This is a genomic window from Polaromonas sp. Polasp52, from assembly GCF_059491565.1.
Map to the genome: position 1 here is coordinate 3,844,197 of NZ_CP168513.1, position 56,198 is coordinate 3,900,394.

The following is a 56,198-nucleotide window of genomic DNA, read 5'->3' on the forward strand; positions in this document are numbered from 1 at the left end:
ATCAAGTCCGTCAAGGACATCAAGGGCCTGAAGATGCGCATAGGCGGCTTTGCCGGCAAGGTGCTCGAGCGCATAGGCGGCGTGCCGCAGAACATCCCCGGCGGCGAAATCTACCAGGCGCTGGAAAAAGGCACCATCGATGCCGCCGAATGGGTGGGCCCGTATGACGACCAGAAGCTGGGCTTCAACAAGGTCGCGCCCTTTTATTACTACCCCGGCTGGTGGGAGGGCGGCCCCGAGCTGGACTTCTTCATCAACAACAAGGCCTTCGAGGCGCTCACGCCCGAGTACAAGGCCATCGTGGAGGCCGCCGCGGCCCAGGCCCACGGCGAGATGCAGGCCAAGTACGATGCCAAGAACCCGGCGGCCCTCAAGCAGCTGGTGGGCGCGGGCACCAAATTGCGGCCTTTCCCCACCGACGTGATGAACGCCGCCTTCAAGGAAGCCATGGCCCTGTATGAGGAGCTCAGCGCCAAGAACGAGAGCTGGAAAAAAATCTACGCCGACTATTCCAAGTTCCGCGCCGAGCAGAACCTGTGGTTCCGCTTCACCGAGGCCACCTTCGACCGCTTCATGCAAGCCCAGAAGCTCTGATTCCCGCGGGGCCTGCGCGCCCCGTCAGGAATTTGCAAGCCGCCTCCCAGAGGCGGCTTTTTTATTCTTGAAACAGGTGGGTAAGAACGGTGTGTTCTCGAAGTAAAAGCTGACAAAATCCCAGCTGGCCTTCGCTTGGGGACGCTGCCTTTACCGGCCGTACCGGCTCGAGAGGTCCGGCGGGCGCCATTCAGGCCCCGCACGTTTGACAAACTTTCAGGAGATAGTATTTTGGATCGTCGCTCCCTTATCAAAAACGCCGGCATTGCCGGCGTTCTCGCTGCCGGCATCGCCCCCGCGGTTCACGCGCAGGCCACCATACGCTGGCGCCTGGCTTCCAGCTTCCCCAAGCCGCTGGACACGATTTACGGCGCCGCCGAAGTGTTCGCCAAGAAGGTCGGCGAGATGACCGGCGGCAAGTTCCAGATCAGCGTGCACGCGGCCGGTGAACTGATGCCCGCTTTCGGCGTGGTCGACGGCGTGGGCCAGGGTTCCGTGGAAATGTGCCACACCGTGCCTTACTACTACTTCGGCAAGAACGAGGCCTTCGCCATCGGCGCGGCCATTCCCTTCGGCATGAACTCTCGCCAGATGTCGGCCTGGATGTACGAAGGCAACGGCCGCAAGCTCATGAACGAGTTCTACGCCAAGTACAACCTCGTGAGCTTCCCCGGCGGCAACACCGGCACCCAGATGGGCGGCTGGTTCCGCAAGGAAATCAAGACTGTGGCCGACCTGAAGGGCCTGAAGTTCCGCATCGGCGGCTTTGCTGGCAAGGTGGTGGAACGCCTCGGCGTGGTGCCGCAAAACCTGCCCGGCGGCGAAATCTACCAGGCGCTCGAAAAGGGCACGCTGGACGCCGCCGAGTGGGTAGGCCCTTACGATGACCAGAAGCTGGGCTTCAACAAGGTCGCGCCGTTTTATTACTACCCCGGCTGGTGGGAAGGCGGTCCTGAGGTGGACTTCTTCATCAACAACAAGGCCCTCGAAGCCCTGCCCGCGGAGTACAAGGCAATTGTCGAAAGCGCCGCCTCGCACGCGCACATCGACATGCAGGCCAAGTACGACGCCCGCAACCCGACCGCGCTCAAGCAGCTGGTGGGCGCCAAGACCAAGATCCTGCCCTTCCCCAAGCCCGTGCTCGACGCTTCCTTCAAGGCCGCGATGGACCTCTACGGCGAACTGGCCGAGAAGAACCCCGACTGGAAGAAGATCTACAGCGACTACCGCGCTTTCCAGAAGGACCAGATCCTCTGGTTCCGTTTTGCCGAGTCGCGCTTTGACACGTACATGCAAGGCGTGACCCTGTAAGCGCTGCCCATGCATAAAAAAACCGCGACATGTCGCGGTTTTTTTTCGCCTGCCTTCTTCCAGGCAGGGGGCCAGCTACCTTTGGCTGCGAAAGGTCTTCAGTTCGCTGACAAGGCGCTCAAACTCGGCCACCATCTCAGGCGAGGCTGCATAAAACACCGCGAACTTGCCCATCAGCGTGCGCACATAGAGGCGCGGCGCGATCAGCCATTCGAGCCCGCGCACGCGGATCAGCTTGCCGTAGGCCAGCTCGCGCAGCTCCATGTGCTTGTCCCAGACCCAGCTCTGGTGCAGGCCCTGCTCATCAAGGCGCGTGACGCTGCGCAGGATGTGCCACCAGGTGTAGCCCACCAGCAGCAGGCCCGCGATAAACCAGCCGCCGGCAGCCGATGCGCCCGAGGCCCTGCCGGCCAGCCAGGCCTGCGCAAAGGCCGCGGCCAGGGCCAGCACGATAACGGTCGCCAGGATCTTGAAGGTCACGGAAAACGCCTTCCCGGAGATGCTTCCGCCTGTAGGCGTGAACTTGAAGGGCGGTGGGCCGAAGTAGGTATTGGATGCGGGCGTGGGGTCCATGGCGGGCTCGTGGGGTGATGCGAAGGATAGGGCCGTCATGGCGAAGGCGCAATAAAAACGCCCCTCACGAAAGGGGCGTTGCACAGGCCTGGAAGACGGCGGGCGTTTACTTGGTCTTGAACAGCTCGTCGACCTTTTTCTGTTCGTCTTCGGAGCTGGGCTCGGCCGGCGGCGCCAGCGGATCGCTGCCTGCCGCGCCGCTGGCCGCGCCCGCGGGCGGGGTGGCGCTGTCGTCGACCGGCACTTCGATCTTGACCTTGTCCAGGTCTATCACCTCGGGCTTGTCGAGGAAGACAGTCACCGTCTGCGGCACGAAGATCACGATCGCCACCAGCAGCAGCTGCATCGCCACCCAGGGAATCGCGCCCAGGTAGATGTCGTTGGACTTGATGGGTTTGGGGATGCGCCCTTCCTTGAACAGCGTGTCGGCGATGCCGCGCAGGTAGAACAGCGCGAAGCCGAAAGGCGGGTGCATGAAGCTGGTCTGCATGTTCACGCACAGCAGCACACCGAACCAGATCAGGTCAATGCCCAGCTTGTCGGCGACCGGGCCCAGCATGGGCAGGATGATGAAGGCGATCTCGAAGAAGTCGAGGAAGAAGGCCAGGAAGAAGATGAACAGGTTGACGGCGATCAGGAAGCCGATCTGGCCGCCGGGCAGGCCGCTGAGCATGTGCTCGACCCACTTGGCGCCGTCCACGCCCTGGAACACCATCGAGAAGACGCGCGCGCCTATCAGGATGAACACCACCATGGCCGTCAGGCGCATGGTGCCTATCATGGCTTCCCAGATCAGCGCCGGGGTCAGGCGTTTGTGCATGGCGGCCAGCACCAGCGCGCCCACCACACCCATGGCGCCGGCTTCGGTCGGCGTGGCGATGGCCTTGTCGATACCGGGCAGGCCGCCCATGGAGCCCAGCACCGCGAAGATCAGGATGGCCGAGGGGATGATGCCGCGCAGGCATTTGGCCCACAGCGCCCAGCCGTTGAGCGTGCGCGCGGTTTTGGGAACGCCGGGCACATGGTCGGGCTTGAACACGCCGAGCGCGAAGGTGTAGCCCGCGAAGATCAGCACCTGCAGGATGGAGGGGCCCCAGGCGCCCTTGTACATGTCGCCCACCGAGCGGCCCAGCTGGTCGGCCATGACGATCAGCACCAGCGAAGGCGGCACCAGCTGCGTGATGGTGCCCGAGGCCGCCAGCACGCCGGTGGCGTAGCGCATGTTGTAGCCGTAGCGGATCATCACGGGCAGCGAGATCAGCGCCATGGCGATCACCTGGCCGGCCACCGTGCCGGTGATGGCGCCCAGGATGAAGCCGACGATGATGACCGAGTAGCCCAGGCCGCCCTTGGCGGGGCCGAACAGCTGGCCCATGGAGTCCAGCATGTCCTCGGCCAGGCCGCATTTCTCAAGGATGGCGCCCATGAAGGTGAAGAAGGGAATCGCCAGCAGCAGCTCGTTCGACAGGATGCCGAACATATTGAGCGGCAGGTTGGACATGAAGCTGGCCGGGAACCAGCCCATCTCGATGGCCAGAAAGCCCGAACCGAGCCCGAGGGCGGCCAGCGAGAAGGCGACGGGGAAGCCGATCAGCATGATCAGCACGAGGCCCGCGAACATGATCGGGGCGAAGTTTTCCATTTGCATGGCGTAGTCCTGAAAGTATTTTTATGGGAGCGGGTGATGCAAACGGATCACTGGACCGGCTTCTCGTAGTGCGTGTCCATCTCGAACTTGCCCTGGAGGTAGCAGATGCGCTTGATGATTTCCGACAGGCCCTGCACGAACATCAGGCCAAAGCCCAGCGGCAGCAGCAGCATCGCGGGCCAGCGGATCAGGCCGCCCGCGTTGCCCGAGACTTCCCCGGAGCGGTACATGCTCATGAACAGCGGCCAGCTCAGGTAGGCCATCAGGCCCATCACCGGCAGCAGGAAGAAGACCAGGCCGAAGATGTCCACATAGACCGGCCCGTTGCCTTTCAGCTTGCCGTAGATGATGTCGACCCGCACGTGCTCGTTGAGCTTGAGCACCACGGGCGCGCCCAGCATCACGGTGCCGGCGAACAGATACCACTGGATTTCCAGCCAGCCGTTGGAGCTGATGTCCAGGCCGTAGCGTACAAAGGCATTGCCGGCCGAAATCAGCGCGGCCAGCAGCACCGTCCAGGCGGCGATCTTGCCCAGCCGCGTGGTCAGCCAGTCATAGGCCAGTGCGAGTTTGAGGAGTGCGGACACGGGGGATGTCTCCGATCAGTTTTTTTGAATGAGAAAGTACCCACCGGGTACGCCGAGGCATGAATGGTACGACGGATGCCCGCCGCCGCACTGAATAAAGACTGACAAAAAATTTCCGGGTTTACCCTAGGGGTATTGCGCCTGTGGCAGGCCCCCTGCCTCTTTTTTCAGCGAACGGCCATGCCTTTACCCGCAAGGACTTCCCCGACCACGGCAGCGTCGCTAAACCCCTGCTCCCGGAAAATCCCCAGCACCTCGTCCGCGCTGTCCGCGCTGCAGGACACCAGCAGGCCGCCCGAAGTCTGCGGGTCGCTCAGCAAGGCCTTGTCGACTTCGGTGAAGCCGGCCCGCAAACTCACTTCGGCCCCATAGCTGGCCCAGTTGCGGCCTGAGGCGCCCGTCACGCAGCCTTGCGCCGCGAGTTCGCGCGCGCCGGGGATCAGGGGCACTCGCTGCCAGTCGATGCGAAGCTGCAGGCCGGCGCCGCGTGCCAGCTCCAGGCCGTGGCCGGCCAGGCCGAAGCCGGTGATGTCGGTCAGCGCGTGCACGCCGTCCATGCGCGCCAGAGCCATGCCGGGTTTGTTGAGCTGTGTGGTGAGCGCCACCATGCGGGCATAACCCTGGGCATCGAGTTTTTCTTTTTTCAGCGCCGCCGAGAGTATGCCCACGCCCAGCGGCTTGCCCAGCACCAGCACGTCGCCGGCGCGCGCGCCGGAATTTTTCTTGACGCGCGAGGGATGCACCAGGCCCATCACCACCAGGCCGTAGATAGGCTCCACCGAATCGATGGTGTGGCCGCCCGCGATCGGGATGCCGGCCTCGCGGCAGGCGTCCTGGCCGCCACGCAGGATGGCACCTATGGTTTCCAGCGGCAGCACGTTGACGGGCATGCCCACCAGCCCCAGCGCCATGATGGGCGTGCCGCCCATCGCGTAGACGTCGCTGATCGCATTGGTTGCGGCGATACGCCCGAAGTCGTAGGGGTCGTCCACGATGGGCATGAAGAAGTCGGTGGTGGCGATCAGCGCCTGTTCGTCGTTGAGCTGGTACACGGCCGCGTCGTCGGCGGTCTCTATGCCCACCAGCAGTTGCGGCGGAATGTTCAGGCCCGGCAGGTTGCCTGAATTTTTCAGGATCTCGCTGAGCACGCCGGGCGCGATCTTGCAGCCGCAGCCGCCGCCGTGCGAGAGGCTGGTGAGCCGGGGCGCGGCGGATGGCTTGGGCGTGTCAGGCTGGGTCATGGTGCGGCTTTCAAATCGAGGGTGGCGTGGCGCGTGCATCGCGTGCGCATGCACGGCGCCAGTGCATCAAGTTTATGGCAAGCCCCGGCGCCGTCGTTTCATCCACGGCCCATCACGGGCCTGCGCGCAAGGGAAATTTTCACACGCGCTTTTGTAATTGCCTGTAATCGCTTTGGCCATGGGCCTTCCCTAGAGTAGCAGCACTGAAACGCAAAGGCCCGCGGGCCCCGAGCAGGCAAGCCACCAAGGGAAGCACCATGGATATCAAACTGCGATTCGTCAACAAGTCCAACGACGGCAACAAGTCCGAGGTGGTGATCTACCAGAAGAACGTGCTGAGCACCATGGCCTCGCTGTCCGTGGCCTGGAAGGTGATCCGATATTGCGGGCGCGACTGCACCCACCCTTTCATCTACCCCGACGGCTACGAGGTGTCGATCACCGACGAGAACGCCAACTTCACGCCGCGCCTGAAAGCCAAAAACGGCCAGATGCTGAGCCTGGTCCAGACCCCCGCCGGCAACCGGCGCCTGTTGTACACCGGGCCGGCCGGCGCGTCGACCGAGCTGGACGTGCTCAACGACATGAGCCAGGGCGCGGTCGATGTCTGCATCTTCAAGGACGGCCGCCTGATGGGCGTGAAGACCTCGGTCTCTCCCGGGCAGAAGGCGGTTTTCCAGTACCAGCCGGCGCTGTGGATAGGCGTGACCTCCGAGGTCATCCAGGGCCAGCCCATCAACTCCGCCGTGATGTCGGACATCAACACCGAGCTTTCGCTGATCGGCATCGCCAGCGCCGACATCGTGATGACGGGCGGCGGCCCGGGCGAGGGCGCGACAGCCTACGAATTCAATCTCGAAAACATCGTTCAGGCCTGAGGGAAAAAGCCGGGACTGGACACGCTGGGTTCGCCGCCGGGGCAGCAGGGCAACGATGGCAAACGGGCAACGCAGGGTGCGCTGCCATCTTTTTAATCAACAGGAGTAAACCATGGATATTGCGCTGAATTTCATCAACAACTCGAATGACGCGAACAACTCGGAGATCGTGATTTTCCAGAAGAACGTCGCGACCAACTTCGACGAGCTCGCGGTGGCCTGGCAGGTCATCCGCTACTGCGGCCAGGGTGACAACCATCCCTTCACCTTCCCCATGACCATGCAGGTCGGCGCCAGCGACAGCTACGGCAACTACACGCCGCAGCTCGATGCGCAGAACGGCCAGCTGTTCCAGATGGCGCTGACGACCTCGGGCGACCGCCTGGTGCCCGCGGGCAGCGGCACCAGCTCCAAGGAAGTGCAGGTGCTCAACAGCCTGCCCATGGGCGCCATCAATGCCAGCATCTACAAGGCCGGCAAGCTGCTGGCGATCAAGACCTCGATCGCGCCGCAGCAAAAAGCGGTGTTCGAGTTCAAGCCCACCATCTGGATCGGCGTGGCCTCGCAAATCGTTCAAGGCCAGGTCATGGACTCGGCGATCATCTCCAACATCAACACCGAGCTGTCCCTGCTGGGCATCGCCAGCGCCGACATCGTCATGACCGGTGGCGGCCCGGGCGCCAGTTCGACGCCTTTCGCCTTCAACCTCGAAAACATCGTGATGTGCTAAACCCGCCTCGCCGGCGCCCGGCCCCAGCGCCGCGCGCCGGCGTTGCGGGCCGCATGCCCATCCCCCAGGAGCGCCCGAGTGAACGAAATGGTCAAAAGAAGCTGGTCGGCCATGGACGGCTGCCTGGTTTTCGATTTCACCATCAACCGTGAACCCGGCGACGATATCCCGTCCCTTGCCAATGTGTCCTGCAAGTCCGGCCCGGCCGACAGCCAGCTGGTCACCATCACGCGGCAGTGGCCGGCCAGGCCTTTTGAATTCAAGTTCCGTTCCGGCTGCTACGTCACGGGTTACCTGCAGCAGAGAACGCCGGTGCACATCGACGGTGTGACCAACACCGCCATCTTTGCCGACATCCACTACGGCATGAGGGGGCAAAACGACGACCATCATTTCGAGGGCATCATGGTGGCCTGTCCCGCACGCGGGCCGCTGCCGCCACCGGGACCGCCCTGGCCTCCGGGCCCGCCTTGGCCGCCGGCTCCGCCCATAGTGCCGGATCCCCCCATAGACCCGGTGGAGCCCCTGCCCATCGTCACCACCCATCCCGACGAGCTGTTCCCTTATGTTTATGTGCGGCGCTGGCCCAAGCTCAGCGCCGACGACCTGCTCTACGGTTTCGTCCGCTATGCCAGCGCCAGCCCGCCGTGGTGCGGTTTTTTCGGCGACCTGGTCAGCGCGCGCAACCAGCCCCAGGACGCGCGCGAGGCCGCGCAGAAGCTTGCCGTGGATTTCATCGACGGCAGTGCCTACCCGGGCGACTTCATCCGCGACATGGACAGCCTTGCGGGGCCCGTCAGCCGCTTCCCCGAACTTTTTAGGCGCCTGCCCCCACTGGAGGGCGCACCGGCGCTCTGGCTGGCCGGGGCCTGCGAGCAGGTCACGCGGCTGCTGTCGCGCTATGCGCTGGACTGGGCTTATTTTGATTCCGCCGCCTATGCCAAAACGCTGGACGGCGTCTGGCAGAGCTACTTTGCCCTGGTGATCACCCTGGGCTACGACACCGCGCTGCTGGACGAGTTCACCCGCGCGCTGCTGATGGCCCACCTGATCGAGGTGGCGCTGCAGCCCTTCGAAAGCCTGACCCAGGCCGGCGCTGCCGCCGGGGCTGCGGCCGCCCCAGCTGAGGGCAGTCCCGCGGCAGCGCCCATGGCCGCGGACCCGCCTTTTCTGGCCACGACGCAGATCCATGCGCTGCTGCATGCTACGCCGGTGCTGAGCGAGCAGGTGTTTCCGCTGCCCGCGGCGCAGGGCGCCGCCACGGCCTCGCCGCCGCCGGGGCTGCCGGGCTGGATAGAGCCCTATGCCATAGGCGAGTTGCAGATGGTGCGCCAGCGCCTGCTGCGCTACCAATGCGGCGAGATCGCGCGCATCGAAAACGTGATGCGCGGCGAGCGCCGCGAGGTCACCAACAAGCGGACGCATCGCCAGCTCGACGAGCTGCGCCAGAGCAGCGGCGAAAAGCAACTGCTGCAAAACGACGCCGCGGACGAACGCAGCAACCTGCAGGAAGAGGCGCGCAAAACCGTGGCCGGGGTGGTGGAAACCAATCAGTACAACAATTTCACCAGCAGCTACGGCCCGCCCACGCAGGCCACGCTCGACGGGTCGTGGAGCAAGACGGTGCAGCCGGGCGCCACGCCGGGGCTGGACGACACCACACGTTTTGCGCGCGACATCCTCAACAAGACCGTCAACCGCATCAGCCGCAGCGTGAGCCTGACGCGCGCCAGCAGCACCATGAGCCAGACCGAGGACTCGGTGGTCAGCCTGGTCGACAACACGGCCGGCACGCACAGCCTGCGCGGCGTCTACCGCTGGCTCAACAAGGTGTACGAGGCCTGCGTCGTCAACTACGGCCAGCGCCTCATGATGGAGTTCATGGTGTGCAAGCCCGCCGCCGCTTTCATCGCGGGCGAGCAGGCCCTGGCCGGGCAGGACTTCGTCAAGCCCTTGCCGCCGCTGCGGCTGCGCATCGCCACCTTCAAGGACATCCAGCCGGGCAACTACGCCGGCCTGGGCGCTTACTACGGCGTGCTGGACCTGGCGCCGCCGCCGCAGGCGCAGCGTTTTGCCTCGGCCACCCTGCGCGACGGCGAGGAAAAGCAGATCGCGGTTCCCGCCGGATACTGCGCCACCAGGGCCTTTGTCGCTTACCTCAGCGCGCCCACCGGCCTGCCGGCGCCCGTGGTGCTGGTGGGGCGGCAGGCCATCACTCCGCCCGGCCCCCCGGACGGAACGGCGCTGTCCGGCGAGGACGACAGCGTGCCGGTGTCGGTGCTCGATTACCCGCCCGGCATTTCCCCGCCCAGCGACGCGCAGGTGCAGGTCAACGTCGAGATCCAGTGCGCGCCCTCGGAGCGCTGCATGGACGAGTGGCGCATCCGTGTTTACGCCGCTGTCATGCGCGCCTACCAGGAGCGGGTGAGCGCCTACCAGGTCCGCGTCGAGGGCGGCCCGCAAGGCCGCGCGGCCACGCGCTCGCCGCTGGCGAACCGGCAGATCGAGCAGCGCGAACTGAGGAATGCCTGCCTGCGCCTGCTGCTCGAACGCATGTTCACGCTGACCGGCATGAACGAGCGGGGTTTCGGGCAGTCGCCGCCCTCGGAGTTCGCGGTCTACGAGCCGCGCTACCTGCAGTTCTTCGACGAGGTGCTGGAGTGGAATGAAATGGTCTACAGCTTTTATGCCAGCCCCGGCCCAGCCGGCGGCTCCGGTGGTGGCGTGGAACTGGGCAGCCTGGCCGCCGACGATGACGCGCTGTTCGCGAGCTTTGTACAGGCCGACCAGGCGCGTGTGCTGCTGCCGGTGCAGCCCGCGCATGTGATGGCGTTTTTGTATTTCTATTCGTCCGGCATGTTGTGGGCCTCGGCTGACCGGCTGGCGCCGGCCAACCCGGTCGATGTCCCGCTGGTCAACGACCTCAAGCAGCCCGGGCCGGCGCGCCATCCGGTGCGGCCCATAGGCCCGTGCTGGGAAGTGCTGGTGCCCACGGCCATGCAGGTGCTGGACGAGACCTGTGCCGGCCTGGTACCCGGTGCGGCCATGGAGAGTCCGGGCAATCCGGAGAGGTCGGAGAGTCCGGGGAGTGCAGGCCCATGATGGCGCCCGGCATGAGCCTTCCCTTTTTCGTGCGCCCGGGCTTCGGCGAGCTGCCGGTCGGCTCCGTCACGGCCTTCGCCGGTTCCCTGGGCGCGCCCGACAGCGCCGGTACGGCCAGTCCCGTGGCAGCGCAGGACTACGTCACCGATCCGCTGGAAGCCTGGGGCTGGATGTTCTGCGACGGCCGCTCCTTGCCCACCTATGACTATCCCGAGCTGTTCGCGGTGCTGGGTTATGTCTACGGCGGCAGCGGCAACCAGTTCCTGATTCCCGACTACCGCGGGTATTTCCTGCGCGGCGTCGGCACGGGCACCCAGAACGATCCCGATATCGGCACGCGCCAGGTGCCGCCCGGCGGCCAGGGGCAAAGCAGCGGCGTGGGTTCGACCCAGTCCTTCGCGCTGCAAACCCATGCGCATGACTACAACAGCGCGCCCGCGCCGGCCACTTCCTCGTCCAGCGGCACGGCGGCCGGCGCGTCCTCCAGCACCTCCACGCCGACCACCGGGCCGGTGACCGAGCAGGGCCAGGCCGCGGTGCAGGTGAGCCTGTACGAAACGCGCCCGATCAACGTGTACGTCAACCACATCATCAAGTTCACCTACGGTCTGGCGCCGCTCATCCGATGACCCCCGAGCATTTTTAACAGGAGAAACAGCATGGCTTACAACAATGTCCGATTCATAGGCTACGTGCTCGACACGGCGCCCGGCTTGAATCCCGATGGCTCGAACAGCTACCTCGGGCTGGACAATCCGGAGCTTGACCTCGAGGCGCGCTGCTCGCTGATGTTCCGCGCCATGGACACCGCATACGACGTGCTGCAGCAGTCCATGTCGCCTCCCTCGTCGCCGCCCGTGCCCAGCGACACCCTCAATGTCTTCATGGCGCCCGAGTTCTTTTTCCGGGGCCCGAACGGCGCCTACGGGATGGAGGACGTGCAGCAGATCATCACCAGGCTGCAGGGCTACGCCGCCCTCGCGGACTGGGCCGACTGGATGTTCGCTTTCGGCACCATCCTGGGCGTGTCCTCGCCCACGCTCAAGACGCCGCCCTACGACATCGACCCGCTGGCCAACAAGGAGGTCTACAACTTCGCGCTGGTGCAGCTGGGCGGCGTGGCGGCGCAGGGCGACGCGGGCGCGGTCGTGGTGATGAAGGAACTCATGTCGGGCGTGGACTTCCTCGCCACCGCGGCCGGCCCCAACAGCCTGCTGCTCGGTGAGGTCGACCACCTGGCGCCCTCGACCACGGGCGGCCCGGGACGCGAGCAGCAGGTGCTCAACTACGACGGCGCGGGCGTGTTCTCGCTGGCCGGCATCACCTGGGGGCTGGAGGTCTGCCTGGACCATCGCGATACCGTGCGCCGCCTGCAGAAGTCGCCGCAGCTGCCGGGCGAAAACCTGATCCAGTTGCAGCTCGTGCCTTCCTGCGGCATGGGCGTGCAGGTCCCCAGCGTGGTCACGCAGTTCGGCGGTTATGTGTTCAACTGCGACGGCTTCGGCGCCGTGCGCCATTCCACGCTGGCCGAGCAGGTGCCGCCGCTGACGGATGTGCCGATGTCGTCCAGCACGCCGGTCCCCGATACCGAGATTCCGCTGAACAACGGGACCACGGTGGACGTCAGCGACCTCTATCCCCACGGTCCCGGCGTGCTGAACTTCTACCCGGTGCGCGCCGTGCCGGCGCAGCAGACCGTTCCGGGAAAAACCGTGCGGCTGTTCTGGCAGGCCAGCGCCGACTACCAGTTCGTCTTCCTGCTGGTCTACGACGATAACGGCAACTATGTGACCATGGTTTGCGAGCCGCGCAGCAAGAAAACCAACTTCTACGGCAACAACTACTATTTGCCGCTGTCGCTGCAGACGCAGGATTCGCTCAAGCAGGGCGTGAGCATCCAGATGCGCCTGGCGGCCGGCAGCAGCCCCTATGCCGGCGCCGTCTGGTGCAAGATCAACGTGCCGGGCTTTGTCTTCGAGGGCAATGCCTTCGAGTTCAGCGCCAACATCTCGGGTCCGGCCCCCATGACGGTCTGGTAAGCGGCAAGGGAGACCGCCCATGCAACAAGCCAAGCTCCTGCAAGCCGGCCCGCCCGCGGACGACGCGCCGCGGGAACTCAGCGTATTCGTCCATCACCACGCTTTCCGGGTCCGTGCCAGTGCTGCGCGCGGGGACTTCTGGCGCCGCGTGGGCGAGGGCGGGTGGGAGCCCCAGACCTTCGAGGTGTTCCGGCGTTTCCTGCGGCCCGACAAGTCCTACATCGACATGGGCGCCTGGATAGGGCCCACGGTGCTTTACGGCGCCATGTTTTCGCGCCGCGCCCATGCCCTGGAGCCGGACCCGGTGGCTTTTGCCGAACTGGCGGCCAATGTCGAGGCGAATCCCGCGCTGCGGCCCAAAATCAGGCTCTACCCCTACGGTATCAGCCCCGAAAGCGGGCCGCTGCGGCTTTACGCGGGAGGGCTTTATTTCGGCGAACAAAGCCGCTTCGGCGACAGCATGTCGGGCATGCTGGCCGCGCCGGGTGCCGTCGGCCAGCCCTGCCGCGAAGTCCATGGCCTGGACCTGGAGAGCTTCCTGGCGCTCAATGGCATAGACGACTGCAACTTCATCAAAATGGACATCGAGGGCGGCGAATACACGCTGATCCCCGGCCTGTGGCGGCGCCTGCCGCAGCTGGGCCTGCCCACGCTGTATGTTTCTTTTCACGCCCCCGAACCGGCGCGCCGCGAGGCGCTGATCCGCGCCTGCGCGGAGGAGTTGCTGCTGTGCTATCCGCGCTTTTACCGCTCGGTGAATGCCCAGGCCGTGGCGCTGGAGCAATTGCTGGACGCGGTCAGCGACTGGGGCGACGAAACGCCGGGCAGCCCCTGGCGCACGCTGGAGGCGCTGCTGGGCGCGGGCCTGCTGGCAAGCCGCGAGGAGTGGTAGATGCCGGCCGCGCCAGAGCGCCAGATCCTGATCGGCGTGTATGTGGCCGCGCATGCCGATGCGCTGGCGGCCACGCTGGCCAGCCTGTTCGAAAACACACCCATGCCTTTCGGCCTGCGGCTGCTGCCGGACCCGGCCGACGAGGCCGAGGCCGTCGCGCTGCAGGCGCGCTTTGAGGCCCTGCCGGGCCTGGAGCAGCTGCGCGGGCCCGTGCATGAAGGCGCGGCCGAATGCTTTAACCGGCTGGTGGGCGTGCCGGCCGACATCTATGTCTTTCTGGAAAACGGCGCGCGGGTCACGCCGGGATGGCTGGAACTGCTGCTGGCCGCGCTGGACGCGGATCCCAGCCACGGCCTGGCCGGCCCCTCGACCAACCGCTGCTGGAACGAGCAGGCCGTGGCGCCGGCTTGCGGCGAGGCGCAGGACGCCCTGTGGAACCAGGCCGATGCGCTGGCGGCCAGGTTCGGCCATGCCTGCGTCACGCTGGAGCCGCTGCACAGCCTGTCCGACTTTTGTTATGTGGTGAGGAACGAGGTGGTGGCCGCCATAGGCGCGGCCGACAAGGCCTATGCCCAGGGCCCGTGCTGGGAGATGGACTACAACATACGCGCCGCGCGGTCCGGCTTTCGCGGGGTCTGGGCCCAGGGCGCTTTTGTGCACAGGGCGCCGCCTTGCCCGCGGCGATCCCGGCTGGAGGACAGCCTGCTGGACACCAGCAAGCGGCTGTACCAGGACCGCTTTTGCGCCTGGCGCGGCGAGGCCCAACACCCGCCCGCGCCTTACCATGCGCATTGCGCCGGCGAGCAGTGCCGCTACTTCGCCATGCCCGAGCGCATGCGCATCTTTGTGCCGCCGGCCGCGGCCCTGGCCCCGCCGCAACAGGTGCCGGAGCCGCTTGCCGAGGCGCCGCTGCTCAGCTGCATCATGCCTACACGCGCCCGGCCCGCCTTCGTCGAACAATCGATACGCTATTTCCAGCGCCAGGATTACCCGGCGCTGGAGCTCATCATCGTTTACGAGGAGGGCAGCGACCTGCCCGCCGGCATCAGCGACGCGCGCATACGCTGCGTGCGCATGGCCCCCGGGGCCAGCATAGGCGCCAAACGCAACGAGGCGGTGCGCCTGGCCCGGGGCGAGCTGGTCGCGCACTGGGACGACGATGACTGGTACGGCGAGCAGCGCCTGAGCCGCCAGGCCGCGCCCATCCTGCACAACATCGCCGACATCACGGGGCTGAACGACATGCTGTTCATGGCGCGGGCGCAGGCCGAGTTCTGGGCGCCCAGCCGTGCGCTGTTTCGCCGCATGTTCGTGGAAAACGTCAGCGGCGGCTCCCTGCTGTTCCGGCGCAGCCTGTGGGAAATCCACGGCCGCTATCCCGCCACCTCGCTGCGCGAGGATGCCGACTTCCTGCTCAAGGTCCTGGCCGGCGGTGCGCGCCTGTGCCGTGTGCCCGGGCGCGAGCTGCACATCTATGTGCGCCACGACAACAACACCTGGAAATTCAAGGAAGGCCATTACCTGCAGCAAAACGCCTGGGCGCGTGTACCGCAGCCGCCCTGCCTGGAGCGCGACCGCGATTTTTATTTTCCGCCGGCCGCCGCCGCGCCGGCACCCGCGGCGGCCGCATGGCCGCTGGTGTCCTGCATCATGCCCACCGCCGACCGGCGCGACTTCGTGCCGCAGGCCATCCGCAACTTCCTGGCGCAGGACTACGGCCCGCGCGAGCTCATCGTGCTGGACGACGGCCGCGACAGCGTGGCCGACCTGATCCCCTCGCACGAATCCATCCACTACATGCGGCTGGAGCGCAAGCTGAGCCTGGGCGCCAAACGCAACGTCGCCTGCGAGATGGCCCGCGGCGAGCTGATCGCGCACTGGGACGACGACGACTGGATGGCGCCCGGCTGGCTCAGCTCGCAGGTCAAGGCCTTGCTGGAGCAGGGGGCGGACATCTGCGGCCTGGACAGGGTGTTCTTTTATGCGCCCGAGGGCAGGCGCGCCTGGCAGTATGTCTACGACGGGCGCTCGCCCTGGGTCTACGGCGGGACCCTGTGCTACCGCCGGGAGTTCTGGCGCGATGCGCCCTTCGCAGACATCAATGTGGGCGAAGACAACGCCTTCGTCTGGGCCCCGCGGCACAAGCGCATCGCGGTCAATCCCGAGCAGCACCTCTATGTGGCCCGCGTGCACACCCGCAACACCAGCCCCAAGGAGACCCTGAACCGGCGCTGGCGCGGCTACCCGGTCGAGCAGGTGGAGCGGCTGATGCTCTGAGGCCGCGCGGCCGGGCGGCCAGACGGCTCCTATCCCTGAAGGTCGGCCATCAGCCGGAACACCCTTTCTTCCCCCGCATGCCGCGCGGCCGCCGTGCCCAGGTATTCCTCAAACTGCATATTGGCCGCCAGTTCGCGGCGGGCATGCTGGCTGGCCACAATGGCGCCCGGCTCGGCCACGCTGTTCAGGTGCAGCGCGACGTTGGCGCCGTGGTTGCGGCTGGAGGCGTCGTGGCGCGAGGCCGGCCGCACGCTGTGGATGCCGCCCGATATTTCCAGGCGCACGCCGTGCTGGACTTCCAGCAGGCGGCTTCTGCGCTGCACGCGGGTGCACAGGTCCATGGCGGCGACGGCCGCCTGCTGCAGGTTCTGCGCGCTGCTCGCGCCCTGTTCAAAATGGAACAGCATGCAGTCGCCCAGCACCCCGGCGCTCTGGCCCTGGCCGCCTTGCACGGCATTGGCGCACCAGCGCATTTGCTGCTCGCGCATCTCCTGCAGGTAGGGCAGGGCCAGCGAGGAATTGCGGGCCGGGTACAAGCGCAGGCCCACGCAGAGTATGCCCAGCGCATGCTCCGCGTCGGCGGGCTCGGCCGCGGGAATGTCCATGCTGTCCAGCGTCAGCTGCCGGGCGCCGCCGTCCGCGGGGGCGCCTGGCGCCGGCCAGGCCTGGCGCGCACCGCGCAGCTGCGCCAGGCATTGCACGAGGTCAAGGTAGAGGCCGGCCGCATCGGACGCGCGCTGCCGCAGGTCTTTGTGCAGCGCCTGCCGCAACAGCGGCGCCACCGGGTGGTCGGCCAGTTCCTCGGGCAGGGCCACGGGTTCCGCGCCGAGCTGGCGCTGCAGCACCTCGCCCATGTCTGCGCCCTGCACGCAGGGCCTGGCGCTCAGGCACTCGAGGAAGATCAGGGCCCATGCGTAGAGGTCCGTGGCGGGCGTGCAAGGCTCTCCCCGCAGCTGCTCCGGCGCGCAGTAGGCGGGCGTGCCCTCGGCGCCCGTCACGAAGCGCGGCTCACCCCGGTGGCTGGCCAGCCCGAAGTCCAGCAGCTTGAGGTGCAGGGCCGTCCCGGTGGAGACGACCATGAGGTTTTCGGGCTTGAGGTCGCGGTGCACCACCTGGTGCTGGTGCAAAAAGGTCAGGGCGTCCAGCAGCTGCGCCATCAAGGCCATGGTGTCCGGCAGGGGAAGGCCGCCGTTTCGCTGCAAAAAGTCCCTCAGCGTTTCTCCCGGGATGAATTCAAGCACCGCGAAGATCAGCCCGCCCTCCGCCAGGCCCTTGTCGATGAGCCGCACCACATGGGCATGCTGCAGCATGGCCAGCACGCGGGTCTCCTGGTGCAGGCGCTGCTGCACGCGTCGCCTCGCCGCGGGATTGTCCGCCGAAGCCGGATGGGGAATCTTGATGGCGACGAACTGCCCCGTGCTGCGCTGCCTGGCCTTGAACACCTGGCCTGACGCGCCTTGCCCCAGCAAACCCAGCGACTGGTACCCCGGCACGCCCACGGGGAAGCCGCGTGAGGGCACCCGTGTCATGGCGCAGAGAGATCAGGCCACGAGCGACTCTTCAGGGAAGCTCTGGTCGCCGGCCAGCGGATCGAAGTCGGCCTCCAGCGCCGCGCCGCGCGTGATGCGAAAGCGCAGGTTGCCGAAACGCAGCGAGCCGCGGCGGCGCTCTATCAGTTCGGGCACATGCGCGCCGGGCGGCAGCGCGAGCGCAAGCTGCTTCCTCATGCGAAAGATCTGGATGTTCAGGTGGCCGGGGTCCAGGCCCAGCATCTTGGCAAGGCGGTCAAGCTCGACCCAGCCCTGCGCGTGGGGCGCGAGCTGGCGCTGCGCATCGGCCAGCCGCAGGCGCGCCAGGATCAGCAGCGCGTAGTGGTGCGAGCGTTCACCGAGGTTGAGGTGAAGGCCGGCGTCATGCAGCTCCAGCCATGCATGTTCCTCGTCCTGGCTCACCTTGAAGAAAAGCGCCGGCTGCGAGCGCCTCATCTGCGCCTTGTGTCCGGCCATGCAGTCCATGGTGGAGACCACTTCGGCCGCCAGCAGAAAACACCAGACCTTGCCGGCGAAGCGGACCTCGTCGCCGTCTTCCAGGACCCAGCTGCCTTCAGGGGTGGTGCACACCCACTGGCCTTTTTCACTGTGATGGATGGAGAGCTCCGCGGCCACCCCCTGCGGCAGCAGGTTGGATCGGCCCAGGGGAATGTAGGGCTCGTCATGGCCCAGCGGCCACAGCAGGTTGCGCGGCGGCGACAGGTCTTCCACCTGCCACGCGGCTCCGTCTTCGTGCCCGAAGCTGATGGTGGCGCCCACGCACAATTCCAGGCCTTTGGTGCTGGAGAGCCGGGTGCCATCGAGCAGGGTGCCGTTGCGGCTGTGGTCGCGCAGTTCCCAGGCCTTGCCGGTCCAGCGCACCGAGGCGTGCAGCTGCGAGGCATCCAGGTTTTCAAGCAGGGTGTCGGCGGAACGGCCCCGCCCGAAGACATGGTGCGTGCGCAGGTAAATCTTGCGCTGCGTGACGCGGTTTCTCAAAATAGCCACTTGCCTTCTCCCTCCTTGCCATCAAGCCTCATGGGAAGAGCCATCGCTCTGTGGCGCTGTGCATCCTGCCCGTGTTGAAAAACCGTATCGGTCGGCCGCAGTATCTGCGAGACGTTCGATCGTCGTCAAGCGCCGCGGCGCGTATTTACACAAGCGCGCCGTTTGGGCATTAATTGCCTTGATTTAAATCTCACAAGGCCTGCGCATTCATCGGAAATTTTCCCTTGCCCGGGTGCGCAATCCCTGCAGGGGCGGGCGCATGCCATGCGCCTTGTACTCACGCAGAGCATGACGTAAATCCCGGCGCAGTTCAATCGGGACTTGCGCCTGTATCGCTGGCGCATTGCCACCTGCCGGCAGTTGCCGGCGGCAGCGCGTATGCGCCTTTAAGTCAAAACGTTGCGTCGAAAAAAATGCGCAAGCCTGTTTGAATCTCAAAGTGTTAGCGCGCGCCGTGCGCGAGGCCCATCGCCTGTAATGCCGTGTAATCGCCAACGCATGGATTCATGCCGACAATTTATCCAGCGAGGTGGCGACTGCCATTCGCAGCGATCCTCGTAGCACGGAGAAGCCCATGCCTTGTCTCAGCAATGCCCAACGCAACCTGCTGGCGCCCGCCGGTGAAGACCATCCGCGCGATGGTGAAACCGTGCCGACCTCGGAGCAGGCGCCCTTCATCTATACCGCCTGCTGGGGCTGGGCCTTGACCGGCGAATATGAAAGCGCCGACAACGCCTACACCGCGCCCACCATCCACAACTCCGACGGGGGCGCTTTTGTGTTCAACAACGGGCGCGTGCCGACCGGCCTGAACGACGACTTCTTCAACACCACCGACATCATCTTTCCGCGGACCGTGCCCTTTCACCAGGTGCTGGCCGACAACCCCCAGGCCGAGCAGGATGTCTGCCGCGTGGCCCTGATGACCGGCACCGCCCAGCTCAACGGCCACACGGTGCCGGCAGCGGATGGCTCGGCCGTTTACACCATGGTCATGAAATCCGGCAGCTGGTACGGCTGTGACCACTGGGGGCTTGGCGTGCAGGCCACGGACGGCGTGACCACCACCTTCCGGCAAAAGGTCAGCGGCAGCGTGGCCAGCCCGGAGCCGCTGCAATACAACTGCGGCGTGATGTGGGATGAAGACCTGCCGCTGGAGACGGTGCTCAGGATAGACGGCCAGCTGCAGGCGCAGGTCAACATGCTCAACAACGTCGTCTGAGGGGCCGGGCATGTGGGTGCGCGGCATAGACGTCAGCCACTACCAGGGTGCCGTGCGGTGGCCCCAGGTGGCCCGCAATGGCGTGGCTTTTTCTTTTGTCAAAGCCACCGAGGGGGCTTACGTCGTGGATCCCTTTTTCAAGGACAACTGGGCGGGATGCGCGGCCGCCGGCTTGACGCGCGGGGCTTACCACTTCGGACGCGCCGTCAGCCTCGCCGAAGACCAGGCCCAGAAATTTTTCGCAACCGTTGGCGCGCTGGGACGCAATGATTTGCCGCCGGTGCTGGATATCGAAACCCTGGACGGGTGCAAGCCCCCTGCTGTGCTGAAGTGGGTGCTGGACTTCACCGCCGCGGCCGATGCCTTGTTCGGGCGGCAGACCATGATTTACACCAGCAACGGCTTCTGGAAACACCTCGCGCCCCTGCCGGGTTGCGAGCCACTGGGCAAACGAAAGCTGTGGCTGGCTGACTATGCGGAGCATCCGTCCATTCCCGCGCCCTGGCAGGCATGGTCTTGCTGGCAATACAGCGATGGCGCCGTCAATGGCGGAACGCGCATAGACGGCGTGGCCGGCGACGTGGACCAGGACTGGTTCGAGCCGGCCGACTTTCAAGCGCTGACCACACCCCCAACCCCTTTCGGCCAAGGACTCCCATGACAAATTACGTCACCCTCAGCATCGTCAACAACAGCCAGCAACACGGCGGGGCTTCGGGCCTGGCCGATGAGGCAATCTATCTGTTCCTCACGCAGGAAACCCTGAACCAGGCTTGGAGCATGGACCCGGCCACCGGCGTCGCCACGCCCGTGGCCGAACCGGGAACGCTGGCGCCCCTGTTCACGCTGGCCGACCTGAAGAAGGCCGGCGGCGCCATCCGGCTGGATGCCGGCAAACAGTTTCCTTCGGCGCGGCTTTACTTCAGCAACTCGCCGGACGCGGTGACCGCACCGAACAACAAGATCAGTGGCCCGACCGCGGCCACGGCGGATTTTTTCTATGACTTCGTGGAAGTCACGCTCAGCTGCACCGCCGCCAACGCGCCCAGGCATGCCCCCCCGGACACCCTTAACCTGGACATCACCCAGGTGGACCAGCTGGGCATTCCGTTCACGGTCCAGGTCACGCCCCAAGACCCCAATTTCAGCGCCGGCTCGGGCATCGTGCCCACGCTGGACCGGCAGACCTTGGTGAGCAACTTCAAGGCCATGGCGGTGGGCCCGCTCGTGCCCTTTGCCGACTGCGTGTACCCCGAGGGCAGCGACGCGGCCACGCCTTACCGCTTGCTCAATCCCAACGACCTGATCAGCGGCCAGTTGCTGGCTGCCAGCTTGCAGGGAACCCTGGCCGTCTCGGGCACTCCCGGCGCATGGCAGGCCAGCTTCAGCATCACCGGCCCGGGCAGCCCGGCCCCCACCAATGGCGGCCTGAGCGTGGGCATGCCGGTCAGCGGCCCCTTCATGCCGGCCGGCGCCACCGTGGGCAGCCTGCCCGGTGCGCCCTCGGGCAGCACCGTGGTGATCAGCAGCGCGAGCACCGCCGCCAGCAACCCCTTCACCGCCAGCACCAGCCCGGTGGAGCTGTTCTTCCTCACGCCGCCTGCCACCGCGCTGGCAACTTACTTCGACGCGGCCATCGACAATTTTTTTGCCTGGTACAAAAAGAACCCCGGCCTGTTGCAGGTCGAGCAGAACAACAACGGCAACCACATCTACACCGGCAACGTGGTGCAGGTGGGCGGCATCATAGACATCGACGGCAACAGCAACACCTATACCGTGCTGCAGTTCACCGGCGGCAACAGTGAGACCTACAACCTCTACTACCCCTTCTTCAGCACCAATTCCCCCGCCGGCAAGACCACGCCTTTCGGCGCGGCCGTGCCGCCGCCGCCCGCCTGGTGGACGCCGACCAAGGGCCTGATGTATTACGCGCCGCCTTCGATGATGGTGTTCGGGGCCAGCGGCGTGTTTGCCGACAACACCCAGCAGCCGCTCACCGCACCCAACAGCAGCGCGGTGCTGGGCGCCATCGAGAACGTCATCGTCACCGCGCTGGGGCGCGGCTACGCGACCACCTGGAAATTCCTGCGGGGCGGCATCAGCCCCGGCAACCCGGCCACCACCGCGACCGTCAGCCTGGGCGGCGGCGCTACCACGGCGGGCCTGGTGGACCAGATGGACATGGCCTCCTTCCAGATCGCCAATATCCCGATGACGGTGTCCCTTCCGGCCGGCGCACCGGTGAGCCGTTTCAGCGTGAGCTCGCCGCTGGACATACTGCCCACCACGCCGGACCTGCTGACCTTTTCGCAGTTTTATCCCGCGGGCGGCACCTGGAGCGCTTTCGCCAATTTCCTGCACAACCCGGCCGTCACCATAGGCGGGCGCGCTTATGCTTTGCCCTTTGACGACCAGGGTGGCTTCAGCTCTGACCTGAACGCCGCGACCTCGGTCGCCAGCCCGGCCAGCGTGCTGGTGACGCTGGGCCCCTGGGCGCCCGGGGCCGACAGGCCGGCCGTCGTGGGCGGCGACAAGTTGCCGGTACGGCTGGTCTGGCAGGCCAGCGAAGACTATTGCTTTACCTTCCTGCTGTACTACGACACCAGCGGCGTGTACACCACGATGCAGATCACGATCCAGGGCGGCCAGTTCAGCGGCAACGGCTATGTCCCGCCGGTGGCGCTGCAAAGCGCGGCGGAGACCATCGATATGAAGCTCATGGCTGTCGGCGCGCCCTACAACTGGGGGCTGTGGTGCAACATCCATGTGCCGGGCTTTGACTTCGAGGGCAATGCCTTTGAGTTCAGCACGCAGTACAACAACCCGCCGCCGTACACGGTCTGGGAGTAGGAGGCTGCTCAGGCCGTGGGCGGGTCCTAAGCCTCTTTGTCGGCCTTGAGTTCGCCCTTGGCGGCATCGTAGACAAACAGCCGCTTGGCCAGCGCGGGCTGGTAGTTGAGCATGTCGATCAGAAAGCTCAGCGCGCCCAGGTTGTTGCCCAGCCGGTCGAAGATGCCGTCCGCGTGGGCTTTTTGTTCGTCGGCGCCGGGCTTGAGCATGCGCTCGACCAGTTCGCGCATGTGCGTCACCGCGAGCGCGGCCTGGTCCAGGTCCAGCACGGACAGCACGCCCTGCATCTGCGCCAGCTGCCCCGGCACCACGGCCAGCAGCTGGGTGTCTTCGGGCGTGCGGAAAAACAGGTCCAGCGATTTTTCGAGCGCGGCCAGGGAGGTTTGCAGCTCGCCGACCACGCTTCCCATGGTCTGCTTGTCGTTGACGCGCTGGTAGAGCTGCTCCATCCACGACTCCAGGGGCTGCGCGGGGCCGCCATCGCGCGCGCTCTGCAGACGCTCGGCCAGGCGCGCCGTGCGCGCCCACAGCTGGGGGTCGTTGGGATCGAAGTCGTCGAACACGGCCTCCAGAAAGAGCACGGCGGTGGCGAATTCCAGCGCCAGTTCGGGCCTGGGCGCCTGGCCGGATGTGACCGTGCTTTCAATCACGCGACTCATGGCGCGCGCCAGCACTTCGCTGGGCGGGTGCAGCTTGACCAGCGAATCCGTCACCAGACTGAACTGGTCGGTCAGCATCTTGAATTTGCCGAGGTCGCCCGCGGTCGCGGCCGACCAGGTTTCCTTGGCCGAGGCGATGCGCTTGCGGGCCTGGGCGATCAGGGCCGGCGCGAAGCGGCCGAACTGGACGGACTCATAGTCCACCGGCTTGAAGCGTTTGAGGCCATAGGCCGAGCGCACCGCCGACAGCACCGGCGAATCGCTGGCGCGCTGGACTTTCGCCTGGGAGCACAGGAAGAGCAGGTCTTCGGCGAGCCTGGCAGAGGCTTCCGTGCCCTTGGCCAGCCACACGTATTGCAGCAGCACGCGCAGGGTGGCCCGCTTCACATAGAGGTCGACGTTCAGCAGGCCCTGTGCCAGCGCCTCGAAAAAACCGGCGGCAATTTTCCAGAAGGTTCGGGATTCAATGCCGGTCTGCGTTTTTGCAAAGCCCAGGCAGGTGTCGCGAAGGCTGCGCGCGGCCTCGGCGTCGCCGGTGCGTATCAGGGTCAGCATCAGCCGGTCCAGCAGTTGCCGGGTTTCATCGCCGTATTCGCAGTCGGGGACGGTGATGTCCAGCACCGGCTCTATCCAGCGCCACTCGAAGACCCAGAGGTCCGCGGGGTGGACGCGGTCGGCACCGACCAGGCCCTGGATGTCGCGGTACTGGGGGAAGAGCGAGACCGCAGAAGCCGGCTTGCCCGCCAGCACGTCTTCGAGGTAGTGGACGATGGAAAAGCCCGCCAGTTCAATCTTGCCTATGGCATCCTGGTTGCACTGCACCGGTGACTGTATGAATTTCTGCACCGCGGTTTCCATCGCCCGCAGCACCAGCGCCGGGGCGCTCATGCCCACCATCTCCAGCGCGCCCACGGCCTGGTGCAATTGCTGGCGCGCGATGCGCAACTGGCCCGCGTCCAGCGCGCCGATGTCGGAGTTGCGCCCGGCCTCGGTCTCGCGAATGAAGCGTTTGAGCGCCTTGGTTGAGCCTTCCAGCGATTTGCGCAATTCCTCCAGCACCCAGGCCAGGGGCCCGAGATCCAGCAAGGTCAGGTCGAGTTCGGCGGGCTGTGAGTTGAGGTCATGTAATTGCATGTGGGGTCGGGCCGGTAAGAATCGATTTTTTGAGGTCGCGGTGAGTCCGGAGGCAAACGCTGTGCCCCGGGGTGTCTCCCCCAATTGAAGGAGAACTGGCCGCAGTCTATCCGCGTCTTTGCCGAATCAAAAGTGGAAAATACGCATGCGCCGCGCGGGCCGACCGGCGGTTGCGCAGGCGCGATGGACAGCCGCCGGCCGAGGGAAAACACCTGATGCACGCTATTGACTTATAGCCCGCCGGCTGGTCCTGTCTCTGCTATTCTGGCCTTAACGCGTGCACGGCTGTGATGGCGCCTTGGTGGCGTCCACCGCGGCCGGGCCTGCGAGGACAACTCCCTTGGCTTCAGACGCTACACCTAATTCATTACCCTCCTCACCGCCTGCCGCGGCAGGCGTCCTGGTGGACTCTCCCGCGATGCGCGGCGCGGGCCGTGGCCCGCTGTCGCTGGCACTGATGGATGCGCGCAACAACACCCTGCATTTGTTCGCGCAATACCAGCAGGCGCTGGAGGCCGGGAATTTCGCCGTGCCTTGCCTGCCCAACGTCAACCCGCCGCTGTGGGAGCTCGGCCATGTGGGCTGGTTCCAGGAGTGGTGGATAGCCCGCAACACGCAGCGCGCCCTGGGCACGCGCTGCGAGCCTGCGCGCACCCGGCTCGCCTCCATAGAGCCGAATGCCGACCGCTGGTGGAATGCGCAGCTTGTGCCGCACAGCGCGCGCTGGACGCTGGACCTGCCGGGCATGGCGCACTGCCGCGCCTATCTGCTGGACACGCTGGAAGGCACGCTGGACCTGCTGGAGAAAGCCGGGCCTGCCGGCCAAGGTACCGCGGGCAGCGACGACGCGCTGTACTTCTACCGGCTCAGCCTGTTCTTTGAAGACATGCGCGGCGAGGCCCTGGTGCGCAGCGCGCAAACCCTGGGCCTGGCGCTGGACAAAACCCTGGCGGACGCTTTCACGCCGGTGCCCATGGCGCTGCGCGAGCCCCTGCTGGTTCCGGCCACGGTGTGGCGGATGGGCAGCGATGGCGGCGCGGGTGGCGTGGGTTTTGCCTTTGACAATGAGTTGGCGGCGCATGCGGTCAGCGTGCCCGAATTCGAGATCGACGCCCAGCCCGTGAGCTGGGCGCAGTATGTGGAATTCGTCGGCGACGGCGGCTACGACCGCGAGGAACTCTGGCAACCGGACGGCTGGCGCTGGCTGCAGGGGCTGGCCGCGGGCGAAGGCCGGCGCGGCCCGCGTTATGTGGACCAGATCGGCGTCTCCAGCGGCGCGGTGATACAGAACCGATTCGGCGTGCCGCGCCGCATGCAAGGCAACCAGCCGGCCATGCACATGAGCTGGTGGGAGGCCGACGCCTGGTGCCGCTGGGCCGGACGCAGGCTGCCGGCCGAAGTGGAGTGGGAACTGGCCGCGCACACGGCGGCGCGGCGCGGTTTTAAATGGGGTGATGTCTGGGAGTGGGTGGGCAGCAGCTTCAGGCCCTACCCGGGTTTTGCGCCCGGCCCCTGGCAGGCTTATTCGCAGCCGCGATTCGGCACGCACAAGGTGCTGCGCGGCGCCTCTTTCGCGACGCGTGCGCGCATGAAAAACCCCAGGCACCGCGGCTTTGCCTTGCCGGGCCGGGATGACGTGTTCTGCGGCTTTCGTTCCTGCGCTCTCTGAAAAGAGTCAGGCCTTGGCCTTGCCGGGCTTTTCCTTGCGGTAAGTCCACCAGGGCAGGGTGGCGCGCAGCGACAGCACCTTGCCGCTCTGGGCCAGCTTGCCGCTGTAGCCGGGCAGGTGCTCCAGGGTGGCTTGCCAGTCGCGGCTTTGCAGTTCCTTGAGCAGCGCCTGCACCTGCGGCGTGGGCAGCTCGGACTTCAGGCAGACCAGGTGGTAGCGCTCCTGCGCCAGCGGCACAAAGCCCAGGCCTTTTTCGCGCGCCGCCGCTTCAATGCCCAGGCCCGCGTCGGCCGCATCGCTGGCGATGGCCTGGGCCACGGCCGTGTGCGAAGGCTCCTGGCTTTGGTAGCCCTGGATTGCGGATGAGGCCACGCCGGCCTTGGCCAGCAATTCATCGAGCAGCACGCGCGTGCCCGTGCCCTCGGCGCGGTTGACATAGCGCAGGCCGGGCTGTGCCAGGTCGGCGGCGCCGGTGATGCGCAGCGGGTTGTTTTTGGCCACCATCAGGCCCTGCGTGCGGTGGGCGAAGCCGATCAGCTTGTGAAGCCCGGGCTTGAGCAGGTTGCGGTAGCTGCGCGCGGTGAGGGACTGGTTGCCCGGCTGCTCCAGCGTGTGGAAACCCGCCATCATGCAGCGCCCCGCGTTCAGCGCCGCGATCGCGTCCACGCTGCCCATGAAGCGGATGTCCAGGTGCAGGCCACGCGCGCCAGCCTGCTCGCGCAGCGCCGACAGCGCCGCGTCGTGGCTGGCGTACAGCGTGAGCACATGGGCCTCGTCATCGAAGGCGGTGGAGAACGCGCGCTCGATGTCGCTGGTCAGGGCTTCGATCTGCGGCGCCAGCCGTGCCTGCGCCTGGCGCTCGGCCCACAGCAGCTTTTCGCCGAACTCGGTAAGCCGCGCGCGCTGGCCCTTGTCCCAGACGATGAGCTCGCGCCCCAGCGTCTGCTCCCAGTCCTTGAGCGCGCCCCACACGTGGCGGTAGGACAGGTCCAGCGCCTTGGACGCCTTGGAGATGGAACCCTGCTCGCGCACCGCATGCAGCAGGTCCATCAGCGGGTTGCGTATCAGCGCGCTTTTGCCGCGCTGCGGCGTGAGCAGGTAGGAGAGTTCGACTTTGTGCATGGCGGGCAGGGGTGGCTTCGATTATGAGTGCATGCGCCGGCGGGGCAGGGCGGGCAGGCGCCTCAACCTATGCAAACGGCTTCATAGCGATGATTCCTGATGTGATTCAAGGACTTAGGCCCTAGGCTAGAGTGCTTCCCAAACCTTCAATGAACACCTTCTCCGACAGCGCCGCCACGGCCTTTTCCCTCATCACCTCGCTTGATCCCGTGCTGGCCGGCATCGTTGCCCGCTCGCTGGCCGTGAGCGCGTCCGCCTGCGTGATCGCCTGCAGCGGCGGCCTGCTGCTGGGCGCCTGGCTGGGCGTGTCGCGCTTTCGCGGCCGTGGCGCGGTGCTGGCCGTGCTCAATACCGCGCTGGCGCTGCCCTCGGTGGTGGTCGGGCTGGTGGTCTATTTGCTGCTGTCGCGCAGCGGGCCGCTGGGTTTCCTGGGCTGGCTGTTTTCCTTCAAGGCCATGGTGCTGGCGCAGGCCGTGCTGGTGCTGCCCGTGGTCACCGCACTGGTGCGCCAGGCGATAGAGGATGCCGACCGCAGCCACGGCGAGCAGTTCCAGTCGCTGGGCGCGGGCCGCTTTGTGCGCGGCCTGATCCTGCTGTGGGATGAACGTTATGCGCTGCTCACGGTGCTGATCGCCGCATTCGGGCGGGCCATCTCGGAAGTCGGTGCGGTCATGGTCGTGGGCGGCAACATCGACGGCTTCACGCGCGTAATGACCACCGCGATCGCGCTGGAAACCAGCAAGGGTGATCTGCCGCTGGCCCTGGCCCTGGGCATGGTGCTGCTGGGCGTGGTGCTGCTGCTCAATATACTGATCGCGGGCCTGCGGCGCTGGCGCGAACAGCTCGACGACCGCCTGCCCGACCCGGCCGCCGGCCTGGCCGCGCATGGGGGGACGCCATGACCGAGCTCTTCCAGCTGCAGGCCGTGGATGTGCGCTACGGCCGCGTGCAGGCGCTCAGCGGCTGCACGCTGCGCATCCAGGCCGGCGAAAGGCTGGCGCTGGTGGGTTCCAACGGCAGCGGCAAAAGCACCTTGCTGCGAACCCTCAACGGCCTGGTCAAGCCCGCGGCCGGCAGCCTGCAGCATGACACGCGGGCCTGCCAGGCCATGCTGTTCCAGCGGCCTTACATGCTGCGCGCCAGTGTGCTGCGCAATGTAGCGCTGGGCCTGTGGCTGGCCGGTGTTCCCTGGCGCGAAGCCAAGGCGCAGGCGCTGGTGGCGCTGGAACGCGTGGGCCTGGAGCACCTGGCCACGCGCAATGCCAAGGCCTTGTCGGGCGGCCAGCAGCAGCGCGTGGCGCTGGCGCGGGCCTGGGCGCTCAAGCCGCAGGTGCTGCTGCTCGACGAGCCCACCGCCAGCCTGGACCCCTCTGCCAAGCGCGAGGTCGAGCGCCTCATGGCCGAGTTCGCCGATGCCGGCATGACATTGATCTTCAGCAGCCACAACCTGGGCCAGGTCAAGCGCCTGGCGCAGCGCGTGATTTACCTGGAGCAGGGCCGGCTGGTCGCCGACCTGCCCACGGCGGCATTTTTTGGCGGGCCGGTTCCCGCCGCGGCGGAAGCATTTTTAAAAGGAGAACTTGCATGATCCACCTGAAAACTCTCAGGGCGCTGCTGGTCGCCCCGCTGGCCTTGTCGGCCGCGCTGGCCATGGCGCAAACCAGCACCATCGTGATGGCGTCCACCACCTCGACCGAGCAGTCGGGCCTGTTTTCGCACTTGCTGCCCGAGTTCAAGAAAGCCACGGGCATAGACGTCAAGGTGGTGGCCGTGGGCACCGGCCAGGCCATAGACATGGGCCGCCGCGGCGACGCCGACGTGCTGTTTGTGCACGACCAGGTCGCCGAAGAGAAGGTCGTCGCCGAAGGCTTTGCCGTGAAACGCTTCCCGGTCATGTACAACGACTTCGTGCTGGTGGGCCCCGCGGCCGACCCGGCCAAGGCCAAAGGCAAGGACATCGTCGAGGCGCTCAAAAAACTCAGCGCTGCGAACGCCAACTTTGTCTCGCGCGGCGACAAGAGCGGCACCCATGCCGCCGAACTGCGCTACTGGAAAAGCGCCGGCATCGACACGCCGGCCGACAAGCCGGCCTTCGCCAACTACAAGGCCTGCGGCTGCGGCATGGGTCCGGCGCTCAATATCGCGGCCAGCAGCGGCGGTTATGTGCTGGCCGACCGCGGCACCTGGCTGTCCTTCAAGAACCGCGGCGACCTGGCCGTGCTGGTCGAAGGTGACACGCGGCTGTTCAACCAGTACGGCGTGATGGTAGTCAACCCCGTTAAACACCCGCAGGTCAAGGCGGCCGAAGCGCAGAAGTTTGTCGACTGGGTGATCTCGCCCGCGGGCCAGGCGGTGGTTGCCAGCTACAAGATAGGTGGCGAGCAGCTGTTTTTCCCCAACGCAAGATGAGCTCCCCCCTGTCCAGGCTCACTGCGTGTAGCTTGTTCTCCCCTCCAGGGGACGGCGCCTGCGGCCCGGCAAAGCCGGTTCCGCGGCGCCTGCTGGTATGGGCTGCTGCGGCACTTGTTTTTTTAGGAGGCCTGAACATGGCGCATGCCCAGCCGTCCCCGGCCACTCCCGGCAATGCCGAGCCGCTGCGTGTTTACGCCGCGGGCAGCCTGCGCGAAGCCCTCACCGAAGTTGCCCGGGTTTATGAATCTCGTACAGGCCTTAAAACCCAGCTGACCTTTGGCGCCTCCGGCCTGCTGCGCGAGCGCATTGAAAAGGGTGAGCCGGCGCAGGTGTTCGCATCGGCCGACACACAACATCCCCAGCGCCTGCATGCCATGGCGGGCGGCGCATGGGCGCCACCCACGCTGTTTGTGCGCAACCAGCTGTGCGCGCTGGCCGTGCCGCAGCTCAATGCAGAGTCCGGCAAGCTGCTGGACCTGATGCTGGACCCGGCCGTCAAGCTGGGCACTTCCACGCCCAAAGCGGATCCCTCGGGCGACTATGCCTGGGAGGTATTCCGAAAAGCCGAGGCACTGAAACCCGGCGCCTATGCGGCACTGGATGCCAAGGCGCTCAAGCTCACCGGTTCGCCGGAGGCACCCCAGCCGCCGGCCGGCCGCAGCACCTACGAATGGCTGATCACCGAAGGCCGCGCCGACCTGTTCCTGACCTATTGCACCAATGCGGTGGCAGTGCGCAAGGAAGTGCCGCGCATGAATGTGGTGCAGATGCCGCTGGAATTGCAGGTGAGCGCCTTCTACGGGCTGACCGCGCGAAGCGGCGATGCGGCGGCTGGGCAATTTACCGCTTACCTGCTGACACCCGAAGCGCAGGAGGTGTTCCGCCGTTTCGGCTTCGGCGCGCCTTGAAGAGGGATGGGTGGATTGGGGGGTGTACTTATAATCGCCCTGTGCCTCACCATCCCGCCAACCGTCTGACCCCCCCTGTATGGGAACGCCTTGCCGCCTGGCTGGCTTTCCTGGCCGTGCTGTCGGCGCTGTGGGCGCCGGTGTCCATGCTGGCCCAGGATGTCAAAACCGGCAAGCTGGGTGGCATCTGCAGTGTCAACACGGTTTCTTCCAATGCCGGCGGTGATGCCGCCGGCGGCGATGCGGGGTCCACGGGCCTGCGCTGCGACTTGTGCGCTTCGCCGGGCCTGGTGCTGCCGCCCTTGCCGCTGCCAGCCACCCCCTGTTTTTCCGGCACCGATGTTGCCGCATCGGACCTCTCTGCGGCCGCCGGTGCCGCCGTCCCCGGGCTGCCCTTCAGCCGCGGGCCTCCCTCCGTTTGATGTGAACCGCCTCGCCTGAGGCATTCCCGCGCGCGGGCCTGGCGGCCTGTGCGTCCGTTCATTTCAGAGTGTGAGTTTTCATGAACCTTTCCCGCACACCGTGCGCGCTTGCCTGGCGCGGCGCCACGGCGCTGGCTTTCCCCTTGGCAGCCATTCCCCTGGCGGCGTTCGCGCAGGCCCAGCCTGCCGAGGCACCGGCCAGATCTCTGGGCGTGGTCACGGTCAACAGCGGCCAGCCGACCTCCCTGCCCACGCAGATTCCGACCACGATTGAAGGCATCACGCGCGAGCAGATCGCGCAGACCATCAACGCCACCGACAGCGAAGACGCGCTCAAGTACTTTCCCAGCCTGCTGGTGCGCAAGCGCTACATCGGCGACTACAACCACGCCATCCTCTCGAGCCGTGCCTCGGGCACGGGCAACAGCGCGCGCTCGGCGGTGTATGCCGACGGCATTTTGCTGTCCAACTACCTGGGCAACGGGATTGCCAACGGCACCAATTACGCGCCGCGCTGGGGCCTGGTGACGCCGGAGGAAATCGAGCGGGTCGACGTGCTCTACGGCCCGTTCTCCGCCGCTTACCCGGGCAACTCGGTGGGCGCGGTGGTGGACTACATCACGCGCATGCCCACGCAGTTCGAGGCGCATGCCAAGCTCAACGGCTTCACGCAAAACTTCAAGCTCTACGGCAGCGACAGCCGCTTCAGCGGCAGCCAGGCTAGCGCCTCGCTGGGCAACCGCAGCGGCGACTGGTCCTGGTTCATCAATGCCAACCGCACCGAAAGCGCGGGCCAGCCCCTGACCTTCGCCACGCGCACGCTGAGCACTGCGGCCCCCGCGGCCGGCGCCACCGTGGTGAGCGGCGCGGTACCCGGGCTGAACACACGCAATGTCCCCTGGCTGCTGCTGGGCGGCGCCACGCAGTACGAGACGCGGCAGGACCACCTCAAGTTCAAGCTTGCCTACGATTTTTCATCCACGGTGCGCGCCAGCTACACCCTGGGCTATTGGAAGAACACAGCCGAGAACCGTTCGCAGAGCTATTTGCGTGATGCGGCGGGTACGCCGGTCTACAGCGGCAACGTCAGCATCAACGGCCGGGGCTACACGCTGGCGGCCAGCGATTTTGGCGTGAGCAACGAAGCCTTGACGCATGTGATGCACGGCTTGTCCGTCAAGTCGAACACGCAAGGCACCTGGGACTGGGAGGTCGCGGCCAGCCTGTACGACTACCAGAAGGACCAGGTTCGCGCGGCCACCAGCGCACAGCCGGGCGCCCTGAACGGCGGCGCCGGCACGTTGCAGGACCAGGACGGCACCGGCTGGAACACGCTGGCCTTCAAGGGCATCTGGCGGCCCGAAGGCGTCCAGGGCGCGCACATCGTGGATTTTGGCTTCCAGCAGGACAGCTACCAGCTGCGCATCCTCAAGTCCGCGGCGGCCAACTGGCTTACCAGCGGGCCGGGCGCCGTGGTGAGCGACGTGGGCGGCAAGACCCGTTTGCGCAGCCTGTATGCGCAAGACGCCTGGGCCTTTGCGCCCAGGTGGAAAACCGTGCTGGGCGCACGCCTGGAAAACTGGACGGCCTCCGGCGGTTTCACCAGCTTCGGGGCCGGCAGCCCGGCCAACACGGGCTATGCCTCGCGCAGCGACAACGCGGTATCGCCCAAGGGCGCGCTGTCCTACCAATGGTCGTCGGATACGGTGCTCAAGGCCTCGGTGGGCCGCGCGGTCCGCTTTCCGACGGTCGGGGAGCTGTATGGCGCGACGGCGACGGTCAATTCCCAGTACATCAACGACCCCCATCTCAAGCCCGAGAAATCCTGGACCACGGAGCTCACGGCGGAAAAAGACCTGGGCAATGCCTTGCTGCGCCTGACTTTTTTTACCGAGGACACCCGCGACGCGCTGTATTCGCAAACCACCTTCGACCCCGCCGCCAATGCCAACATCAGCCGTGTGCAGAACGTCGGGCGCATCAAGACCCAGGGCGTGGAGCTGGCCTTCAGCGGCAACGACGTGCTCAAAAAAGGGCTGGACCTGAGCGGCAGCATCACCTACGCTGATTCCCGCATCAAGGAGAACGGCGGTTTTGTCGCGGTGGCGGGCGACACGCTGGGCAAGTACCAGCCGCGTGTGCCGGTGTGGCGCGCCACGGCCGTGGCCAACTACCGCTTTACGCCGCAGCTGTCGGGCAGCTTTGCCGCACGCTACAGCGGCAGGCAGTATTCGAGTTTGGACAACGCCGATGTGAACGGCTTTGCCTACCAGGGCACCAGCAAGTACTTCACCACCGACGTGCGCCTGCGCTACCAGGTGAACAAGCAATGGAGCGCGGCGGTCGGCATCGACAACCTCAACAACGACCAATACTGGAATTTCCACCCCTATCCGCAGCGCACCTTCATGGCCGAACTGAACTTCAGCCTGTGATCCGCGCTATCTTTTTTACCAAGCCACCCTATTACCAAGACCAAGGATGAACCATGAAACCTATCGCCCTTAAAACCATTGCCGCCGGCATGCTGCTTTTGGCCGCCTCCCTGCCCGCCGCCGCCCACGTCACCCTGGAATACCAGGTGGCCAATGCGGGCAGCTATTACAAGGGGAGCTTCAAGGTCGGCCACGGCTGCGGCAACTCGCCCGTCAAGCAGATCGTGGTCACGATTCCCGCGGGCGTGCAGGGCGCCAAACCCATGCCCAAGGCCGGCTGGGCGCTGGAAGTCACGCGCGAGAAACTGGCCCAGCCGCGGCAGGACCACGGAAAAGCCGTCACCGAAGACGTGTCCCGCATCAGCTGGACGGCCAAAACCCCGGCCGATTATTTGCAGAACGACTGGTATGACGAGTTCGTGCTGCAGGCCAAGCTGCCGGCCCAGGCCGGCATGCTGTACTGGCCCGTCATGCAGGTGTGCGAGGAGGGCAAGGTGGATTGGAATGAAGTGCCCAAGCCGGGCCAGTCACTCTCCGACCTGAAAAACCCCGCCGCCGCACTGGAACTGATGCCCGCGGGCGGCGGCGGCGAGCACAACCACTGAACGGCGCCGGCTGCGCCTCGTTTTAAAGTCCACCCATTGTTTCAAGGAGCATTTGCATGACATCCGGAAAATTCCCGACATTCTCCAAATTTTCACAAGCCGCGCTGCTGTTGTTGCTCGCGCTGGGCGGTACGGCCGCCCTGGCGCAGGGCGCCGCCGTCAAGGTCGACGGCGCCTGGGCGCGCGCCACCGTGCAGGGGCAAAGGGGCTCGGGGGCTTTTATGAGCCTCACGGCCAGTGAGGCGACCCGGCTGGTGGGTGTGTCCTCACCGGTAGCCGGCGTGGCCGAAGTGCATGAAATGAAGATGGAGGGCGACGTCATGAAAATGCGCGCGCTGCCCTCGCTGGAGCTGCCCGCCGGCAAAAAAGTGGAGTTCAAGCCCGGTGGTTACCACGTGATGCTGATGGACCTCAAGGCGCCGCTGGCCAAGGACAGCACGATTCCCCTGACCCTGCTGTTCAAGGACGCCAAGGGTGTGGAAAGCAAGCTGGAGCTGAAACTGCCGGTGGCCACGGCAGCGCCCGGTGCGGGCGGCGCCGCGGCGGAGCACAAGCACTAAGGGTCCAGCCGCGGGTAGCCGGGCTCTAGCCGCGCTTGCCCGGGCCCAGCCGCCGGTACACCGTGGCGCGGCTCACACCCAGCGCCCTGGCGGCCTGCAGCACATTGCCGCGCGCGTCGCTGACGGCCTTGCGGATCAGCGCGGTTTCAAGTTCCTTGAGCGGCCGGCCCGCGTCGGCCGAAGGCGGCAGCTGCAGCGCGGCCGGCGCGGCATCGCGGCCGGCCGGCAGCGGCATCGCGTGCAGGCGCAGGCCCGACCACAGCGGCGCCTCCAGCACGCCGCCCTGCGCATTGACGCGGCGCTGCGCCGCGTCAAACAGCATTTCAAAAGGCATGGCGAACAGCTCGCTGCAGTGCGGCATGCCGCCGGCCGCGGCGTCCAGGCGCGAGAGCATTTGCCGGGCCGCCGGGTTGGCGCCGGTGACGCAGCCGTCGGCGTCCACGCAGAGCAGGCCGTCACTGTCGTCGCCCAGCACCCGGCCCGGCCAGTTGAGCCTGACCAAGAGGGCATGGGGCCGACCCAGCGTGAGTGCGTTTTCAATGCTGCGCGCGCACTGGGTGACCAGGTGCTTGAGCTCGGGCCGCTCGGCCGCTTCTATGCCCGTCAGGTCCAGCATGCCGGCACAGTGCCCGTCGGGGCCGAACAGCGGCGCGCCGGCACAGCTGTAGACCGAGGTCGCGTCGAAAAAATGCTCGCCCCGGTGCAGCCAGACCGGCTGCAGCTCGCCCAGCGCCGCGCCTATGGCGGTGGTGCCGACCCGGGCTTCCGAAAGGTCGGTGCCTATACGCGTGATCACATCGGCGCGGCCGTCGCTGCGGTCTATGCGGCCGTTGACGTCGACCACCACGCCGGCCTGGTTGGTCAGGATGGCGAAGTAGCGGGTGTCGGCAATCGCGCGGCCCAGCCGCTCAAGCGTGGGTTTGGCGGCCTGTACCAGGTGCTGGTTGGCTTCCTGGTGGCGCCGCATCTCGGCGGCCGGCACGGTGTCGAAGGAGGGGGCTTGTTCAGGGTGCTGGCCGCCGGCCAGGCAGCGCCGCCAGGAGCGCTCTATCCAGCCTTCCAGGGCCGGCGCCGCGTCGGCGGGCCGGGTTTCGCCGTACAGGACGGCCTGGCGCGCGCGCCCTATGCGCGCCAGCCTGTCCTGGCCGCCCGCGGCCTGAGCGGGATGAAAGGGGGTCATGGATGCCATGGCCCATTGTGGCGAATTTCGCCGGTTTGCGCAGAGGGGGTTTTTGCCTGGGCGCGCCGCTGCGGCAAGCGCCCCGGGACGGTATCAGCGCGCGTGGGCGGCGATCAGCAGCATGGCGGACTTCAGCCCCGCCACCGTCATCAACAGCGAACCCAGCACGTGCACCGTGGCTGTCAGCGCCGCCAGGCCGTAGCGCGCGTCCATCAGGAAGATCACCACCTCGGCTGAAAACGAGGAAAAAGTGGTCAGCCCGCCCAGGAAGCCGGTCACCAGCGCCAGGCGCCAGACCGGGTCCAGCTGCGGCATGGCCTGGAATACCGCGATGCAGATGCCTATCAGGTAGCCGCCTATCAGGTTGGCGGCCAGCGTTCCCCAGGGGATGATGCCGCCCGGCGTGAGCCACAGGCTCAGGCCCCAGCGGGCCAGCGCGCCCAGCGAGGCGCCGATGGAGATGGCAAGCACGGTCAGCATGGTGTGTGTGGGGAGGAAAGGAGCTGGGTTTGGCGGGACAATGCAGCCATGACTTTAACCGCTGCGCCCGCTTTCGGCGAAGCGCCCGGCTTCCTGGGCGTGGTGATGCTGGACACCCGCTTTCCGCGCCCACCCGGCGACGTGGGCCATCCCGATGCGTTTGGCGTGCCGGTGCGCCGGCATGTGGTGCGCGGCGCCTGGCCCGGCAAGATTGTGCAGACGGCGGCCGGCTTGCGCGCCTCGGGCGTGGCGCCGGCCTTTGTGGAGGCCGTGCAGGCGCTGGAAGCCGAGGGCGCACGCGCCGTCACCACGAGCTGCGGCTTCCTGGTGCTGCTGCAGGACGAGCTGCAGGCCGCCGCGCGGGTGCCTGTGGTGACTTCCAGCCTGCTGCAATTGCCGGGGCTGCTGGCGCACCAGGCGAGGGTCGGCGTGCTGACCATCAGCGCGGCCGCGCTGGGGCCCGAGCACTTGCAGGCGGCGGGCGTGCCGGCCGGCCGGCTGGCCGACGTGGTGGTGCAGGGCGTGGACCCGGCCGGGGAATTCGCAACGGCCATACTGGGCAACCGCGACACCATGGACATGGACAAGGCCAGCCGCGAGGTGGTGGATGCGGCGGTGGCGCTCAGGCGGCGCGAACCTTCGCTGCAAGCGGTGGTCCTTGAATGCACCAACTTGCCGCCCTACCGGCAGGCTGTCGAAGCGGCCACAGGCCTGAAGACCTGGGCGCTGACGGATGACGAAAGATTGCTGCGCCCCTGGAAATAAGCGGCTGCCGCAGGCCTACATCTTGCCCGGTAGCCAGGTGGCGATCTGCGGGAAAAACCAGAGCAGCAACACCATGCCGCACATCAGGAAGAAAAACGGCAAGGTCACCCGCGCGATATAGGTGATTTCTTTTTTCGTCATGCCCTGGAGCACAAACAGGTTGAATCCCACCGGTGGCGTGATCTGTGCCATCTCCACCACGATGACGATGAAGATGCCGAACCAGATCAGGTCCAGCCCGGCCGCCTGCACCGTGGGCAGGATGACGCCCATGGTCAGCACCACCATCGAGATGCCGTCCAGAAAGCAGCCCAGCACGACATAGAAGATGCTCAGCACGACGATGAGCATGAAGGGGCTGAGCCCGAGGCTGGAGACGAATTCGGCCAGGTGGCGAGGCAGTCCGATGTAACCCATGCTCAGCGTCAGGAACGCGGCGCCGGCCAGGATCAGCGCGATCATGCAGTACAGGCGCGTCGCGCCCAGCAAGGATTCCTTGAAGGTGTTCCAGCTCATGGACCTCTGAACGACGGCCAGCACGAGCGAGCCGACGACGCCGATGGCCGCGGCCTCGGTTGCGGTGGCCACACCGGTATAGATGGAGCCCAGCACGGCGCCGATGAGGAGCACGACCGGTATCAAGTGGCGCGACTCATAGATTTTTTCGCCAAAACTCATCGCGGCATCGGGCGGTGGAATCTTGCCCTTGTTGAGCAGGGCCCACACGACCAGGTAGCCCGAGAAAAGAGATGCCAACAGCAGGCCGGGAAAAACGCCGGCGATGAACAACCGGGCAATCGACACGTCGGCGCTGACGCCGTAGACGATCATGATGATGGACGGAGGAATCAGCAGGCCCAGCGTGCCGGCGCCCGCGAGGGAGCCTATCGTGATGTCTTCCGGGTAACCGCGTTTGGCCAGTTCCGGCAGCGTCATCTTGCCTATGGTGGCGCAGGTCGCCGCCGAGGAGCCGGAAACCGCGGCAAAAATGGTGCAACCGATGACGTTGGTATGCAGCAGGCCGCCCGGCAACCGGCTGACCCAGGGGGCGAGGCCCTTGAACATGCTTTCACTGAGCTTGGTGCGGAACAGGATTTCACCCATCCACACAAAAAGAGGCAGGGCCGTCAATGTCCAGCTCGACGAGGATCCCCAGATGGTCACGGCCATGGCGTCACCGGCGGCGCGTGACGAGAAAAGCTGCATGCCTATCCAGGCCACGCCCGACAGCGTGAGGCCTATCCACACGCCGGAACCCAGAATCAGGAAAAGCGAAAGAATCAGCAGCGAAGTGATGGCGAGATCGGACATGTTGGTTCTTTGTTGTTATTTATTCGTGATGCAGCGCTTCGTCGCTGCCGGCCTGCGTGCGCCGGCCCCTGATCTCCAGCACCAGCTCGTCGATGAACGCGATCATCAGGATGGCCGCACCCACGCCCATGGTGATCTGTGGAATCCATAGCGGCGTGGCGTCGTTCCCGGTGGAGATGTCGTGGTAGGCGTAGGAGTTGACCGACAGCATGACGCTGTACCAGGCGAACAGCATGGAAAGCGCCGTGGCCACGGCCAGGGCCCAGATTTCCAGTGCGCGCCGGGCGCTGCCGTGCAGGCCATTGAGAATCAGCGTGACGCGGATGTGCTCACCCTTCTTGAGGGTGTGGGCCAGCGCCAGAAACCCGCTGGCCGCCATGCAGTAGCCGGCATACATGTCGGTGCCGCGCAGCGACCATGCGAACTGGCGGTCCAGCACCCCGGCCAGCACCGACACCAGCGTGCCGACCATGAACAGGGCGCCCAGCCACGCCGCGCCGTCATACAGCGCATCGAGCATGCGGCGCATGGTTACTTCTTCGCCGCGTTGGATTTGTCGAAGGCGGACAGCAGGGCTTCACCCTCTTGGCCGGCGCGTTTGAGCCAGTCGGCCTTCATGATGCCGCCCACCTGGCGCAGGTCGGCCACCAGCTTGGGCGATGGGGCCATGATTTTCATGCCTTTTTCGGCCAGGGCCTTTTTATAGAACTCGTTTTTTTCCTCGCTGATTTTCCAGCCGCGGGTCTCGGCGTCCGCGGCGGCTTTCAGCACGGCGGCCTGGGTGGGCGCGTCCAGCGCATCGAAAGACTTCTTGTTGACGATCACGGCGTTCTTGGGCAGCCAGGCCTGCACGTCATACCAGTACTTGATGCTCTCGTAGGTTTTGGTGTCGTAGCCGGTGGAGCCGGAGCTCATGTAGCTGTTGACGACGCCGGTTGCCATGGCCTGGCTCAGTTCCGCGGCCTGGACGGTCACGGGTTGCGCGCCGACCAGTTCGGCGATCTTGCTGGTGGCCGGGCTGTAGGCGCGCCACTTGAGGCCTTTCATGTCGGCGACGGCCGTGATTTCCTTGTTGACGTAAATGCCCTGTGGGGGCCAGGCCACGGTATAGAGCAGTTTCATGCCTTGCCCGCCCAGCAGTTTTTCAAGCGCTGGCTTTTGCGCTTCGGCCAGTTTGTGGGCCGAGGCATAGCTGGAGGCCACGAAGGGCAGGCCGTCGGCGCCGTAAATCGGGTTCTCGTTTTCGAAGTTGACCAGCAGGACTTCGCCGATCTGGGCCTGGCCGCCTTGCACCGCGCGCTTGATCTCATTGGCCTTGAACAGCGAGGCATTGGCGTGCACCGTGATCTTGAGCTTGCCGCCGCTGGCCTTGTCCACGTCGGCCGCGAATTGCGTCAGGTTCTCCGTGTGGAAATTGCTGGCCGGGTAGGCGGCGGGGAGGTCCCACTTGGTCTGGGCAAAGGCATTGGTGCCCAGCGCGAGGGCGGCGGCCGCCACGGTGATCTTGAAATTCATGAGAGGCTCCAGGACAAGGAATTGATAAGTAGTAATAGGATAGACGCAAATCCCGCGCCAGTTCATCGGGCATACCCCGAAATACTGCGCCCACCTGTTTACGCGACCCTGGGGCCCCGCCATGAACCTGCGTTTTGTTGAAGCCTTTTATTGGGTGGCCTCGCTCAAAAGCATCTCGCGCGCCGCCGACAAGCTCTACCTCACGCAGTCGGCCATGTCCAGCCGCATCGCCACGCTGGAAGAGGAGCTCGGCATCCTACTGCTGGACCGGCGCGACAAGCAGTTCAAGCTCACGGTGGCCGGCGCGCGCTTTTTTGTCTACGCCCAAAAGCTGCTGGAGCTGCAGCGCGAGGTCAAGCAGGAGATGGGATCGGGCGCGCCCATGGCGGTTTCCATGCGCATAGGCGCGATCGAGTCGGTGCTGCATTCCTGGCTGATTCCCTGGCTCGAAAAACTGCGGGTGGACCATCCGGGGCTGGAGCTGGAGCTCACGGTGGAAACCACCCCCATCCTGATGGACCAGGTGCAGCGCGGCACGCTGGACCTGGTGTTCGCGGCGCTGCCCGCCTCGGCCGACGGCGTGCGCAACCAGGCCTTGCCGCCCATGGACATGGCGTTTGTGGGCAATCCGGCACTGCATAAAAAAAGAAATTACCGGCTCGATGAGCTGGCCGAAATGGAATTGCTGACCTTCCAGAAAGGCTCGCAGCCGCATGTCACCCTGCTGGACCTCTTCAAGCAGAACCGGATGGAGCCCAAAAAGGTGCACGCGATTTCATCGATCTCGGCCATGGTCCAGCTGGTGCAGGGCGGCTTCGGCGTGGCCTTGCTGCCGCGCGCGGCGGTGCAGCGGCTGACGGGCTTTGCCAGCCTCAAATTGCTGACCTGCGACAAGAAGCTCAAGGCTTTGCCCATCCATGCCAGCTACCGCACCGACCCGACCTCGTCCATCGTGGAAACGGTGGTCCGGTCGGCCGTGGAGTTCGCCGGGGAAGGCGGGGGCGGCACCAAAACGGCCCGCAACCCGGCCGCCAAAACGCTGAAAACCGCCAAAAAAGGTGCATCAGGGTAAATCCTAGTCATCGAAAAAATCGATGACGAAAGCAAAATATTTCTTGTTTGATTTCGTCATTTGCTAATCGCACACTTCGCCCCATGTCATCCAACTGTCATGTTTTTACGAGGAGTGCGAAATGAAGAAGTCATGGTGGGCCCGAGTGGCCGCGGTACTGGCCGGCGCTGGTTTGAGCCTGTGCGCGCATGCGCAGCAAGAGGTCAGGATAGGCGTGCTGTATCCGCTGACCGGTCCCGCCGCCTCGGTGGGCGCCGAACTGCGCAGCGCGCTGGAGCTCGCCGCCGACATCATCAACAACGGCGCACCCGGCGTGTCCGAACTGCCGCTGTCCGCCGGCAAGGGCCTGCCCAACCTCAAGGGCGCGAAGATCAAGCTGGTCTTCGCCGACCACCAGGCCAACCCGCAAACCGGCGCGACCGAAGCCGAACGCCTGATCACGCAGGAAAAAGTGGTGGCACTGGTTGGCGCCTACAACAGCGCCGTCACCGCCACGGCCAGCCAGATCGCCGAGCGTGCCGGCATCCCCTTTTTGAATCCGGAGTCGTCCTCGGCCTCGCTCACGCAGCGCAATTTCAAGTGGTTCTTCCGCACCACGCCGCACGACGACCTGTTTGTGCACAACGCCTTTGATTTCCTCAAGGAGCTCGAGGCCAAAAAAGGCATCAAGGCTGGCGTGGTGGCCAGCCTCAACGAGAACGGCCTGTGGGGCACGGAAACCACCAAGCTGCAAAGCAAGCTTGCGCCCGAGTTCAAGCAGAACCTGGCCAAGCAGGTGATGTACCCGGCCAAGACCACGCAGCTGACCTCCGAAGTGCAGACCCTCAAGGCGGCCAATCCCAACCTGGTGCTGCAGTCGTCCTATACGGCCGATGCCATCCTGTCGATCAAGACTTACAAGGAACTGGGTTTCTCGCCGGACATGATCCTGGCGAACAACGCGGGCTTTACCGACACGGACTTCATCAAGACCCTGGGCAAGGACGCCGACTACATCATCACGCGTGAAGTCTGGGCGCTGGACCTGGCCAACCGCAACCCGCTGATCAAGCAGGTCAACGACCTGTTCAACAGCCGCTACAAGATCAACTTCACCGGTAACTCCTCGCGCACCTTCACCGGCCTGATGGTGATGGCCGACGCCATCAACCGCGCGGGCTCGACCGAGCCCGAGGCCATCCGCAAGGCGCTGGCCGCGACCGACATGCCCGGCAGCAAACTCATCATGCCGTGGAAGGGCGTGAAGTTCGATGCCACCGGCCAGAACACCCTGGGCCAGGGCATCCTGGTGCAGATCATGGGCGGCAAGTACAACACGGTCTGGCCTTTCGACATGGCCTCGCGTGAGGTGACCTGGCCCATGCCCAAGTGGGACCAGCGCAAATAAGCCGCCGGCCTTGACTCACCTGCCTAAGAGACAACCATGACCACGGAAATATTGCTTCAGACGCTGGCCTCCGGCGTGCTGATCGGGCTGATTTACGCGCTGGTGGCTATCGGCCTGACCATGATTTTCGGCGTCATGGACATCGTGAATTTCGCGCACGGCGAGTTCCTCATGCTCGGCATGTACTCGGCCTTCTGGCTGTTCGCCCTGTATGCGCTGGACCCCATGATCACCCTGCCGCTGACGGTCCTCATGCTGTTCGGCTTCGGTGTGCTGCTGTACAAGCTGGTGATCGTGCGCATCATCAACGCGCCCATGCTGTCGCAGATCTTCACGACCTTCGGCATCATGATCTTGCTGCGCGGCGTGGCCCAGTTCCTCTGGAAGCCGGACTTCCGCTCCATCGAGAACTCCGCCGTCAGCGGCACCGTCAAGCTGCTGGGCATACAGCTGGGCAAGCCGCAGCTGGTGGCCGGCGTGGGAGCCATTGTGGTGACCGGCCTGATTTACTTCTTCCTGAACAAGACCCGGCTGGGCGCGGCGCTGGAAGCCACCGCCTCGGACAAGGAAGCCGCACGCCTCATGGGCATTGATTCGCACAAGATGTTCTCGCTGGCCTGGGGCATAGGCGCGGCCTGCGCCGGTGCGGCCGGGGTGCTGCTGTCGACCTTTTTCCCGATCTTTCCGGACGTGGGCGCGAGCTTCATCCTGCTGGCCTTTGTGGTGGTCAACCTGGGCGGCTTCGGCAGCGTCTCGGGCGCCTTCTGGGCCGGCATCCTGGTCGGCGTGATCGAGGTCATGGGCGGCCTGCTGCTCGGGCCGCAGTACAAGACCGCCATCGTGCTGGTACTGTTCCTGGGCGTATTGATGTTCCGGCCCCAGGGCCTGATGGGTAAGGCATGAGCGCCGCGCCGGGCCGTCCCCAAGCAAGCTCGCACCGCAGTGCGGAGCACGAAGGTATTCGAATGCATACCATGAAACAGACTATTTTTGCCGTCGCCGCCTTGGTGTTTGCCCTGGCCGTTCCCGCCTTCACGGATGCCTCGCACCTGAACATGGCCATCCTGATCCTCATGGCAGCCCAGGTGGGCGTGGCCTGGAACATCGTGGGCGGTTATGCCGGCCAGGTGTCCTTGGGCCACGCGGCCTTCTACGGCCTGGGCGCCTATGCCTCGACGCTGCTGCTGGTCAAGTTCGGCGTCAACCCCTGGATAGGCGTGCTGGCCGGCGGCCTGCTGGCGGCCTTGCTGAGCCTGGGCTTTGGCTGGTCGTGCTTCCGGCTCAAGGGCCACTACTTCGCGATGGCCACCATCGCGGTGGCCGAGCTGGTGCAGATCTTCTTCACCGAGTGGGACTACGGCGGCGCGGCGGTGGGCCTTTATGTGCCCATGGACCGCCAGGGCTGGCTGTGGCTGAACTTTGCCACCAAGCTGCCTTACTACTGGCTGGCGCTGGGCCTGCTGCTCATCACGCTGGGCGTGAACTGGTGGATAGAGCGCAGCTACCTGGGCTACTACTTCAGGGCCATCAAGGACGAACCCGATGCGGCCCGCAGCATAGGCGTGAACATCGCGCGCTACAAGCAGGTCGCGCTGTCGGTCAGCGCCTTCCTGACCGCGGTCGGCGGCAGCCTGTACGCCCAGAAGGAGCTTTACATCGACCCGAACTCGGTGCTGTCGACGGCGCTTTCCATCAAGATGGCGCTGGTGTCCATCCTCGGCGGCGTGGGTACCCTGTTCGGGCCTGTCGTAGGCGCCGTGGTGCTGACCAGCATCGAGGAGCTCACCCGCATCGCCTTCGGCGGCACGGGCCGCGGCACCGACGTCATCATTTATGCGAGCCTCATCATCGTGATCGCGGTCTTTTACCCCACGGGCCTGCTCGGCTGGCTGCGCAGCTTCCGGGAGCGCCGGCTGGCGCGCGGCCACGCATCGCGGCAGATGGCGCTGCCCGCCGCCGCCGTGCAGAACGCCGGCAAGGAGGCCGTATGAAGTTGCTGGAAGTCAAGCAGGTCAGCAAACGCTTCGGCGGGCTGGTCGCCAACCAGGATGTTTCCTTCGGTGTGGACACCGGGCAGGTGGTGGGCCTGATAGGCCCCAACGGCGCCGGCAAGACCACCATGTTCAATTGTGTCGCGGGTTATTTCGCACCCACCTCGGGCAGCATCCTGCTGGGCGGTCGCGATATCGCCGGCCTGCCGCCCGAGGCCTGCGCCCGCGCCGGTGTGGCGCGGACCTTCCAGATCGCGCGCACCTTCACCAGCATGACGGCCTGCGAGAACGTGATGACGGCGGCCATGCTGCTGCAGCACAACGTCGCGAAAGCGCGCAAGGCGGCCATGGACTGGCTGGCGTTTGCCGGGCTTGAACGCTTTGCCGACAGGCCCGCCGCCAGCATGACCATCAGCGAGCAGAGGCGCCTGGCTGTGGCGCGCGCGCTGGCCACGCAGCCGCGCATCCTGCTGATGGACGAAGTGATGGCGGGCCTCAACCCGTCGGAAGTGCGCGAAGCGGTCGACGTGGTCCTGAAGATCCGGGACAAGGGCATCGCCTGCCTGATCGTCGAGCATGTGCTCGAAGGCATCATGCCCATCGCCGACAAGATCGTCGTGCTGGACCGCGGCGTGAAGATCGCCGAAGGCACGCCGCAGCAGGTGTCCAACGACGCCGCCGTGATCACCGCCTACCTGGGGGACTGAAGATGCTCGAAATCAAGAACCTCAAGGTTTGCTACGACGAGGTGCTGGCCGTCTCCGACGTCAGCCTGCAGGTCGAACCCGGAAAGATCGTGGCGCTGGTGGGCGGCAACGGCAACGGCAAGTCCACCACCTTGCGTGCCGTGGCGGGCCTCAATGCCGCCGCGGCCGGCAGCATCAGCTTCAACGGTGAGTCGGTTCACCGCATGCCGGCGCACAAGCGTGTTCCGCTGGGCCTGTCGCTGGTGCCGGAAGGCCGGCGCCTGTTTCCCCGGCTCACGGTGCTGCGCAACCTGGAGCTGGGCGCCTTCACGCGCATGGACCGGCACGAGGTGGCCCGGGGCATTGAAGAGATGCTGCAGCTGTTTCCCATCCTCAAGGAACGCGCCACGCAGCTGGCCGGCACCATGAGCGGCGGTGAGCAGCAGATGCTGGCCATTGCCCGCGGGCTGATGGCCCGGCCCAAGCTGCTGATGCTGGACGAGCCCTCCTGGGGTATCGCCCCCAAGTTCGTGACCAAGGTGCTGGAGGTGATCCAGCAGGTCAATGCCACCGGTGTGTCGATCTTGCTGGTGGAGCAGAACCTGCAAAAAGCCCTGAACATCGCGCACTACGGTTATGTCATCCAGACCGGCCGCATCGTGATGCAGGGCAAGGGGCATGAGCTGCTCAATGACGACCGGATCAAAAAAGCCTACCTGGGCCTTTGAGAGCAAGTCCCCAGCACCATTTTTTACCCATCCGTTTTTCCAACACCATGAACAAGATTTTTGATCGCCCCGCCGACCTTCGCATGGCCAGCCGCTGCGGCGAGTTTTCCCTGCCCACCGCTGGGCACGCCAACGGCCACATCCAGGCCAACCTCATGATCGTGCCGCAGGCGCAGGCCTTTGATTTCCTGCTGTTTTGCCAGCGCAACCCCAAACCCTGCCCGCTGGTGGAGGTGCTCCAGCCGGGCGCCACCGAACCTTTGTGCGCGCCGGGGGCCGACATCACGACCGACATTCCGGGCTACCGCGTCTACCGCGACGGTGAGTTTGTCGAGGAGCGCGGCGAGATCCGCTCGATCTGGAAGGACGACTACGTGGCCTTCCTGATCGGCTGCAGTTTTTCCTTCGAGGCCGCGGTCACGCAGGCCGGCATTCCGCTCAGGCATGTCGAGCAGGGCCGCAATGTCTCGATGTTCCGTACCAGTCTCCAGTGCCAGCCCGCCGGCGTGTTCAGCGGCGAAATGGTGGTCACCATGCGGCCCATCAAGAGCCGGGACGTCGCGAAAGTGGTGGAGATTTCTGGCCGGTTTGACGTGGCGCACGGTGCGCCCGTTCACATCGGCAATCCGGAGGCGATAGGCATTACCGACCTGTCGCGCCCGGACTACGGCGATGCGGTCGACATCAAGGACGATGAAGTCCCGGTGTTCTGGGGTTGCGGCGTCACGCCGCAATGGGTAGCCCAGAAAAGCCGTTTGTCGATGTGCATCACCCATGCGCCGGGCAAGATGTTTGTGACCGACCTGAAAGGGTGAGTTCCATGCACCCTGCGCCGGGCTGATCCTCAACTCCCAAGGAGTTCCTCATGAAAGCAATTCTGATAGCCACGCTGGTCGCGGCGGGGGCAGCGCACGCCCAGACAAGCTGGAAGCTGGCCACCGGCTACCGGGTGGAGTCCTTCCACACGCAAAACATCCTGCAGTTCGGCCGCGATGTGGACACGGCCACGCGCGGGGAGCTGCTGATACAGGTGTACCCCAACAACACGCTGGCCAAGCTGGCCGACATCAGCGCGGCCGTGCAGCAAGGAAAGGCCGAGGCCGGCGAGACCATCATGACCAGCATGGTCAAGGAGATGCCGCTGGCCGGCGCGGACTCCATTCCTTTTGTCGTCACCTCGTACAAGGACGCGCAACGCCTCTGGAAGCTGCAGCGCCCCGGCCTTGAAAAGCATTTCTCCGAGCGCGGCCTGAAGCTTCTTTATGCCGTGCCCTGGCCGCCGCAAGGCCTGCATTCGAACAAGCCGGTGCGGGGGCCGTCGGACTTTCGCGGCACCCAGATGCGGACCTACAACCAGACTACCCTGCGCATCGCCGAGATGCTGGGCGCCAAGCCGGTGGATGTGGCCATGGTCGACGTGGGCAAGGCATTGGCCGAGGGCCGCATGGACAACATGATCACGTCGGCGCTGACCGGCGTGGAGAACAAGGTGTGGGGGCCGATCAAGTACTACTACGAGATCAACGCCTGGTTCCCGAAAAATGCGGTGTTTGTGAGCAACAAGGCATTTGAGGCGCTCAAGCCCGAGGCGCGCGCCGCCGTGCTCAAGGCGGCCGCCGAGGCGGAAGTGCGCGGCTGGCAGGCCAGCCAGGCACTGGCCGCCAGCGCCACCGAGGAGCTGCGCGCCAACGGCGTGAAGATAGAGCGGATTTCGCCCGAGCTGGACCAGGAGATCAAGCGCATGGGCGAGAAGTTCTCGCGCGAGTGGATACGCTCCGTGGGCAATGAGGCGAACGACATTTTTGTGCCTTACTACATGCCGCAATGAGGCGGGCGAAAACAGGACGCCACATCGTATGAAAACACCTTCCGCAGCCGTCACAGCCTACCTTCACGCCAAGGACGGCAACCGCCCCCATCTGCTGGCGCAGGCATTCACGGACGATGCCCTGCTGGAGATGGTTGTCCATACCGCGGCGATTTCATTTCCGCCGGTATGCCAGGGGCGAGATGCCATCGCCGAGGTGCTGGTGCGCCGGTTCGGCCAGTCTTACGAGAATGTCTACACTTTTTGCCTGTCCTCGCCGCCTGAGGGCGATGCCGAGGTGTTTGTCTGCGATTGGCTGGTCGCCATGACCGAAAAGGACAGCCGTGCCGTGCGTGTCGGATGCGGCCGCTACGATTGGTGCTTTTCACCGCCTTCATACTTGGCGGAAAGCCTTTCGATCACCATAGAGACCATGCAGACATTGCCGGCTTCGCAGGCGGAGAAGGTCATGGATTGGGCGGCCGGCCTACCCTATCCCTGGTGCCCGGCGGCGGTTGCCCTGCCAGGTGCGCCGGACATTCAGCAGCTGGCACCGGTACTTGGGTACATTGGCAGGGAGCGTATGGCTGGTTTTGGCCGGGCGGCCCCAGCCCGCAGTGCCAGGCCGGGCCTGGCCTGGCGACACACAGACCCTGAAGATCATCAAAAAACACGTTAACTCTGAAATCAAAAAATCATGCAAGACACCACATCCAAACCGGGCGGCGACCGTTGGCAATTCTGGATAGACCGCGGCGGAACTTTCACCGACATCGTGGCGAAAAAGCCCGACGGTTCACTGGTGACGCACAAGCTGCTGTCTGAAAACCCCGAGCAGTACCGCGATGCGGCCGTGGCCGGCATACGCCACCTGCTGGGCCTGAAGGCCGGCGAGCCGATTCGCGCCGACGTGGTCGACTGCGTGAAGATGGGAACGACGGTGGCCACCAATGCGCTGCTGGAGCGCAAGGGCGAACCCACGCTGCTGGTCACCACGCGAGGTTTTCGCGACGCGCTGCGCATCGCCTACCAGAACCGCCCGCGCCTGTTCGACCGCCACATCGTGCTGCCAGAGCTGCTGTACAGCGCCGTGGTCGAGGCCCAGGAGCGCGTGGGCGCGCAGGGCGAGGTGCTGCAGGCGCTGGACGAGGCGCTGCTGAAAAAAGAACTGCTGGCCCACTACCAGAAGGGCTTGCGCAGCCTGGCCATTGTGTTCATGCACGGCTACCGCTTTACCGAGCATGAAAAAGCCGCCAAGCGCATCGCGGCCGAAATCGGTTTCACGCAGATCAGCACCTCGCATGAAACCAGCCCGATGATGAAGTTCGTGAGCCGCGGCGACACCACCGTGGTCGACGCCTACCTCTCGCCCATATTGCGCCGCTATGTGGAGCAGGTCGCCAGCGAGATGCCGGGCGTGCGGCTGTTTTTCATGCAGTCCTCGGGCGGCCTGACCGATGCCCATGTGTTCCAGGGCAAGGACGCCATCCTGAGCGGCCCGGCCGGCGGTATTGTGGGCATGGCCCGCACGGCGGCGATTGCCGGCCATGCCAAGGTCATAGGTTTTGATATGGGCGGCACCTCCACCGACGTCTCGCATTACGCCGGGGAGTTCGAGCGCGAGTTCGAGACCCAGGTGGCCGGCGTGCGCATGCGCGCGCCGATGATGAGCATCCACACGGTGGCGGCCGGCGGCGGCTCCATCCTCAAGTTCGATGGCGAGCGTTTTCGCGTGGGTCCGCAGAGCGCGGGTGCCAACCCCGGCCCGGCCAGCTACCGGCGCGGCGGGCGCCTGGCGGTGACGGATGCCAATGTGATGGTCGGCAAGGTCCAGCCGCGCTACTTTCCCAAGGTGTTCGGCCCGAATGCCGACGAGCCGCTGAGTTACGAGGCTGTCGAGGTCCAGTTCAACGAGCTGGCCGGCCAGACCGGCCGCAGCGCAGAGGTGGTGGCGGAAGGTTTTATCAACATCGCGGTGCAGCAGATGGCCAATGCCATCAAGAAAATCTCGGTGGCGCGCGGCTACGACGTGACGCGCTACACCCTGCAATGCTTTGGCGGTGCGGGCGGCCAGCATGCCTGCCTGGTGGCCGATGCGCTGGGCATGACCAAGGTGTTTGTGCATCCACTGGCCGGCGTGCTGAGCGCTTACGGCATGGGCCTGGCCGACCAGAACGTGATCCGCGAGCAGGCGGTGGAGCTCAAGCTATCCGAGGCCGCGCTGCCCGAGATTTCCGGCAAGCTTGAGGAGCTCGCCGCCCATGCCGAGGCCGAGCTGCAGCGCCAGCAGGTCAGCATGGGGGGCATCAGCACGCACAGGCGCGTGCATGTGCGTTATGAGGGCAGCGATTCCGCGCTGATAGTTCCTTTCGGCACGCTGGACCAGATCGAGGCCGGTTTTGAGGCTGCCTACCGCCAGCGCTTCGCCTTTTTGATGCAGGGCAAGGGCCTGGTGGTGGAGGCGGTGTCGGTGGAAGCCGTGGTCGCCGGCGACGCGCCGGCCGAGCCGCGCCACGCCACGCACGAGCCGCGCGAAGTGCCGCGCCGTGAAACCGTGCGCATGTATTCGGGCGGCCAGTGGCATGATGCGGCCCTGGTGGTGCGCGAGGATTTGCGGCCGGGCGACATCATCTCGGGCCCGGCCATCATTGCCGAGAAGAACGCGACCACGGTGGTCGAACCCGGCTGGGAAGCGGCGCTCACGGCGCTGGACCACCTGGTGCTGGACCGCCGCGCCGAACGCGCCGTGACCTTCGCGGCCGGCACCACGGTGGACCCGGTGCTGCTGGAGGTGTTCAACAACCTCTTCATGAACATCGCGGAGCAGATGGGCCTGCAGCTGCAGAACACCGCCTACTCGGTCAACATCAAGGAGCGCCTGGACTTCAGCTGCGCGCTGTTCGACACCGAAGGCAACCTGATCGCCAACGCGCCGCACATGCCGGTGCACCTGGGCTCCATGGGCGAAAGCATCAAGACGGTGATCCGCGAAAACGCCGGCAGCATGCAGCCGGGCGACGTCTATGTGCTGAACGACCCCTACCACGGCGGAACGCATTTGCCCGACATCACGGTGATCACGCCGGTCTACCTGGGCAGCGCCGCGCAGCCGACGTTTTATGTAGGCTCGCGCGGACACCATGCGGATATTGGCGGCACGACGCCAGGCTCCATGCCGCCTTTCTCGACGCTGATCGAGGAGGAGGGCGTGCAGATCAACAACGTCAAGCTGGTGGAGCGAGGCGTGCTGCGCGAAGCAGAGATGATCGCGCTGCTCAAAAGCGGCAAATACCCCAGCCGCAACCCGCAGCAGAACATGGCCGACCTCAAGGCGCAGATCGCTGCCAACGAAAAAGGCGTGCAGGAACTGCGCAAGATGGTCGACAGCTTCAGCCTGGAGGTGGTGCTGGCCTATATGCGCCACGTGCAGGACAACGCCGAGGAGTCGGTGCGCCGCGTGATCACGCGCCTCAAAGACGGCGAGTTCACGCTGCCGCTGGACAACGGCGCGCAGATCAAGGTGGCGATCCGCGTCGACGCCAAGGGCCGTAGCGCCGAGATCGACTTCACCGGTACCTCGCCGCAGCAGACCAACAACTTCAACGCGCCGACGGCGGTGTGCATGGCGGCGGTACTGTATGTGTTCCGCACGCTGGTGGACGACGACATCCCGCTGAACGCGGGCTGCCTCAAGCCGCTCAAGGTCATCATCCCGGCGGGCTCCATGCTCAACCCGAATCCGCCGGCCTCGGTGGTGGCGGGCAATGTGGAGACCTCCACCTGCATCACCAATGCGCTGTACGGCGCGCTGGGCGTGATGGCGGCCGGCCAGTGCACCATGAACAACTTCACCTTCGGCAATGCGCGCCACCAGTATTACGAAACCATTTCGGGCGGCTCGGGCGCGGGCGGCAAGCTCGACGAGGCGGGCAAGCTGGTGTCGGGCTTTGACGGCACCAGCGTGGTCCAGACGCACATGACCAATTCGCGGCTGACCGATCCCGAAGTGCTGGAGTTCCGCTTCCCGGTGCGGCTGGAGAGTTATGAAATCCGCGAAAACTCCGGCGGCGCGGGCCGCTGGCGCGGTGGCAACGGGGGTGTGCGCCGCGTGCGCTTTCTGGAGGCCATGACGGCCAGCATTCTGTCCAACGGCCGCAAGCACGGTGCCTTTGGCATGGCCGGCGGCGAGCCTGGCCAGGTCGGGCGCAACCTCGTGGTGCGGGCCCAGGGTCAGGTCGAGGCGCTGGACCATATCGGCCAGGCCGACATGCAGCCGGGTGACGTGTTTGAAATCCATACGCCGGGCGGCGGGGGATTCGGCAAGCTGTAGACCACCCCCGTCCGGGTGGAATTGGCTCACCCCCGTCCAGGCTCACTTCGTGTAGCCTGTTCCCCCCTTGCAGGGGGCGGCGCCTGCGGCCCGGCAAAGCCGGTTCCGCGGCCCCTGCTGGTGAAGTGAACGATCCCCGCCGGGGCTCACTGCGGGCAATCTGTTCCCCCTCAAGAGGGCGGAGCGGGCGGCAGATGCAAAATACGGTGAGCCTGGTGACGACGCACCGGCAATCCCTTTTCTGGAGCGTTTTCCATGACCCGCGAGTTCTGCGACAACTATCGTTTTCTGGCCCGCTACAACCGCTGGATCAACGAGCGGCTCTACGCGGCCTGCGAGGCCTTGACGGACGAGGCGCGCAAGCAGGAGCGCAGTGCTTTTTTCGGGTCGATACACCGCACGCTGGGCCACCTGGTGCTGGCCGACCAGGTCTGGCTCAGGCGCTTTGCGCAATGTGGGGCGGACAACGGGATTGCCTTCGCCTCGCTGGGCCCGGATGTGCTGGACATGCCCGAGACCTATACCCTGGACATGGTGCTGTTTGAAGGCTGGGCGGAACTGAAGGCCAAACGCGCACAGCTGGACGCGGCCATCGAGCAGTGGGTGGCCGACATGCCGGACAACTATCCGCAGCTCACCATGCGCTACGGCAACTCAAAAGGTGTGCGGCGTGAGCATGCGGCCTGGATGGCGATCACGCATTTTTTCAACCACCAGACGCACCATCGGGGCCAGGCCAGTACGCTGGTCACGCAGGCGGGTGGCACGGTGGGAGTGACGGACCTGATCGCACTGGTGTGAGCACCCCGGAGGCATAAAAAAACCCGCCATGGGCGGGTTTTTTGGGTGAAGGGGCGTGCCCTTATTTCTTGGCGGCGCTGGCAGCGCTGGCGGCTGGCTTGGCGGTGTCGGCCTTGGCGTCTTTCTTCTCGTCCTTGGCGGCAGGCTTGGCGTCCTTGGCCTTCTTGGCATCAGCCTTGGCGGCTTTTTCAGCGTCGGCCTTGGCTTTGGCTTCGTCAGCCTTCTTTTTCTTCTCTTCAGCCTTGGCCTTCTTGTCGGCTTCTTTCTTGGCCTTGGCTTCGTCAGCCTTGGCTTTGGCCTCGGCCTTGGGGTCTTTCTTCTCCGCGGCCGCTGCGGGGGCCGGTGCGGCGGCTACCGGCGCGGCCGGCTTGGCTTCGGCTTTTTTCTCTTCGGCCTTGGCGGCAGGCTTTTCATCCTTCTTCGCGGCGGCTGCGGGTTTTTCGTCTTTCTTGGCGGCAGGGGTCGCGGCTGCGCCCTTGAAGCTGGCGCCGCCCACCGTCAGGCCTTCGGCGGAAAACTTGGCGGCATTGCCTTCGCCCACGCCTTTGACGCGTTCGATGAAGTCGTTCCAGTCCTTGAAGCTGCCTTTCTTGCGCTCGTCGATGATCTTGCCCGAGATGCCGGGGCCTATGCCCTTGATGCCGTCGAGCTCGGCCGCGGTGGCCTTGTTGACATCAACGGCGGCAAACGAAACGGCCATGTACATGGCGGCGACGAAGGCCAGTATTTTTTTGAACATAAGGAATCTCCTCAAAGATTGGATTGAAGTGAAGGCACGTGATCCATCCTTGTGAAGAAGGATGTCTTCTTCATAACGGCCCGTCCAGGGCCGCGTTGACTACCGGCCCCGGCTTTGGGGCCAGGAAAACCCTAGTGAGCGGCCGGCGCGGACTCAGCCCGCGGCGGCGCTCAAGGCTTGCATGTAAGCGGCCACACCTGTCTGCACGTCGGCAAAGGCATGGGTGCAGCCGGCCGCGCGCAGCGCGCGCGGGTCGGCCTGGGTGTAGCTCTGGTATTTGCCGACCAGCGCGGGCGGAAAGGCGATGTACTCGATCAGGCCGCCGCGCACGGCTTCTTCCAGGCTCAGGGCCGCGGCGTTCTGGCTTTTGCGCAAGGTGTTGACGACGGCCAGGGCCACGTCGTTGAAAGGCTGCGCGCGGCCGGTGCCGAGGTTGAAGATGCCGGACTTGCCGGGATTGTCGAAGAACCAGAGGTTCACGGCCACCACATCGTCGATGAAGATGAAGTCGCGCATCTGGCCGCCGGCGCCGTAGCCGCCGTACTCGCCAAAGAGCTTGACCTTGCCCTCGGCCTGGAACTGGTTGAACTGGTGGAAGGCGACGCTGGCCATGCGGCCCTTGTGCTGCTCGCGCGGGCCGTAGACGTTGAAGTAACGAAAGCCTGCGACCTGGGTGGAGGCGTTTTCAAAGTGGGCGCCGAGTTCGCGCCGCATGCGCTGGTCGAACAGCAGCTTGGAGTAGCCGTAGACATTGAGCGGGCGCTCGAACTCGGGCGACTCGGTGAAGGTGTCGGAGCCGCCGTAGATCGCGGCCGAGGATGCGTAGAGCAGCCGCGTGCCCTGGTCCTGGCAGGCGTGGAACAGTTCGCAGGACAGCGTGTAGTTGTTGTCCATCATGTACTTGCCGTCGGCTTCCATGGTGTCGCTGCAGGCGCCTTCGTGGAACACGGCCTCGACCCGGCCGTAGGCGCCTTCGGCGAACAGCTCGTAGAAGTCGTCGGCGTCGACATAGTCGGCGATCTTCAGGTCGGCCAGGTTGCGGAATTTGTCGCCATGGGTCAGGTCGTCGACGGCGATGATGTCATCTATGCCGCGGGCGTTGAGGCCCTTGATGATGTTGCTGCCGATAAAACCCGCAGCACCGGTCACAACTATTTTCACGATTCGCTCCTGCGGGTTTCTGAGAAGGCTAACTTGCCTTGGCAAGTTATGCCGGAACTAAAACCGGCGGCGCCTGTGACTACGATTTTCATGATGGATCCTTGAGGTGAGCGCAAGCTCACTGCGCGGCGAACAGCTCGCCGTAGTTGACGGTGGCGGTGCCGAACTTGCCGACCACGATGCCGCCCGCGCGGTTGGCGATCGGTACGGCGTCGCGCAGGCGCATGCCGGTGGCGGTCATGGCCGCCAGCGTGGCGATCACGGTGTCGCCGGCGCCGGTGACGTCGAACACTTCGCGCGCCACGGCCGGGACGTTGAGTTCTCCTTCGGCATCGAACAGCGTCATGCCTTCTTCGCTGCGCGTGAGCAGCAGGGCTTCCAGGTTGAGCGCTTCGCGCAGGTTATGGGCCTTGGTACGCAGGTCGGCTTCGCTGCTCCAGGCGCCTATGACGTGCTCAAGCTCGGCGCGGTTGGGGGTGATGACGCTGGCGTTTTTGTAGCGCGTGTAGTCCGAGCCCTTGGGATCGACCAGCACCACCTTGCCGGCGGCGCGGGCCTGGGCGATCATCAGCACGATGTGCGCGAGGCCGCCCTTGCCGTAGTCGGAGAACAGCACCGCGTCGTGCTCGGTGTGCAGTTTTTCAAAGGTGGCGGACTGCGAGGCCAGCACCTCGTTTTCAGGCGTGTTTTCGAAGTCCAGGCGTATGAGCTGCTGCTGGCGGCCGATCACGCGCAGCTTGACGGTGGTCTTGAGCTGGGCATCGCGGCCGAAATAGGGCGTGATGCCGGTCTTGGCGACCAGCGCCTCGAGCTGGTGGCTGGCCTCGTCGTCGCCCACCACGCTCAGCAGCGAAGCCTGCGCACCCAGCGTGACGATGTTGTAGGCCACGTTGGCCGCGGCGCCTATGCGCTCCTCGGTGCGCGTGACGCGCACCACGGGCACCGGCGCCTCGGGCGAGATGCGGTCCACCGCACCGTACCAGTAGCGGTCCAGCATGGCGTCGCCCACCACGAGGACGCGGGCCTTGGCGATCTGTTGAGGGGAGAGGGAGGGTGTTGTCATGTTTGCTTGTTCTAAACCGGTTCAGCGCTAGTGTCCAGGCTTTCTCTTTTCCAGCGGACACCGCGGAACCGGCTTTGCCGGGCCGCAAGTGTCGCCCCCTGCAAGGGGGAGGGAGGCGAAGCCTTCACGGGGGTGTTCAAAGTTCTTCAATACGGCGCGTCGGGTAGCTGTCCCAGGCCTGGCAGCCGGGGCAGTGCCAGAAGTGCTGGGTGGCCTCAAAGCCGCAGGCCGCGCAGCGGTAGCGCATCAGGGGTTTGGTGGCCTGGTCGAGCGCGCGCTGGACCAGCGTGTGGTGCTGCTCGTCCTGCAGCTTTTCACCGGCGATCCACTTGCCGGCCGCAACCAGCGAGGCCTGGCGCTCCAGGTGTTTCACATACCACTGCCGCGCCGAGGCCGGGTCTTTTTCGAGCTTGACGATGGCCTCGATCACGTCGATGGACGGCATGTTGGCATAGCTGGCCTTGAGCAGCTCCAGCGCCATGGCCTCCTGGCCGCCGGCCTGCGCGATATTGGCCAGCAGGCCGGCGGCCAGCGGCAGGCCTTGCGGGGCGGTTTTTTCGAGCTTGAGCAGGGTTTGCAGGGCGTCCTGCGGGCGGCCCAGCTGGTTTTGCAGCTTGGCCAGGTCTATCAGGGGGCGGGCCAGGGCTGGCGCCATGGCGATGGCTTCCTGCAGGGCGCCCAGGGCCCGGGTGGTGTCGCCGGCGGCCACGCAGGCGCCGGCTTGCTCGCACAGGTAGTGCGCCTGGCGGGCGCTGAAGCTTCCGTGGCTGGA

50 protein-coding genes (2 of these 50 cut by a window edge) are annotated in these 56,198 nt (G+C 65.5%); 33 read left to right on the forward strand and 17 right to left on the reverse strand.

The window, feature by feature from the left end:
- Both ACEN9P_RS18050 and ACEN9P_RS18055 read left to right on the forward strand, forming a co-directional pair.
- Window positions 1-594 carry the 3' portion of a TRAP transporter substrate-binding protein gene (locus tag ACEN9P_RS18050; RefSeq protein WP_413327673.1) on the forward strand. It extends 486 nt beyond the left edge of the window, so only the last 594 of its 1,080 coding nucleotides appear in the window; its start codon lies beyond the left edge, outside the window; the stop codon is at window positions 592-594.
- A gap of 231 nt (window positions 595-825) precedes the next feature.
- Complete coding sequence (locus ACEN9P_RS18055) at window positions 826-1,905, forward strand: TRAP transporter substrate-binding protein (protein ID WP_477700962.1); 1,080 nt, start codon at window positions 826-828, stop codon at window positions 1,903-1,905.
- Window positions 1,906-1,980: 75 nt separating this feature from the next.
- Here the strand turns inward: ACEN9P_RS18055 and ACEN9P_RS18060 are convergent, their stop codons facing one another.
- The 4 genes from ACEN9P_RS18060 to selD form a co-directional block, all read right to left on the reverse strand.
- Window positions 1,981-2,478, reverse strand: a complete 498-nt coding sequence (locus ACEN9P_RS18060) for a hypothetical protein (RefSeq protein WP_477660714.1) — start codon at window positions 2,476-2,478, stop codon at window positions 1,981-1,983.
- 106 nt (window positions 2,479-2,584) lie between these two features.
- Window positions 2,585-4,126, reverse strand: coding sequence for a TRAP transporter large permease (locus tag ACEN9P_RS18065; protein WP_477660715.1), 1,542 nt, complete (start codon window positions 4,124-4,126; stop codon window positions 2,585-2,587).
- Between the two features lie 47 nt (window positions 4,127-4,173).
- Window positions 4,174-4,713, reverse strand: coding sequence for a TRAP transporter small permease subunit (locus tag ACEN9P_RS18070; protein WP_477660716.1), 540 nt, complete (start codon window positions 4,711-4,713; stop codon window positions 4,174-4,176).
- A 167-nt stretch (window positions 4,714-4,880) separates the two neighbouring features.
- Window positions 4,881-5,954, reverse strand: coding sequence for a selenide, water dikinase SelD (gene selD / locus ACEN9P_RS18075; protein ID WP_495620042.1), 1,074 nt, complete (start codon window positions 5,952-5,954; stop codon window positions 4,881-4,883).
- A gap of 257 nt (window positions 5,955-6,211) precedes the next feature.
- Between selD and ACEN9P_RS18080 the strand changes: the two genes are divergently transcribed.
- The 7 genes from ACEN9P_RS18080 to ACEN9P_RS18110 all read left to right on the forward strand — a co-directional run bounded on the left by ACEN9P_RS18080 (window position 6,212) and on the right by ACEN9P_RS18110 (window position 15,872).
- Window positions 6,212-6,832 carry a hypothetical protein gene (locus ACEN9P_RS18080; RefSeq protein ID WP_477660718.1) on the forward strand — a complete coding sequence of 207 codons (621 nt, stop codon included), beginning with the start codon at window positions 6,212-6,214 and terminating at the stop codon, window positions 6,830-6,832.
- 112 nt (window positions 6,833-6,944) lie between these two features.
- On the forward strand, window positions 6,945-7,562 hold the full coding sequence (locus tag ACEN9P_RS18085) for a RhiA family protein (protein ID WP_477660719.1): 618 nt from the start codon (window positions 6,945-6,947) through the stop codon (window positions 7,560-7,562).
- An 87-nt stretch (window positions 7,563-7,649) separates the two neighbouring features.
- Window positions 7,650-10,664, forward strand: coding sequence for a hypothetical protein (locus ACEN9P_RS18090; protein ID WP_495622195.1), 3,015 nt, complete (start codon window positions 7,650-7,652; stop codon window positions 10,662-10,664).
- Window positions 10,665-10,675: 11 nt separating this feature from the next.
- Window positions 10,676-11,293 carry a tail fiber protein gene (locus ACEN9P_RS18095; protein ID WP_495620043.1) on the forward strand — a complete coding sequence of 206 codons (618 nt, stop codon included), beginning with the start codon at window positions 10,676-10,678 and terminating at the stop codon, window positions 11,291-11,293.
- Between the two features lie 30 nt (window positions 11,294-11,323).
- A complete protein-coding gene (locus tag ACEN9P_RS18100; protein ID WP_495620044.1) occupies window positions 11,324-12,703 on the forward strand; it encodes a hypothetical protein in 1,380 nt (459 codons plus the stop codon).
- Window positions 12,704-12,722: 19 nt separating this feature from the next.
- Entirely contained in the window at window positions 12,723-13,595 is an 873-nt protein-coding gene (locus ACEN9P_RS18105) for an FkbM family methyltransferase (protein ID WP_495620045.1), read from the forward strand.
- The gene (locus tag ACEN9P_RS18110) at window positions 13,596-15,872 is read left to right on the forward strand and encodes a glycosyltransferase (protein WP_495620046.1); all 2,277 of its coding nucleotides are present in this window, start codon (window positions 13,596-13,598) and stop codon (window positions 15,870-15,872) included.
- A gap of 29 nt (window positions 15,873-15,901) precedes the next feature.
- Here ACEN9P_RS18110 and ACEN9P_RS18115 read toward each other — a convergent pair whose 3' ends face one another.
- Both ACEN9P_RS18115 and ACEN9P_RS18120 read right to left on the reverse strand, forming a co-directional pair.
- Window positions 15,902-17,401: a protein kinase domain-containing protein gene (locus ACEN9P_RS18115; protein ID WP_477660724.1), complete on the reverse strand. Its 1,500-nt coding sequence runs from the start codon at window positions 17,399-17,401 to the stop codon at window positions 15,902-15,904.
- Window positions 17,402-17,413: 12 nt separating this feature from the next.
- Complete coding sequence (locus tag ACEN9P_RS18120; protein ID WP_477660725.1) at window positions 17,414-18,409, reverse strand: FHA domain-containing protein; 996 nt, start codon at window positions 18,407-18,409, stop codon at window positions 17,414-17,416.
- 574 nt (window positions 18,410-18,983) lie between these two features.
- Here ACEN9P_RS18120 and ACEN9P_RS18125 point away from each other — a divergent pair.
- Genes ACEN9P_RS18125 through ACEN9P_RS18135 form a run of 3 tightly spaced genes read left to right on the forward strand, consistent with a single transcriptional unit; the run spans window position 18,984 to window position 22,484 of the window.
- On the forward strand, window positions 18,984-19,631 hold the full coding sequence (locus tag ACEN9P_RS18125; protein ID WP_477660726.1) for a hypothetical protein: 648 nt from the start codon (window positions 18,984-18,986) through the stop codon (window positions 19,629-19,631).
- Window positions 19,632-19,641: 10 nt separating this feature from the next.
- Complete coding sequence (locus ACEN9P_RS18130) at window positions 19,642-20,292, forward strand: glycoside hydrolase family 25 protein (protein ID WP_477660727.1); 651 nt, start codon at window positions 19,642-19,644, stop codon at window positions 20,290-20,292.
- Entirely contained in the window at window positions 20,289-22,484 is a 2,196-nt protein-coding gene (locus ACEN9P_RS18135; protein ID WP_495620047.1) for a glycoside hydrolase 64/thaumatin family protein, read from the forward strand. The genes ACEN9P_RS18130 and ACEN9P_RS18135 overlap by 4 nt, the downstream gene beginning before the upstream one ends.
- Window positions 22,485-22,510: 26 nt before the next feature.
- Here ACEN9P_RS18135 and ACEN9P_RS18140 read toward each other — a convergent pair whose 3' ends face one another.
- Complete coding sequence (locus ACEN9P_RS18140; RefSeq protein ID WP_495620048.1) at window positions 22,511-24,277, reverse strand: FimL-related protein; 1,767 nt, start codon at window positions 24,275-24,277, stop codon at window positions 22,511-22,513.
- Window positions 24,278-24,695: 418 nt separating this feature from the next.
- Here ACEN9P_RS18140 and senA point away from each other — a divergent pair, with 418 nt between their 5' ends.
- Window positions 24,696-25,946, forward strand: a complete 1,251-nt coding sequence (gene senA, locus ACEN9P_RS18145; protein WP_477660907.1) for a selenoneine synthase SenA — start codon at window positions 24,696-24,698, stop codon at window positions 25,944-25,946.
- Between the two features lie 6 nt (window positions 25,947-25,952).
- On the opposite strand, the gene ACEN9P_RS18150 is transcribed toward senA, so the two are convergent.
- Complete coding sequence (locus ACEN9P_RS18150) at window positions 25,953-27,068, reverse strand: substrate-binding domain-containing protein (RefSeq protein WP_495620049.1); 1,116 nt, start codon at window positions 27,066-27,068, stop codon at window positions 25,953-25,955.
- A gap of 149 nt (window positions 27,069-27,217) precedes the next feature.
- Between ACEN9P_RS18150 and ACEN9P_RS18155 the strand changes: the two genes are divergently transcribed.
- From ACEN9P_RS18155 to ACEN9P_RS18190, 8 genes are all read left to right on the forward strand, one after another.
- Entirely contained in the window at window positions 27,218-27,970 is a 753-nt protein-coding gene (locus ACEN9P_RS18155) for an ABC transporter permease (protein WP_477660731.1), read from the forward strand.
- Window positions 27,967-28,656, forward strand: a complete 690-nt coding sequence (locus ACEN9P_RS18160; protein ID WP_495620050.1) for an ABC transporter ATP-binding protein — start codon at window positions 27,967-27,969, stop codon at window positions 28,654-28,656. The genes ACEN9P_RS18155 and ACEN9P_RS18160 overlap by 4 nt, the downstream gene beginning before the upstream one ends.
- Entirely contained in the window at window positions 28,653-29,477 is an 825-nt protein-coding gene (locus ACEN9P_RS18165) for an ABC transporter substrate-binding protein (RefSeq protein WP_495620051.1), read from the forward strand. Before ACEN9P_RS18160 ends, ACEN9P_RS18165 begins: the two co-directional genes overlap by 4 nt.
- 137 nt (window positions 29,478-29,614) lie before the next feature.
- The gene (locus tag ACEN9P_RS18170; RefSeq protein ID WP_495620052.1) at window positions 29,615-30,388 is read left to right on the forward strand and encodes a molybdate ABC transporter substrate-binding protein; all 774 of its coding nucleotides are present in this window, start codon (window positions 29,615-29,617) and stop codon (window positions 30,386-30,388) included.
- Window positions 30,389-30,429: 41 nt separating this feature from the next.
- Window positions 30,430-30,810, forward strand: coding sequence for a DUF2946 family protein (locus ACEN9P_RS18175; RefSeq protein WP_495620053.1), 381 nt, complete (start codon window positions 30,430-30,432; stop codon window positions 30,808-30,810).
- An 80-nt stretch (window positions 30,811-30,890) separates the two neighbouring features.
- The gene (locus tag ACEN9P_RS18180; RefSeq protein ID WP_495620054.1) at window positions 30,891-33,245 is read left to right on the forward strand and encodes a TonB-dependent receptor; all 2,355 of its coding nucleotides are present in this window, start codon (window positions 30,891-30,893) and stop codon (window positions 33,243-33,245) included.
- A gap of 53 nt (window positions 33,246-33,298) precedes the next feature.
- Window positions 33,299-33,850: a YcnI family copper-binding membrane protein gene (locus ACEN9P_RS18185; protein WP_495620055.1), complete on the forward strand. Its 552-nt coding sequence runs from the start codon at window positions 33,299-33,301 to the stop codon at window positions 33,848-33,850.
- Window positions 33,851-33,906: 56 nt separating this feature from the next.
- Window positions 33,907-34,410, forward strand: coding sequence for a copper chaperone PCu(A)C (locus tag ACEN9P_RS18190; protein ID WP_495620056.1), 504 nt, complete (start codon window positions 33,907-33,909; stop codon window positions 34,408-34,410).
- Window positions 34,411-34,435: 25 nt separating this feature from the next.
- Here ACEN9P_RS18190 and ACEN9P_RS18195 read toward each other — a convergent pair whose 3' ends face one another.
- Together ACEN9P_RS18195 and crcB are read right to left on the reverse strand one after the other, a co-directional pair.
- Window positions 34,436-35,599, reverse strand: coding sequence for a helix-turn-helix domain-containing protein (locus ACEN9P_RS18195; protein WP_495620057.1), 1,164 nt, complete (start codon window positions 35,597-35,599; stop codon window positions 34,436-34,438).
- A gap of 84 nt (window positions 35,600-35,683) precedes the next feature.
- The gene (crcB, locus tag ACEN9P_RS18200; protein ID WP_495620058.1) at window positions 35,684-36,070 is read right to left on the reverse strand and encodes a fluoride efflux transporter CrcB; all 387 of its coding nucleotides are present in this window, start codon (window positions 36,068-36,070) and stop codon (window positions 35,684-35,686) included.
- A 48-nt stretch (window positions 36,071-36,118) separates the two neighbouring features.
- Here crcB and ACEN9P_RS18205 point away from each other — a divergent pair, with 48 nt between their 5' ends.
- A complete protein-coding gene (locus tag ACEN9P_RS18205; protein ID WP_495620059.1) occupies window positions 36,119-36,835 on the forward strand; it encodes an aspartate/glutamate racemase family protein in 717 nt (238 codons plus the stop codon).
- Window positions 36,836-36,850: 15 nt separating this feature from the next.
- Here the strand turns inward: ACEN9P_RS18205 and ACEN9P_RS18210 are convergent, their stop codons facing one another.
- From ACEN9P_RS18210 to ACEN9P_RS18220, 3 genes are read right to left on the reverse strand one after another with little or no spacing between them, the layout of a single operon-like run.
- Complete coding sequence (locus ACEN9P_RS18210) at window positions 36,851-38,146, reverse strand: TRAP transporter large permease (RefSeq protein ID WP_477703878.1); 1,296 nt, start codon at window positions 38,144-38,146, stop codon at window positions 36,851-36,853.
- 19 nt (window positions 38,147-38,165) lie between these two features.
- Window positions 38,166-38,675: a TRAP transporter small permease gene (locus tag ACEN9P_RS18215; RefSeq protein ID WP_495620060.1), complete on the reverse strand. Its 510-nt coding sequence runs from the start codon at window positions 38,673-38,675 to the stop codon at window positions 38,166-38,168.
- 2 nt (window positions 38,676-38,677) lie between these two features.
- Window positions 38,678-39,661, reverse strand: a complete 984-nt coding sequence (locus ACEN9P_RS18220) for a TRAP transporter substrate-binding protein (protein WP_495620061.1) — start codon at window positions 39,659-39,661, stop codon at window positions 38,678-38,680.
- Window positions 39,662-39,782: 121 nt separating this feature from the next.
- On the opposite strand from ACEN9P_RS18220, the gene ACEN9P_RS18225 reads away from it, so the two are divergent.
- From ACEN9P_RS18225 to ACEN9P_RS18275, 11 genes are all read left to right on the forward strand, one after another.
- Window positions 39,783-40,733, forward strand: a complete 951-nt coding sequence (locus ACEN9P_RS18225) for a LysR family transcriptional regulator (protein ID WP_495620062.1) — start codon at window positions 39,783-39,785, stop codon at window positions 40,731-40,733.
- A 121-nt stretch (window positions 40,734-40,854) separates the two neighbouring features.
- Window positions 40,855-42,120, forward strand: a complete 1,266-nt coding sequence (locus ACEN9P_RS18230; RefSeq protein WP_477660746.1) for an ABC transporter substrate-binding protein — start codon at window positions 40,855-40,857, stop codon at window positions 42,118-42,120.
- A gap of 36 nt (window positions 42,121-42,156) precedes the next feature.
- Complete coding sequence (locus tag ACEN9P_RS18235; protein ID WP_074575578.1) at window positions 42,157-43,023, forward strand: branched-chain amino acid ABC transporter permease; 867 nt, start codon at window positions 42,157-42,159, stop codon at window positions 43,021-43,023.
- 71 nt (window positions 43,024-43,094) lie between these two features.
- On the forward strand, window positions 43,095-44,111 hold the full coding sequence (locus ACEN9P_RS18240) for a branched-chain amino acid ABC transporter permease (protein ID WP_495620063.1): 1,017 nt from the start codon (window positions 43,095-43,097) through the stop codon (window positions 44,109-44,111).
- Window positions 44,108-44,818, forward strand: coding sequence for an ABC transporter ATP-binding protein (locus tag ACEN9P_RS18245; RefSeq protein WP_477660748.1), 711 nt, complete (start codon window positions 44,108-44,110; stop codon window positions 44,816-44,818). The genes ACEN9P_RS18240 and ACEN9P_RS18245 overlap by 4 nt, the downstream gene beginning before the upstream one ends.
- Before the next feature lie 2 nt (window positions 44,819-44,820).
- Window positions 44,821-45,525 carry an ABC transporter ATP-binding protein gene (locus tag ACEN9P_RS18250; RefSeq protein WP_495620064.1) on the forward strand — a complete coding sequence of 235 codons (705 nt, stop codon included), beginning with the start codon at window positions 44,821-44,823 and terminating at the stop codon, window positions 45,523-45,525.
- A 47-nt stretch (window positions 45,526-45,572) separates the two neighbouring features.
- Window positions 45,573-46,340, forward strand: coding sequence for a putative hydro-lyase (locus ACEN9P_RS18255; protein ID WP_074575575.1), 768 nt, complete (start codon window positions 45,573-45,575; stop codon window positions 46,338-46,340).
- A gap of 50 nt (window positions 46,341-46,390) precedes the next feature.
- The gene (locus ACEN9P_RS18260; protein ID WP_495620065.1) at window positions 46,391-47,353 is read left to right on the forward strand and encodes a TRAP transporter substrate-binding protein; all 963 of its coding nucleotides are present in this window, start codon (window positions 46,391-46,393) and stop codon (window positions 47,351-47,353) included.
- Between the two features lie 28 nt (window positions 47,354-47,381).
- Window positions 47,382-48,011 (forward strand): nuclear transport factor 2 family protein, encoded by a 630-nt coding sequence (locus ACEN9P_RS18265; protein ID WP_495620066.1) that lies wholly within the window; start codon window positions 47,382-47,384, stop codon window positions 48,009-48,011.
- An 18-nt stretch (window positions 48,012-48,029) separates the two neighbouring features.
- Window positions 48,030-51,662, forward strand: a complete 3,633-nt coding sequence (locus tag ACEN9P_RS18270) for a hydantoinase B/oxoprolinase family protein (protein ID WP_495620067.1) — start codon at window positions 48,030-48,032, stop codon at window positions 51,660-51,662.
- 255 nt (window positions 51,663-51,917) lie between these two features.
- Window positions 51,918-52,463 (forward strand): DinB family protein, encoded by a 546-nt coding sequence (locus ACEN9P_RS18275; RefSeq protein ID WP_477660752.1) that lies wholly within the window; start codon window positions 51,918-51,920, stop codon window positions 52,461-52,463.
- Between the two features lie 61 nt (window positions 52,464-52,524).
- Here ACEN9P_RS18275 and ACEN9P_RS18280 read toward each other — a convergent pair whose 3' ends face one another.
- The 4 genes from ACEN9P_RS18280 to lapB all read right to left on the reverse strand — a co-directional run.
- Window positions 52,525-53,202: a ComEA family DNA-binding protein gene (locus tag ACEN9P_RS18280; protein WP_495620068.1), complete on the reverse strand. Its 678-nt coding sequence runs from the start codon at window positions 53,200-53,202 to the stop codon at window positions 52,525-52,527.
- A 153-nt stretch (window positions 53,203-53,355) separates the two neighbouring features.
- Window positions 53,356-54,363 (reverse strand): ADP-glyceromanno-heptose 6-epimerase, encoded by a 1,008-nt coding sequence (gene rfaD / locus ACEN9P_RS18285; RefSeq protein ID WP_495620069.1) that lies wholly within the window; start codon window positions 54,361-54,363, stop codon window positions 53,356-53,358.
- Window positions 54,364-54,481: 118 nt separating this feature from the next.
- Entirely contained in the window at window positions 54,482-55,426 is a 945-nt protein-coding gene (gene rfaE1 / locus ACEN9P_RS18290; RefSeq protein WP_495620070.1) for a D-glycero-beta-D-manno-heptose-7-phosphate kinase, read from the reverse strand.
- Window positions 55,427-55,562: 136 nt separating this feature from the next.
- Window positions 55,563-56,198, reverse strand: the 3' portion of a protein-coding gene (gene lapB, locus ACEN9P_RS18295; protein WP_477713073.1) for a lipopolysaccharide assembly protein LapB. It continues 510 nt past the right edge of the window; only the last 636 of its 1,146 coding nucleotides appear in the window; its start codon lies beyond the right edge, outside the window; it ends in the stop codon at window positions 55,563-55,565.

What these genes read in the sequence shown, in the direction of transcription:
- ACEN9P_RS18215 (WP_495620060.1), bottom strand. Translation starts at nt 38,675, where the DNA reads ATGCGCCGCATGCTCGATGCGCTGTATGACGGCGCGGCGTGGCTGGGC.
- ACEN9P_RS18210 (WP_477703878.1), bottom strand. Translation starts at nt 38,146, where the DNA reads ATGTCCGATCTCGCCATCACTTCGCTGCTGATTCTTTCGCTTTTCCTG.
- ACEN9P_RS18225 (WP_495620062.1), top strand. Translation starts at nt 39,783, where the DNA reads ATGAACCTGCGTTTTGTTGAAGCCTTTTATTGGGTGGCCTCGCTCAAA.
- ACEN9P_RS18275 (WP_477660752.1), top strand. Translation starts at nt 51,918, where the DNA reads ATGACCCGCGAGTTCTGCGACAACTATCGTTTTCTGGCCCGCTACAAC.
- ACEN9P_RS18180 (WP_495620054.1), top strand. Translation starts at nt 30,891, where the DNA reads ATGAACCTTTCCCGCACACCGTGCGCGCTTGCCTGGCGCGGCGCCACG.
- ACEN9P_RS18280 (WP_495620068.1), bottom strand. Translation starts at nt 53,202, where the DNA reads ATGTTCAAAAAAATACTGGCCTTCGTCGCCGCCATGTACATGGCCGTT.
- ACEN9P_RS18245 (WP_477660748.1), top strand. Translation starts at nt 44,108, where the DNA reads ATGAAGTTGCTGGAAGTCAAGCAGGTCAGCAAACGCTTCGGCGGGCTG.
- ACEN9P_RS18160 (WP_495620050.1), top strand. Translation starts at nt 27,967, where the DNA reads ATGACCGAGCTCTTCCAGCTGCAGGCCGTGGATGTGCGCTACGGCCGC.
- rfaE1 (WP_495620070.1), bottom strand. Translation starts at nt 55,426, where the DNA reads ATGACAACACCCTCCCTCTCCCCTCAACAGATCGCCAAGGCCCGCGTC.
- ACEN9P_RS18230 (WP_477660746.1), top strand. Translation starts at nt 40,855, where the DNA reads ATGAAGAAGTCATGGTGGGCCCGAGTGGCCGCGGTACTGGCCGGCGCT.
- ACEN9P_RS18115 (WP_477660724.1), bottom strand. Translation starts at nt 17,401, where the DNA reads ATGACACGGGTGCCCTCACGCGGCTTCCCCGTGGGCGTGCCGGGGTAC.
- ACEN9P_RS18105 (WP_495620045.1), top strand. Translation starts at nt 12,723, where the DNA reads ATGCAACAAGCCAAGCTCCTGCAAGCCGGCCCGCCCGCGGACGACGCG.
- ACEN9P_RS18220 (WP_495620061.1), bottom strand. Translation starts at nt 39,661, where the DNA reads ATGAATTTCAAGATCACCGTGGCGGCCGCCGCCCTCGCGCTGGGCACC.
- ACEN9P_RS18080 (WP_477660718.1), top strand. Translation starts at nt 6,212, where the DNA reads ATGGATATCAAACTGCGATTCGTCAACAAGTCCAACGACGGCAACAAG.
- ACEN9P_RS18170 (WP_495620052.1), top strand. Translation starts at nt 29,615, where the DNA reads ATGGCGCATGCCCAGCCGTCCCCGGCCACTCCCGGCAATGCCGAGCCG.
- ACEN9P_RS18110 (WP_495620046.1), top strand. Translation starts at nt 13,596, where the DNA reads ATGCCGGCCGCGCCAGAGCGCCAGATCCTGATCGGCGTGTATGTGGCC.
- ACEN9P_RS18205 (WP_495620059.1), top strand. Translation starts at nt 36,119, where the DNA reads ATGACTTTAACCGCTGCGCCCGCTTTCGGCGAAGCGCCCGGCTTCCTG.
- ACEN9P_RS18095 (WP_495620043.1), top strand. Translation starts at nt 10,676, where the DNA reads ATGAGCCTTCCCTTTTTCGTGCGCCCGGGCTTCGGCGAGCTGCCGGTC.
- ACEN9P_RS18090 (WP_495622195.1), top strand. Translation starts at nt 7,650, where the DNA reads ATGGTCAAAAGAAGCTGGTCGGCCATGGACGGCTGCCTGGTTTTCGAT.
- ACEN9P_RS18255 (WP_074575575.1), top strand. Translation starts at nt 45,573, where the DNA reads ATGAACAAGATTTTTGATCGCCCCGCCGACCTTCGCATGGCCAGCCGC.
- ACEN9P_RS18125 (WP_477660726.1), top strand. Translation starts at nt 18,984, where the DNA reads ATGCCTTGTCTCAGCAATGCCCAACGCAACCTGCTGGCGCCCGCCGGT.
- ACEN9P_RS18085 (WP_477660719.1), top strand. Translation starts at nt 6,945, where the DNA reads ATGGATATTGCGCTGAATTTCATCAACAACTCGAATGACGCGAACAAC.
- ACEN9P_RS18240 (WP_495620063.1), top strand. Translation starts at nt 43,095, where the DNA reads ATGAAACAGACTATTTTTGCCGTCGCCGCCTTGGTGTTTGCCCTGGCC.
- ACEN9P_RS18265 (WP_495620066.1), top strand. Translation starts at nt 47,382, where the DNA reads ATGAAAACACCTTCCGCAGCCGTCACAGCCTACCTTCACGCCAAGGAC.
- ACEN9P_RS18185 (WP_495620055.1), top strand. Translation starts at nt 33,299, where the DNA reads ATGAAACCTATCGCCCTTAAAACCATTGCCGCCGGCATGCTGCTTTTG.
- ACEN9P_RS18150 (WP_495620049.1), bottom strand. Translation starts at nt 27,068, where the DNA reads ATGCACAAAGTCGAACTCTCCTACCTGCTCACGCCGCAGCGCGGCAAA.
- ACEN9P_RS18065 (WP_477660715.1), bottom strand. Translation starts at nt 4,126, where the DNA reads ATGCAAATGGAAAACTTCGCCCCGATCATGTTCGCGGGCCTCGTGCTG.
- ACEN9P_RS18060 (WP_477660714.1), bottom strand. Translation starts at nt 2,478, where the DNA reads ATGGACCCCACGCCCGCATCCAATACCTACTTCGGCCCACCGCCCTTC.
- ACEN9P_RS18250 (WP_495620064.1), top strand. Translation starts at nt 44,821, where the DNA reads ATGCTCGAAATCAAGAACCTCAAGGTTTGCTACGACGAGGTGCTGGCC.
- ACEN9P_RS18100 (WP_495620044.1), top strand. Translation starts at nt 11,324, where the DNA reads ATGGCTTACAACAATGTCCGATTCATAGGCTACGTGCTCGACACGGCG.
- ACEN9P_RS18190 (WP_495620056.1), top strand. Translation starts at nt 33,907, where the DNA reads ATGACATCCGGAAAATTCCCGACATTCTCCAAATTTTCACAAGCCGCG.
- ACEN9P_RS18165 (WP_495620051.1), top strand. Translation starts at nt 28,653, where the DNA reads ATGATCCACCTGAAAACTCTCAGGGCGCTGCTGGTCGCCCCGCTGGCC.
- senA (WP_477660907.1), top strand. Translation starts at nt 24,696, where the DNA reads ATGCGCGGCGCGGGCCGTGGCCCGCTGTCGCTGGCACTGATGGATGCG.
- ACEN9P_RS18270 (WP_495620067.1), top strand. Translation starts at nt 48,030, where the DNA reads ATGCAAGACACCACATCCAAACCGGGCGGCGACCGTTGGCAATTCTGG.
- ACEN9P_RS18135 (WP_495620047.1), top strand. Translation starts at nt 20,289, where the DNA reads ATGACAAATTACGTCACCCTCAGCATCGTCAACAACAGCCAGCAACAC.
- ACEN9P_RS18235 (WP_074575578.1), top strand. Translation starts at nt 42,157, where the DNA reads ATGACCACGGAAATATTGCTTCAGACGCTGGCCTCCGGCGTGCTGATC.
- crcB (WP_495620058.1), bottom strand. Translation starts at nt 36,070, where the DNA reads ATGCTGACCGTGCTTGCCATCTCCATCGGCGCCTCGCTGGGCGCGCTG.
- ACEN9P_RS18155 (WP_477660731.1), top strand. Translation starts at nt 27,218, where the DNA reads ATGAACACCTTCTCCGACAGCGCCGCCACGGCCTTTTCCCTCATCACC.
- ACEN9P_RS18260 (WP_495620065.1), top strand. Translation starts at nt 46,391, where the DNA reads ATGAAAGCAATTCTGATAGCCACGCTGGTCGCGGCGGGGGCAGCGCAC.
- selD (WP_495620042.1), bottom strand. Translation starts at nt 5,954, where the DNA reads ATGACCCAGCCTGACACGCCCAAGCCATCCGCCGCGCCCCGGCTCACC.
- ACEN9P_RS18195 (WP_495620057.1), bottom strand. Translation starts at nt 35,599, where the DNA reads ATGGCATCCATGACCCCCTTTCATCCCGCTCAGGCCGCGGGCGGCCAG.
- ACEN9P_RS18130 (WP_477660727.1), top strand. Translation starts at nt 19,642, where the DNA reads ATGTGGGTGCGCGGCATAGACGTCAGCCACTACCAGGGTGCCGTGCGG.
- ACEN9P_RS18140 (WP_495620048.1), bottom strand. Translation starts at nt 24,277, where the DNA reads ATGCAATTACATGACCTCAACTCACAGCCCGCCGAACTCGACCTGACC.